Below are 56613 nucleotides of genomic sequence, written 5' to 3'. Positions count from 1 at the left end.
TGCGTTTGTAACGTCTGTAATTTTACCAATTATAGGTGCACTTGCAATTGTATTAGCTTCTCCATTATTCTATTAATATTTTAATAAATCTTTAATAATTTTACCGTACGTAGGGATTTCCCCCCCTATGTACGGTATTTTATTTATTTGAAAAAATGGTATGAAAGCTAGGAACTTTAGGCGATTAGGTATAGCGAAAAGTAAACGGATAAACAAGATGTTGTCGTTGTGCTGTTGTTCCAGAATGTCCTTGACGGGGGATTAGCTGCTGACCTCTATAGACAGGGCAAGGCCAACCATATTCTTATGGTACGTTCACATATACTGATTTTGCCAAAGGGCTAAGCGAACTTAAACGAAGAGTTTATTTTCTTCGTAAGCCATTTTCATCTTAAGCAACATGAACTCCTAACCATACAATTTAGCAATGCCGAATGATTGGATTGGGTCTGTACTATAATATCTGTTGCGTTGTGATATAACAATAAGTTCCTTTTATTTCTGAATCTTTTGTGCACGATATTCCCATTAACTTTGTAGTGATCGGCAGCACTGGAAATACTCCCTTGTTCAATAATTGCCCTTACATCATGCAAGTTACCTCCATATATCGGAAGGGTTATATGTATAATCCTATATAATCATGCTATATTTCTGTCAAATAGATAAATTACTTCAGACATCATTAAATAGGAACATGTTGGAAGACAAGTTGGACAGGCGTTTTAAGCAATCATTTTCTCCACGAATGCGAGCGCCATAACATTTTAGTTATCAAAAAGATATATAATTTGGTATTTCACTAAGAAACATAACTGTGTCACAATATAAGTGTAGGGAAATTATAACAGAGATTAAGATGACAACTTTTGTTTGAAATCATTTTGGACGAGTGCTTTATGAAAGCGTTCCCGACTTACTTTTAAAAATATAAAAAGGTGGGTTATATATGTTAAAAGATCAAGTAGCAATTATTACTGGTTCCAGTCAAGGAATCGGTTCAGGAATTGCAAAATACTTCGCGAAAAAAGGTGCTTCTGTAGTTGTAAACTATCCGTTTGATGGAGAAGCAGAAAAAGCGCAAGCAGTAGTGGAAGAAATAACAGCTGATGGCGGAAAAGCAATAGCCTTAAAAGCAAACGTCGCTGATGAAGAAGAAGTAACAAAAATGGTTGAAGATACAGTAAAGGAATTTGGTAAATTAGATATTTTAGTTAACAATGCTGGTATCACCCGTGATTCCTCGGTTAAGAAAATGACTGTTGAAAATTTCAAAATGGTCATTAATACAAACCTTGTTGGAAGTTTCATTACAAGTAAAATTGCTGCTGAGGTTATGGCAAGTCAAGGATATGGAAGAATTGTCAACACATCTTCCATTGCAGGTCAAGAAGGAAACTTTGGACAAGCCAACTACGCAGCTTCTAAATCCGGAGTGTTAGGCTTAACTAAAACATTTGCACGTGAATATGCGAGAAAAGGTGTAACCGTCAATGCCGTATCACCAGGATTTATACGTACGCCAATGACAGATGCGATACCGGAAGATATTCGTAACAATATGATTAATGAAATTCCGGTGAAACGTGTTGGAGAGCCAGAAGATATTGCAGCAGCAACAGCTTTCCTAGCTTCCAAAGAGGCTGGTTTCATCACTGGTCAATTATTGCCTATCAATGGCGGATTGAACATGTAATAAAGATTTCGGGTATTCGAAACTAAAATTTTTTAACGAGGTGCTAAATAATGAGTAAAGTTGTTATAACAAGTGGTGCAAGAACACCTGTAGGAGCGTTTTTAGGTGATTTAAAAACTGTACCAGTAGAAGAATTAGCTTCGATTGCTATCAAAGAAGCATTAAAACGCTCAAATAATCTAGACCCAACTAAAGTCGATGATGTAATCCTAGGACATGTAGAATCTTCAGGAGATGCGCCTAACTTAGGTCGTAATGCAGCTCTACTAGCAGGTCTAGACCTTGTACCGGGGTACACAGTAAACCGTATTTGTGGATCTGGTACACAATCCATTGTGAACGGAGCGATGGATATTTTAACTGGCGGTTCTGAAATAGTTGTAGCTGGTGGTGCAGAGAGTTTATCCCGTGCACCTTACTACTTGCCACTTGAAACACGTTACCAAGGGTTACGAATGGGCAATGCAGAATTAAAAGATGCCAATACGAAATACCATCACAATGCACAACCATATCCACAGTTCCCGATCATGCATATGGGAAATACAGCAGAAAATGTGGTTGAAAAATACGATATCTCAAGAGAAGACCAAGACTTGTTTGCATATAACAGTCAGCAAAGAGCGGCAAATGCAATCGAAAGTGGTCGCTTTGCTAAGGAAATTGTACCGGTAGAAGTAAAAGGACGTAAAGGTGCAGTTACTGTAGTGGACAAAGATGGCCATCCAAGACCAAGCACTACATTGGAAGCACTAGCTAAACTAAAACCAGCATTCAAAAAAGATGGAAGTGTAACTGCTGGTAATGCATCTGGATTAAATGATGGTGGTGCAGCAGTCGTATTGATGAAAGAAGAAAAAGCACAGGAATTAGGTTTACAACCAATGGCAGAAATCGTTGATTGGGCTGTAGCAGGACTAGATCCGTCTATCATGGGTATGGGACCAGCACATGCCATCCGTAAGCTTCTTGATAAAACAGGCATGAAAAAAGAAGATATTGATTTATATGACATCAATGAAGCATTCGCAGGTCAAATGCTAGGTGTTATGAAAGAGTTGGACATGTATCTGGATAGTCCGTTATATGATCGTATTAATGTAAACGGTGGTGCAGTAGCTCTTGGTCACCCACTAGGAATGAGCGGAACACGTATCACAATAACGTTAATGTATGAATTAATCGAACAAAACAAGAAATATGGTATCGCAAGTGCATGTATTGGTGGCGGTATGGGTATCGCTATCTTAATCAAGAACCCAAATGCATAATTCTTTTCACGTATTGTGCTTAAGCTGATAGGTTAAGCACAATACGTCATCTTCATAATATGGGGCTTTAAGGAATAAGTAATGGGAACATTACTTTTCAGTAAGATAAGCAGAAAGGAAAGTATTAAACTTTTCTTTCTGCATAAGTGCAACTAAGGCTGTCACCGAAAGGCTTGGTGACAACCAAGTTTTCTAAAAAGTAAAGGAAAGTATAAATTTTTGGCATCAATTAATACTTACACATAAACGGCCACGTCCAGCTCCAGTGCCCAGGGACTAGCGAGACTTCCTTCACCTCCGTACGATAAGTCAACATCGGCTCCCTCCGGTCGCCGTGTTTCCTTTATCTCCTACGTAGGAATGTTCGAATAGTCGAACCACCCCACAGTACGGGGTGCAGTCCGTACGTCCCTAAACGGGCGCTTGCGCTTTTGTTCTAGTTTATGTTGAAGAAGGAGAATGAAGTAACATGGCTAAAGTTATATCAGCAGCAGAGGCTGCAAAATTAATCAAAGATGAAGATTTTGTAGCAACTACTACAAATGGGTTAGGTGGTCTTCCAGAAGATCTATTGGCTTCTATCGAAACGAGATACCAAGAGGAAGGGCATCCAAAATCAATCACTTTCGCTCATTCTTGTGGAATTGGTAATGGCCAGGAAGGAAGAGGATCTGACCATTTAGCATATGAGGGCTTAGTGAAACGTTTAATCGCAGGTCACACAGGAACTTCTCCAAAAATGGCAAAATTTGCTGCAGAAGGAAAAATTGAAGCATATTTGCTTCCACAAGGTGTTATGACCCACATGTACCGTTCTACTGCAAGTAAAAAACCTGGTGTGATGACAAAAGTTGGTTTGCATACGTATGTCGACCCGCGTGTACAGGGGGCGAAAGTGAATGACAACACAACAGAAGAATTAATTAAAGTTGTTGAATTTGACGGTGAAGAATATTTACATTATCCAAATCTTCCAATCGATGTTGCAATGATTCGTGCAACAACAGCTGACACAGCTGGTAATATCACAATTGAAGGTGAAACGGTTCATTTCGAACAACTACCTTTAGCTACTGCTGCAAAGAATAATGGTGGAATTGTTATTGTGCAGGTAAAACAAATTGCTGAAGCCGGTTCCCTTCGTCCAAAAGACGTAACTGTACCAGGGTCATTAGTGGATTACATTGTTGTCAATGAAACTCCTGAATATCACTCTCAAACGATGGGTTCGGTATATAATGAAGCCTTTACTGGAGATTTAAGAGTTCCATTGGATTCGATTCCTCCAATTAAGCTGGATCCTAGAAAGGTCATTGCTAGACGTGCAGCAATGGAGCTAGTTCCTGACTCTTTAGTTAACCTTGGAATCGGTATGCCAGCAGGTGTTTCCAGTGTAGCATCTGAAGAAGGTGTTGGAAATGAAATGACACTTACGATTGAGTTAGGTGTATTTGGCGGAACACCTGCAGCTGGCCTTGACTTTGGTGCAGCGTACAATGCAGGTTCGATGATCCCTCATGATAGTATGTTTGATTTCTATGATGGTGGCGGACTTGACACAGCATTCTTAGGTGCAGCTCAATTTGACAAGTTCGGTAATGTCAACGTGAGTCAATTCGGTTCAAAAGTAACAGGTCCTGGTGGATTTATTAATATCAGCCAATCATCCAAAAAAATAGTCTTTATGGGCACACTCACTGTAGGTGGGAAAGCAGAGATTAAAGACAATAAACTCGTTATCACCGAACAAGGAAAAGCGAAAAAGGCTGTTGAAGAAGTACAGCAAATTACGTTTAGTGGTAAGTTCGCAAATGAAACGAACCTCCCTGTACTATTTGTAACAGAACGAGCTGTATTTGATATCCATGAAGGTAGATTACGTCTTATCGAAATCGCACCAGGTGTTGATCTTGAAAAAGATATTTTAGAATGGATGGACTTCGAACCAGTTATTGCTGATGATCTTAAAGAAATGGATCCTGCCATTTTTGCTGAGCAATGGGGCGGTTTGAAAGAAATCATTGAATCCAAAAAAAGCAACTAAGAAAGATTAGGAAGTAACAGACCTTTAATCTGGATAAGCCAGCCTTGTAACGGATTCGTTGGGCTGGCTTATCCTCTAATTCGAAGAGCATCAGCCATAAAGGGAAAAAAGTCTCAGGGGGAATTCAAGTGAATATAAGTGAAATGTTAGGCGACTCTGCCAAGAGACAACCTAATAAAACAGCATATATATTTCAGGATAAAGCAACCACTTACAAAGAAATGGATGACCAAATCAATCGGTTTGCTCATGTATTGCAGGAGTTAGGTTATAAAAAAGGTGACCATATCGCTCTTGTTTTATGGAACTCACCTTATTTCGTCACGGCTTTTTATGGTGCGCTTCGAATTGGAGTAGTCGTTATTCCGATAAATCCAATGTTTACAGCGAATGAATTGGGTTATATTTTGAATAATGCTAAAGTTAAAGGGCTTGTCACAATGGATGTATTAAGTAGTCAGTTTGAGAAAATGGAAGTCGATTTACCGAATGTGTCTCATTATTTCTTCTGTGATTCTGGAGAGAATGATAACGTTGATCAAAGCAGTTTGTCATCCAACACTTTTAATTTCAATACAACGCTTGAAAACAGCCAACTACACTATAAACGTGTAGATTGTGATGAAGACGATACGGCAATGATGCTCTATACATCTGGTACAACTGGTCATCCAAAAGGAACGATGTTGACGTATAAAAATGTTTACGCCAATGCTTTTTATAATACAGAGCATCTGGAATACAATGAAAATGACCTTGTTATTGCAACATTACCCATGGTACATGCCTTTTGTTTAGGGGTGGGGCTGTGTGGACCTTTATTAAGAGGTGCAACCGTATTAATTGTACCTAAATTTTCTCCAGCTGAGGTGTTTCGGATTGCGAAAAAATATAAAGCAACCATTTTTGCTGGTGTTCCAACCATGTACAGTTACTTGCTTCAGACAGCAGAAAAGGATGCTAAATTAAATGAGGCTTTTCGCTCCATTCGTTTATTTGTGTCAAGTGGTGCTTCTCTTCCGGTAACATTGCTTTATAAATTTGAAAAGATTTTTAAAGCTGCAGTTATAGAAGGGTATGGCTTATCTGAGGCCGCTAGTGTTTCCTATAACCCTGTTAATCATTCTAGAAAGGCTGGATCAATTGGCCGTCCAGTAGGGAATGTCGAAATGAAAGTAGTGGATGAACAAGGGAATGAACTTGCCGTTGGAGAAGAAGGGGAACTAATCATTTCTGGCTCTAGTGTGATGAAAGGGTATTTTAACTTACCTCAAGTTACTTCCGAAACATTAATAAATGGCTGGCTATACACCGGTGATATTGCACGGATGGATGAAGAAGGCTTTTACTATATTGTAGACCGGAAAAAAGACATTATTATTGTCAGTGGCTATAATGTCTATCCAAAAGAAGTCGAAGAAGTACTATACTCCAATCCGTATGTGAAAGAGGCAGCGGTCATCAGTCAACCACATCCGACCTCGGGAGAGTCTGTTGTTGCATATGTGTCTTTAAACAATCATACGGTAACCGAAGAGGTGTTATTACAATATTGTAAAGAAAGATTGGCAAAGTATAAGGTACCAGTTAAAGTGAAATTTTTAAAAGAGTTACCCAAAAACCCGACCGGAAAAATAATGAAAAAATCACTTCGAATAAAGAGTAAAAAGGTGAGAGAAGTCATCTAACTAAGCTAAGTGAGGTGGACTTCACTCCCTATACCAGTTATCATATCAATCTAATTGACAATCAGTATCTATATACTGGTTGTTTTTTGGCAGGTAGGAAAGTATAAAACTTTCCTACCTGCATAAGCGCAACTGAGGCTGTCACTGAAAGGCTGTGACAACCAAGTTTTCTAAAGATAATTTAATTCATAGAAAGGTGAAACTAGCTGTATATCTTACATGCTATGGATACTATGTCAATGTATCATAACTGATTCCATTGACGTTCCGCGGAATTAGCAATAAAATAATAGTTGCAAAGTAAGTGAAAAACTTCACAAACTTAAAAAGGAATGAAACTACTATTTTTTATATAATTATGTGAAATAGTGATCAAGCAAAAATAATAGAACTACATTGAAAAAGGACTGCTTAGAGGGGTGAGCTAATGTTAAAAAGTAATTTAAATTGTGATGTTACCGACCAAGTAGCTGTTATTACCTATAATAATCCGCCGCTGAACATTATGAGCATTAACATGTTGAAGGAATTACAAGGTCTGATTGAAGCATGCAATCAGAATGAAGACGTACGTGTCATTATTTTTACGACTGCTGGAGACAAGGTCTATACTGCAGGAATGGATCTAGATGAAATGACTTGTTTAAATCGAAGTGAATTACATGCTTATCTTCGGGTATCAAGAGACACGTTTGCAGCATTTGAAGCAACTTGCAAACCAATTATTGTCGCAATGAAAGGTATTGTCCGCGGCGGAGGATTAGAAATGGCACTTGCCAGTGACTTCCGAATCTGCGGTGAAAATACAAACTTTGCGTTACCCGAAATCAATGTTGGAATTTTCCCTGGCGGTGGTGGGACACAACGTTTGCAACGTTTAATCGGTCAGGCAAAGGCGAAAGAACTCATTTACTTTGGAAAAGTATTCACCGCTGAAGATGCCCAAAAATGGGGAATTGCCAATAAGGTGGTTCCGAATGAGCAAGTGTTAGAGGAGGCACTAAACTGGGCGCGAGAGCTAAAGGAAAAGTCTCCGGTTGCTCTTACGAATATAAAAGAAGTCATGCAAATGGGGGCTAACTTGAATCTGACAGAGGCACTTAAATACGAAAGTTATTCCTTCCTCGATATGTTCAATACAGAGGATCGTCGAGAAGGTATTCAAGCATTTAAAGAAAAAAGAACAGCTGAATATAAAAACCAATAAAATTAAAAGGTGGAATTTGAAATGACAAAAATTACAGATTTATTAGGAATCAAATACCCAATTTTCCAAGGTGGAATGGCTCGAATTTCTTTAGCCCCATTAGTAGCAGCTGTAGGTGAAGCAGGAGGAATCGGTTTTATTACAGCTGGTGGAATGACAGCTGCTGAAGTCAGAACAGAAATTAATAAGACTAGAGAATTAACGGAAAAACCATTTGGAGTAAACTGCATGTTGATGAACCCGCATACTCCAGAAATCATAGACGTTATTATTGAAGAAGGCATAAAAGTCATTACAACTGGCGCAGGAACTCCGAAACCTTATATGGAAAAATTAAAAGCAGCAGGTGTGAAAGTATTTTCAGTTGTCCCTTCTGTTAAACTGGCTAAGAAAATGGAAGAATTAGGTGTTGATGGTGTGATAGCTGAAGGTACGGAATCTGGTGGTCATGTTGGTGAAACAACAACAATGGCACTTGTCCCACAAGTAGTTAGCGCTGTTAACATACCTGTACTTGCAGCAGGTGGGATTGCTGATGGCCGTGGAATGGCTGCAGCATTTGCTTTAGGAGCTGTAGGCATACAAATGGGTACTGTATTCTTAACGACAGAAGAATGTCCCGTACATGAAAACTTTAAAAAAGCTGTATTAAACCAAACAGATACGGATACTACCGTAACAGGTCGTTCACTTGGTGCACCAGTTCGAAGTATTAAGAATGCGATGATTAGCCGTTATCTTGAAATGGAAGAAAGTAAAGCATCCAGAGATGAATTGGAAGAATTGTCATTAGGATCTCTATACAAAGCAGTTGTGGAAGGAAAGGTAGATGAAGGCTCTGTAATGTCAGGCCAAATCGGCGGGATGATTAAGGAAAAGAAAAGCGTAGAGCAAGTGATAACAGAAATTGTCAACGAAGCAAAAGAAACAATCAACGCACTGCACACAAGTCCAATCATGGAGAAAGAATTGAGTTACTCTTAATCCGTTACTACCTTTATAAATAGAACGAAGGCATTCGCTAAAGACTTTGCGAATGCCTTCGTTTTTTTATCGTAGAAATTTACATAGTACAGCAGCTTGGGTTCATTTACAAATTGGATTCGGGCACATCTCTTTCTATGGTTCATTTGTTGAAAAGCTCTTATCTGCTCTTCTTCCTAGTATTCTCGTTTTTCACACTCGCTAAAACACTCCTGTAAATCTTAAAAATTATAAAACAATGATATGGATGCTAATAATCGTGCCCATCTAACAAATTTCCTCATAACATGTAATTTATGTAAAGGCTCCCTTTATTTTTTTCAAAATGTAGTTTCCTATCAAACTACCGGTTATAATTTAATAACGTACATATAACCAAACGTTAATGATCAAGCTTAGTTATGGCTTTCTACATATCCCAGTTAAACGATTGAACCTATTTTTTGGTGCGAAAGTTGAGTTTTTAACATTATAATTATAATAAACGTAACTTCAATTATTAAGTAAAAATAAACTTTTCCAATAATCGAATTGGTATGGCTTATACTTAAGGCAGAGAAGAGGAGGAACCATGGCTGAAACGAGTAAAATTCTTATTGTAGAAGATGATTATGAAATTGCCCGTATTATGAGGGATCACTTGCGTAGAGAAGGCTTCCAAGTAGCATGGGCATCTACAGGTGTGGAAGGATGGGATGATTTCAAACAAGATTCATTTGCATTGGTAATTGTGGATTTGATGTTACCGGAAATGGATGGATTTACTTTGTGCAAAACGATTCGTCTGGAAAGTGATGTACCTGTATTAATTGTCAGCGCAAAAAACGAGGACGAAAACAAAATTCTTGGACTTGATCTTGGCGCAGATGATTATTTAACAAAGCCATTTAGCTTAAGGGAATTGACAGCGCGGGTTCATTCACATCTAAGAAGATATCAACGGTATGCAACGAAGCATTCTAATGAAGAAATGGTTACCTATAAACATGGATTGGCTATCGATTTCGTTCATGAAGCTGTATTTATGGATAATGAATTGATCGATTTGACGGCAAAAGAGCAGGATATATTGTTTCTGCTTGCCAAGAATCCGTATATTACATTTGAAAAATCAAAAATATATGAGCATGTATGGCAACTGATGAATGTAGATGGTAATAATACAGTGACCGTTCATATTAAAAGCTTGAGAACCAAGCTTGGGGACACGCAAAAGAAAGCTAAATTCATTCAAACGGTTTGGGGAGCAGGTTACAGGTTTATAGGTGAACAACTCGTATGAAAATTAAAAATTGGCTTATACTGAGCTATTTAATTGTCATGATCCTGCCTATTGCAGCCATTTATTTCATATATATTAGCCTAAGTGATTATGATGAACAAATGGATTTAAAGGAATACTTTGATTTCCAGGAATTAGTCTTTGACCTGGAAAGTCATCTGCATCATGTATCTTTATATGACATTCAACCTGAAGCAAATTATGAGCATCTGATGGATCTTGTGAGTGATTCTATCAAAATAGATCTTTATAGATATGACGGAATTTCGTTGTTTTCGACAATGGATACGCCTGGAACGATGAAGTTTTTCCGGATGAATCAAGATGTTCTGTACAAAGATTTAAATGAATACCAGAAAAAACCGCGGACATATTCAGTTAAAAGGCTTGTATTTGATCAGGAAGATCGTTTGGTCGGATTATACGAAATAACAAAAGGTCGGAATGCATGGGTGGAAACATCCAATCAGCACACTTATTTCATGATGCTTCTATTTGTTGTATTTTTCTTAGGTTTATATTCAATTGTGATTTTGGTCATCAATCGCAAGCTGAATCAGCCGCTGGAACAGTTGCAACTTCATATGAGTGCGTTTGCTAAGGGAAAGGAATTGAATCAAAGATTAGTTAAATCGAAGGATGAGATTGGGGTACTCATGTCCCATTTTGAAGAAATGAAAGTCCAGATTAAAGAAACGAGAGATGCACTTGTCAAACAACAGCAGGAGAAGGAATATATGGTCGCTTCCTTATCACATGATCTTAAAACACCATTAACCGTTATTCGTACATATACAGAAGCATTGGAAAATCATCACCTAACGGATGAGGAACGCAAGGAATATCAAGCAATACTCTATAAAAAATTGGAACATATGAAACAAATGATTGAAGATTTGTCTATCTTTACTGCTTTACAGTCATCAGAGAATAGATTAGCGACTGTCCAAGTAAATGGTGAGGAATTTTTTGAAATGCTATTTTCGGGCTATGAGGAACCATGTTCAAGAAAAAATATACATTTAATAACGAAATTAGATACTCGAAATTACTATGAACTGGATCCGAAACAGATGATTCGAATGGTAGATAACTTGATGGATAATAGTATTCGCTATACACCAGTGCATCAGAGGATATGGTTGGCTGCTATTTCATCCAAAAGGGAATTGCCGGATTGGGTTTTTTCTGAATTACAGAATGAAGTGAATACGTGGAGAAAAGATGGAACAATTATGCTTATTCAAAATGAAGGGAAAGGTATCGAACAAAGTCAGATTAAAAATGTATTCCAACCCTTCTACCAGGATGATGCATCGAGAGGAAAGGGTGCAACTTCAGGGTTAGGATTAAGCATTGCAAAGATTATTATGGAAAAACATGATGGGAAAATAAATCTATGGTCTATAGAAAATAAAGGGACATTAATTGCCTGTTGGATCAAGGAAAGGGGATCACTATGAAGTTTACATGGAGAAAATGCGTCGTTTTATTAAGTATTTTAACCTTACTATTAGGAGGTTGCTCACAAAATAGGAATGTGTCAGCAGAGGAAATCATCCATAATGCCATTGAATCGGAAAAGGACGTAACTACATATCAAGGTGAATCTGTCATGAAGTTATATGAAGGAGACGAAGTGATTGAACATGCTATCTTACAAGAATATGTAGCAGGTGAAAAAAGAAAAGTTGTTACAGAGGATCAATTACGGAACGAAGTGGTGGAAGTATTCAATGATGGAATGAAAATGCTCATGTACGATCAGGGTAGTGGGCAGGCACATGAAATGGATATGACGGAATTGGGAGCATTAGGAGGCTTGAGCCCTAAAGAACAACTGAAATCAATGCTAGAATCGATGAAGGATTCTCATTCCTATGAAGTAGTCGGAGAAGAAAAACTGCTTGACTTTGACACGTACCATATTAAATTAAAAGCCAATCATGCGGATGATTTACTTGGCGATATGGATTTATGGGTCGAAAAGAAAACGTGGTTTGTTGTAAAGTATGTCTCCGTAACTGGGGATAATCGAATTGAATTAGAGTATACAGAATTAGACTTCTCACCAAATTTTTCTGAAGGAGTATTTACGATAGATATTCCCGAGGATGTTGAAATCGCAAACTTAGAAGATGATTTTCTACCGGACACCGTGACGGTAGAAGAGGCTGAAGAAGCTTTAGGTCAACCGATACTATTATTTCCAGAAGAAGATGTATACCTTTCTGGAGTTCAAATGTATGATTTTTCGGAAGAACTGAATAGATATGAAGTGGAGCTAACGTATAACTCGAAAGACGATATTCCGGTGCTTTATGTATCGGTGTTCCCATCACCTGAGGATATGGAAATAACAGAGGGTGAAATGAATATCCGGGGTAATATCGCGGAATATGATGCGTTCATTAATGGCATATTTTGGGATGAAGGTGGTCTGCGGTATTCGCTTTTAATAATGAATCCCGATATTGATCCCGATGAGATCGTTCAGTTAACAGAAAAAATGAAATTTAGCTCAGAAAAATAACAGATTAATTTTGGATTAAGGGGCAACAGGCAAGTGAAAATTCGGGGGTATCATGATGAGAAAGATAAGTAATTGGGTCTTTAAGGAAAAAAAAGGGAAATGCGTTACTTTTAAAAGATTTGTGCAATATTATCATCAAATGGTCTATCAATTTTGTTATATCATGATGGGAGATAACAAAAAAGCCGAAGAGCTGGCAAACGATACTTTTCTATATGCTTATTCTGAAAAGGAGAATTATGAAAATAACCGCAAGTTTGAACTATGGTTGTATCAGACGGCAGTAATCTTGGCGAAGAAGCAATTAGATGAGAATTCTTCAACTGTTGATTTTGCTGAAAAGCTTCAGGCCAGTCACTCCAACATCGATTGTTTTGCAGATAACGGGCAGTTGTCAAATGACATTCAGTTCCTTTTGATGAACTTAACCATGAAACAACGATTATCGCTTATACTGAAATATTGTAATCAATTATCTGTACATGAGATTTGTGAAGTGCTTGACACAACAGAATCTGAAATCCGATCCTATATTTGTCAAGGACGAGAGGAATTACGGGAAAAAATGAAGGAATTTGCTATCTAAATTCAATATCTGTTCATCTTTTGCTCTGAATGGCAATAGCCTATTTATAGGGGCGTTGGTTTAAGAAAAATCACGTATGGCGTTTGGTAGGCTTTAGCCTGAAGGATAGTTGACAATTGAAGGGTTGCCATGGCAGTGTTCCTCGGTTATACTAGTTGCAAAAGGGATCAATCTGGCCTTTAGGTCATCTCATTTAGAGTGAAGTTTCACTTTATGAAAGACAGGTTTATACCTGTCTTTTTGATATTGAAAAGGAGTTGTTGATCATGAGTTATGTACTTCGATGGTCTATTTTTATTGTTGGAGTGATGATCTTCAGTTTCGGGATTGCTTTAACGATAAACATGCAGCATTTGGGAATACATCCATGGGACGTATTGAATGTTGCATTTTCTAATAACGTCGGACTGTCCATTGGCAGCTGGAATATCATTATTTCGATTGTGCTCATTATTTTCTCGTTGTTTCTGGACAAAAGCTACGTGAAATTGGGTACTTTTGCAAATGCTATTCTCGTCGGGATGTTCGTTGATCTCTACCTATGGCTGGATTTCCTGCCGGTGGTTACCAATACGTGGGTGGATGTCATCATGATGCTTGCAGGTATTGTTATTATGGGGTTTGGCGGAGGAATGTATAATGCCGCTGGAGTTGGATCAGGACCGAGGGACGGATTTATGCTATCTATATCCGATAAATTAGGTGCACCAATTGGAAGGGTGAGAATAATTACGGAAAGTGCTGTTCTCGTTATAGGACTCCTTATTGGTGGACCAGTATTTTTGTTTACATTCATATTTACCTTCATACAAAGTCCGATATTTCAATACAGCTATTTACGAGTCGGAAAGTTTGTGCTTAAGATGGAATACAATGTTAATAGATTACCCGGCAGAAAGCATGGAACATGATTACTGCTGATAACTTAATTGACAATCTAACTTAGCTCTTCGCTGTTTATAAAAAATTCATTATCTCCAATAAAGCATTTTCATCAACAATAAAATCCTGTAGCCACAGCCAGGTGAACAAAAGAACTACTAATGTACTAATGATCATGATCAGGATAACGGTTTTACCTTTCAAGTCACACACCTCTTTCATTTCTAAAGATAGAATAGCAAAAGAAACGCAAGGTGTAAACGAAAATTTTTTTAGACGTTATCATTGGATGCAGCAGAGGACCTGAATAAACTACAATCAGTTCTATTGGGAAGTGTCAGTCATAAAGTCGCTAATAGAGTAGCGTGTCCTGTTTTAATAGTCAAATGATAGATACACCACTAAAAATAGGATGAACATGATATCATGTTCATCCTATTTCACCGCACCTGCAACATCATATTCGCTTAAATCGATATCAAGTTCTTCCCCGACAGCAAGTTTAGCTAATTGCATACCGATGTATGGTCCCATCGTTAATCCGGAAGAGCCAAGTCCATTGGCAAGCAGCAGCCCATTGAACCCAGGAAGTTGACCGATTACCGGTAAAAATCCTGGTGTGAAGGGACGAAAACCGACTCTAGTCTCTAATATTGTACTATTGCTTAATCCTGGTGCAACTGCCATTGCCTTATTTAAGATCTCATGCATTCCACCAGCAGTAACACGGCAATCTAAGCCGACATCATTTTCATGTGTTGCTCCGACAACAATTCGGTTATCATCGAATGCCAGCATATACTGGTCTGCAGGAGGCATAACAACAGGCCATCTGGATGTAGACATTTCAGGGACACCTAAATGCAGGATTTGGGCCCGCTGCGGTGTTACATCAAAAGTTACTCCCAATGGCTCGATCAATTCATTCATCCAAACACCTGTGGCAGCAATAACATAGTCAGCCTCTATCTTTTCCTCTTCAAATGAAACTCCTAATATGTTCGTTCCTTCATATAAAAGACTCGCATTACCATGCAGGATGTGCGCGCCATGTTTTTTCGCTCCATTCAATAAAGCATTCCGCAATTTACGCCCATCTACCCTCGCGGCACCACTTACATAAATAGAACTGTACATATCGGACAGAAGCGGGAACATGTTTTTGGTTTGGTCCGCATCCAGTAATGCGATATCACCAATTTCCGGAGCTTCCTCACGCCTTCTCAAAGCACGTTCCTGCATGCCGTTCAGTTTTTTCAAATCGGTATGTATACTGATCGCCCCGACCTGCGCGTATCCAGTATCTGTTTCTCCGTCATTTGCTAGATCTTCAATCAATTCCTGATAGATCTTTGCACCGTTTCTTGCCAAGCGATACCATGCCTTATTTCTGCGTTGGGATAGCCATGGGCAAACAATTCCCGCAGCTGCATCTGTCGCCTGCCCTTCGTCCATGCGATCAATGATTATGACATCTGCGCCTTCTTTGGCAAGGTAATACGCAGTACTGGAACCTAGAATTCCACTACCTATAACAATATATTTATTATTCATACTCGTTACTTGTCACCACTTGATGCATCGCTTTGATTTTTCCAAGATGTTCTGCTTCATGGTTTGAAAGCATGATTAATAGGTCACTATATGTTTCGATACTGCCGAATGGTACTTTTATGGAAACATTTGATTTCCAGAATAAATCATTGAATTCATTAATCCGATTTTGCTGTTCTTCCAATTCTTTTATTAAAACATCTAGTGTTGGTGCTGCTTCCGTCCAATCAGCAGGCTTGGTACCTGAACCAAAAAGGTCTGCATATTTTGCAGGAATATTTGTTGATTTCTTAGGGTACATAAAGAAAAACTTCTCATTTGTTACGAGCACATGACCAATATGCCAGCGAATCGTATTATTGAAATAGGTGGATTGGGCATCGACAGTTTCCTCATCCAATTCTTTAATAAATGTTAGTAATGATATTCTTGTTAAATTAAATTGTTTTCTTGACATTAAAATCCCTCCGATAGTATTGATTATAATGGAATTCAGTCTCCTTTAACAGTATTTAGGAATACATATAGAAAAATTCCAAGCTAATCCTTCATAACTCCATTATCGGATAATGAAATTAACAAATGAATCTTGGTAGAATTAGGAGGGGTGCAGATACACTGCTTATGTTGACTTTCATTGCATTTGATATAAAATGACATAACTTCTTTTTATGTTAAAACAACAGAACTGATAATGGAAAATAGTTTCTCAGAGCTGGTTAGAGGAATGCTGCCAATTACTAATCATGCAATAGCTGAAATTGCATCATACAGCTTCACCAGTAAGGATGGGCGGAGATGAATCCTGGGAAAAATAAAACAATTTTTTTGAAAAAGTGTACAAGCTGACGAATCATTCCTTGTTCTGCGACAACAGCACATGTACGAAGACCCCGCAGAGCGGTTTTCTCGGTGAAGCTGATGCCGTGCTCGTGAAAAAGACTGCACCTTTAGTGATTCTGGACTGGTAAAGCTGATGTTAATGGAGCGTTTTTTGTTTCTTTTTATAAAAATACTGAATGCGCTAAAGGTAGATCAAAAGCATTTATTATTTTTTGCTTAATATTTTGTTGTTGGAAGACTCCAAACCAGCCGCCCGCGGAAAGCGAAGTGTATACGGGCTGCGTTTGCCTAAGAAACATTCTTCCATAACCAGCCCTACAGATATAACATAGCTGAAGTTACTTCGTAGTTCACATAAAATGTTCTGCTTATATAGCAACAAAAATTACGAAAACCCGCCTTACTTTTTTCAAGCTAGCGACGATTATTAATGGCATTCTAAGTTTAATCCAGTTAAACATTGGAATTTATTTTATAGGTACGAAAGTTGAGTTAGTAATGAATGGCACTGAAGCAAGCAGGTTCATAAACGGGTATTGAAAAGTCAACGATTGTCTTTTTCAGTAAAAAGAAAGTAAAATAAGAATATAGGGAAAAGGATATACAGTTGTTTGTACACTTCATTTGATATAGTACTGATATCATACAAAATGTAAGGAGTTGTCTTGTTTGGGAGAAACAAAGGGGAAATTTAAAATGGGATGGTTCGGTTGGACATTCATCAGTGTAATTACCATTACCATTATTATATCAAGTTTATTCTTTTTTAATGTATTTCAACTGGATATGAGTACCATATTCAATGATGAAACAAGGGGAAATACAATAGACGAAAAAGACCTGACAGAAGAGGGAAGAGAAGAAGTTGAAAGGGTTCGGTCTACGATAGGACAGGAGCACGCCGAGATTGGTCAATTTGTTTCCAGTGTACATGATTTTTACAACAAAACGACTGGGTATGGTGGCATTAATAATTTGGATTGGGACGAACAGAAGGAACAGTCGGAATATGTGATTAATACAATTGAGGATATGAAAACAGATATATCAGATGAAGCTCTAATTGCAGATTTAGAATCCATCGTAACGCTTGCTCAGGGAACGTTTGAGGAAGAAGATTCATCCAATGTACGTTACCTCCATAGATATTTTCATGATCTGGACATTGCATTGAATGCGTATTCGTCCTATGATCTTTGGAATGTTACGGAGACATTGAAACATGTTGAATAATCAAAAGTCTATTCAACATAGAAAAAAGTGTGGTAATCTAGTATCTGAAACACTTTATATCAAAGGAGAATGAACATGGCTAAGACACTAATTTTTGGACATAAGAATCCTGATACAGATACAATCTGCTCTGCGTTAGCATATGCGGATTTGAAAACTAAAACAGGAGCAGAAGCAGAACCTGCAAGATTGGGACAAGTAAATAAAGAAACGCAATATGCGCTGGATTACTTTGGTGTACAAGCACCACAACTCATTGAAAAAGTAGAAGATGGTGCAGAGATAATTCTCGTTGATCATAATGAATTCCAACAAAGTGTCGAAAATATTGGAAATGCAAAAATCACTGAAGTTATTGATCACCATCGCATCTCCAACTTTGAAACACGTGAGCCATTATATTTCCGTGCTGAGCCTGTTGGGTGCACTGCCACGATCTTAAATAAAATGTATAAAGAAAAAGGGGTTAACGTTTCTAAAGAGATTGCAGGGCTTCTATTATCAGCAATCCTTTCTGATTCCCTATTGTTAAAATCTCCAACTTGTACGGATGAAGATGTCGATGCAGCACATGAACTTGCAGAAATTGCCGAAGTCAACTTGGAAACATATGGATTGAAAATGCTGCAAGCCGGAGCTGACCTTCGTGATAAATCAGTGAATGACCTAATTACCATGGACGCCAAGGAATTCTCCATGGGAAATGCTAAAGTTGAGATTGCCCAAGTAAACGCAGTTGACACCAGTGATATTTATAAAATGCAGGAAGAGCTGGTAAATGTAATTTCTGATAGAGTGAATGCAAATGGTTTGGACCTATTTTTATTCGTAGCAACGGATATCCTGAATAATGATTCAGAGGTGCTTGCTGTCGGTGAAGGGAAAGCGAAAGTGGAATCTGCATTTGATATAACATTGGATAATAATGATCGAGCACTTCTCAAAGGTGTCGTGTCACGCAAAAAACAAATAGTCACTGTATTAACAGATCAATTTCTAAAATAAGAACAAAAGCGTTCCAGCGAGACAAAGCCGGAACGCTTTTTATTACGTATGAAAATGGAGTGAGCCCTTTTTATCAGGAAGTTCAATAATTCAATGGAGTGCCACTTTGAACTTTTAATAATAGTGAAAAGAATGTGTAAATTCGTTGTAAAAATATAGGTTGATAATTATCTCGTAATAAGGGCAGTGCCTATTTACTTAAGAGTTTATTTTGTTTAAATCTTATAATACATTGCGTGTATCTTTACACAACCTTATAAAAAATTATGATAAGATTTAGATAGTAAATATATAGAAATAAGGTGTTTTCTTGGAATTATTTTTTACATACGTTTTAGCAGGATTAGCTGTTGCGATGCCAGTGGGTGCTATCACGGTAGAAATGTCGAAACAAGGGCTGAAAAACGGTTTTATACACGGTTGGGCTGTAGGTCTAGGTGGAATGACTATCGATTTGATGTTAATAGTTGCTCTTTACCTAGGTTTAGCTTCGATTCTCCAAATTCCGTTTATTCAGGTACATATGTGGCTTGTTGGTGCGGTATTTTTATTCCTTATTGGTTATGATTCGATTAAGAATGCTGATAAAGATATTACACTTTCAGGAGAGAAACCCAATAAGTCATTTATCACTTCTTATCGTAATGGGTTTCTTGTTGCTATTTCTCCTGGTAACATTATTTTTTGGCTAACTGTTTTTGGAACAGTATTAACTAATTCCTATGATACTTCAGAGCCATCGATGTTTTTAATTATTGCGGCAGGAGTGTTGACGGGTATCTTGCTTCACGATTTAGGTTTGTTAACTATTTTGGCTTATACGAGAAAGATAATGAATCGAACAATGATAAAGGCATTTTCCATTATTGCTGGGTTGGTGTTAATCGGTTTTGCCGGTTATTTCGTTTATGAGTTTATAGTTGGTATGAAAGAATTGATTTAATAAATTAGTGAAGAGTTGTTAAGCTAACTGGTACAAGAGTTGAAGATGGGAATGAACGTGAACTTTTTTTCTTATTGTACTAACGTGGCAGTTATTTTTAAAAAAATTATATAGGAGGAAGTACAATGTTTTTTCAACTATTATTAGGCGTTTTTATGATAATTTACGCCCTTAGCCATGCAATGAAATCGACCATTTTATTAGGGAAACGAACTAAAAAGATGGATAGAGGTGCACGCCAAATCTACCAAAAAGGGTTGGTGGCTCCTTTTTTAACGTTAGGGATAATATTTATATTTTTTACGTTTGCAACAGAGGCTGAAATAATTGGAGCGACTTTGTTTGTGGTATTATACATTGTTTTAGTTTTGCCAATTTTAATTTGGATTTTTGCCCACAACAAAAAACACGTAGGTTATTATTTTGAGTTATAAAATAATAGGCGTTATGCTATTTAAAAGGGATTAAAGAGTATGAGAGCGACCAACTTGTTAAGTAATGAGGGATCACTCAACAAATAAGAAGGTCAGATAATTATTTTGAGCAACAACGGAAACGTCAATGTTGCACTCTCAATTTAATAATCATCCGTTTAGTTGAATACATATGCAACCTTTTGCCGTATAAAACGAATATACTTCCTAAATAGCTAGTAAAAATTTAGTTATAATTATTGCACGCGACGTGTTCTGTTATAAGGCTTTATAGCGTTAAAATACAGGAAGTTTTAGATTATCTTCAACTTTACAAAGGAGGATAGGAATAAACTATCCCATCAATAATCCTGCGTGCGTCATGTTTGGCTGATCATGGGGTGTGTAGATTCAATTAGAACGAAGGCTGAAGCCATTCTGATGAAAAAGGTATGTGACGGATAGCCCGTAAATGATTAAACTTTTCTATAAGATAATACTGATAAAAATAATACAAGCACGTTTTGACTATCTTTTTTACAAAGCGTGTCTTCTATATGTCAGTTTATCAGGGTTTAATAGTTTATTTTTAAAAATACAAATAAAAAAGCCTTCTCCGTTAAGAGAAGACTTTTCTTATGGCAAGCTTACGCTTTGTTAACGTTAGTAGCTTGTGGTCCACGGTTACCTTCTTCGATATCGAAAGTTACAGTTTGACCTTCTTCTAAAGTTTTGAAACCTTCGCCTTGAATTGCTGAGAAATGTACGAATACATCATCTCCACCTTCAACTTCGATGAAACCGAAACCTTTGTCTGCGTTAAACCATTTTACTGAACCTGTGTTCATAGAAAAAACCTCCATGTGCATTTGGCACTTTTATTACTATTTTTGTTCAAGAAAACAAATCAAGACGAAATCACTATAGAGTTACTACTTTCTATCCTGTATTTCTAACGAACATAAATAATTAATTATAGTATAACATGAAACGCCAAAAAATATCCACCTTTTTTCAAAAAAAAATTAAACATCTCTATAATACGTGCTGAAATGCTGCCATAATAGCCTTTTCACTATTTAAAAATTACCTTCTGAAACTTAATGGGTAAACATTTCTTCTAAATCCAGTTGAAATATTCTTGAATAATTTACATACGAAGTTGAAAACACTATGTATGTGGAAGGGAGGGAATCCAGTATGTCTGGAAAACCTAAAGGACCAAAACAGCAGGAAAAAGTGAATTTACCTAAAAGTCCAGCTCAACCCTATGGAGAACCATTAAGTGGGTCAAAAAAAGTCAAAAACGCCAATCATTCAAGACAGAACCACAATCCCCATCACGATATGTAATTATGTTGATTATTTAAGGAGCATAATCAGAGATGATTATTGCTCTTTGTTCATTTTTGGCAAGCACCCATATATTTTCGTATGCTCCTTTTGAGAGTATACTTAAGGTATGGAGGTGGTCGTGGAATGTGGAAAGAATTTAAGGAATTTGCGTTTAAAGGAAATGTAATTGATTTAGCTGTAGCTGTCGTAATCGGTGCCGCATTTGGTGCAATTGTGACGTCATTTGTTGAAAATATAATTACACCAGTTGTCGGCGCTTTGGCCGGTGGCATCGATTTTACGGGCTTAAAGATTGAAGTAGGAGATGCAGTGGTATTGTACGGCAATTTTATTCAATCATTCGTAGATTTTCTAATAGTAGCATTTGCAATTTTTTTGGCAATCCGATTTCTTAATAAGTTTAAAAGGAAGGAAGTTGCTGCAGAGGAAGTTGTGGAAGAACTGAATGTACAGGAACAGCTGCTAACTGAAATTCGTGATTTATTAAAGGATCAAAAGAAAAGAAACTAGTAAAACACCTGCAGATTAAGCTTCTGCAGGTGTTTTATTATCTTGGTACATTTTCTTGGAGATAAGTGTCTGACTGATCATAAACACTCCTCCGACTGCCCAATATAACGGCAGTGCAGCAGGTGCATTAAACGATACAAAACCGATCATTATGGGGGAGATTAGCCCCATGATAGCCATCTGTTTTTTCATTTTAGGATCCATACCCATTTGTGATACTTTAAATTGAAAATAGTAAATCACGACAGCCGCTAGCGTGAGAATAATGTCCGCTTGCCCCAAATTGAACCATAGGAAGGAATGGCCAGCAATTTCCGGAGTTCTTAGAATCGCATAGTAGAACCCTATTAGAATTGGAAATTGTATGAGCATTGGAAGACAACCGCTCATGGAAGCTAATGGATTCATGTCATGTTTTTGATAAAGCTTCATTACTTCTTCCTGCATTTTTCGTTGTGATTCTATATCTTTTTTTTCCTTGTATTTCATTTGAATCTCGTCCATTTCCGGTTTCAGGACAGACATTTTATCTCTCATTTTAAACCCGCTTTTCATCTGTTTCAATAGGAGCGGCATGAGCGCAAGTCTTATCATAAGCGTAAGCAAAATAATCGATAAGCCGTAATTATTATTGAAAAATACAGCAATACTTTTAATCATCACAGAAAAAGAATATACGAAATAATGATCAAACCAGCCGGATGATTCAGCGCTTATTGGTTCATTGGCCCCTTGGCACCCCGCTAGGAATACGATGAGTAAGAGCCCAGCAATCAGGCTATAATTCTTAAGTTTGGCGAATACAGATGTTGTTTCCATTTTTGTCCCCCTCGATTTTTAGTACTGTAAAAAATCGAGAAAGAGGAGTCTTCCTTGTCGTCATCGGGTGTTTCAATTCGTTTTGTTTTATTTGCAATCCAATTACGAATCGTAATAGCAGCGACATTCATTTCAGGAAATGAAGTCATTTGAAACTGTAGTGTGTTTGATTTTTGGGCGTACCAGTCATTTTTAAACAGTCTGTTTTGTTCATTTAGTTGGCCAAACTCGAAGTGGAGGACCGAAATTAATAAACTTAGATAAATATAAATTGGCGAAAATTCATTAAGAAATTCCGATAATAACTCGATAAACATCTGTATTCACCTCCGATCTTTGTTCATTTCTTTATGCTATATCTCTATAATAATGCGGATTTCAACTAATGGCAACGATATATATATGGTAAAAAATATTTTCTGTCGATGTATCAATCAGTAGTCTATCTTATATATTCAACTTACGCAGAGTGAAATTAAAAATAAGCCCCGTAATAATTAGGAATGTTGGAGATACACTGGTTTAGTTGACTTTGAATTAACTGTTAGGATTTCATCGTAATTGATATAAACTGCGACATAAGCAGCTTTGGCGACCGCTCTGGGAAATACACTCACGGACCTTAGGGCGGCTGGTGAGCCAACTTGCGCTAAAGCGCTGCGCTCTCTCACCGATGCCTCTGCTCCCGCAGAAATCTCCGTGTATTTCCCAGAGCTGGTTAGAAGATTGCTGCGTAAAATAGCAACATACAAGTTGATCAGATCCGGTTGTAAGAATTTTTGTTACTTTTTAGGCTGAATCCACAGAAAGTTGATTGAAGAGCGCTTATCTATCTTGATGAGAATTCTTTTTGAAGAAAGTAAATCCATGCCAGCCGTCCGGAATCGCAAGTGTATGCGGGCTGCGTTGCCGAAGTAAACTTGTTCCATTAACAGGGAAGTTACGTCGTAGTTTACTGAAAACGAGGCTTATAAAGCGGCAAAAATTACGAAAACCAGCCTTACTTTTGTCAAGTTAGCAAGGCGATTATTAGTGGCATTATAAGTTTAGCCCAGTTTACAGTTTGAACTTATTTTATTGGTGCTAAGTTTGAGTTACATAGAAACAACTTCCGTCTTCAGACTGAGATAGTTTCGTTCCGCAGGCAGTAGAGGAGATATCGGAGGTTATATAGAATTAGTATAGAAAAGGAAATGAGAGGATGAATCGTATGGAATCGATTATTGAAGTTCAGAATCTAAAAAAATCTTATCGGAAAAGAAAATCAAAGGAATATGTGAAAGCGGTAAGTGAAGTTTCTTTTACAGTAAACCGGGGAGAAATTCTTGGTCTTTTGGGGCCGAATGGAGCAGGAAAGACGACGACAATAAAGATGATTTGTGGTTTACTGACACCTGATTCAGGTTCAATTAAGATCAATGGAATCGATAATAAAGACAAGCGATTGAAAGCGTTGCGTCATATTAGTGCGGTACTCGAAGGCAATCGTAATTTATATTGGCGTCTGACCGTTAAAGAAAATCTGGAATACTTTGCTGGCAATAGAGGATTATCACGCAGAGATGTATCCGTGCAAGTAGAGGAACTTTTAGTGAAGTTTAATTTAAAGGGTAAAGAGAATGAACTTGTGAATCGTTTATCGCGGGGGATGCAGCAAAAACTGGCAATTGCTGTTGCAATGCTTGCTGACAGTGAAGTTATTTTGCTGGATGAACCAACACTTGGGCTTGATGTTGAAACAGGATATGAAGTCCGGGAAATATTGAAGGCACTTGTTCGGGATTATAATCGAACAATTATAATCAGTTCACATGATATGGATGTTATCCAGAATATTTGTGAACGAACAGTGATCATTAATCAAGGTAAAATAATTACGGATGACAAAGTTGAAAATTTACTTAGATTATTTGATGTCCGTGCATACACAGTTGAACTCGGCGACTCACTCAGTGAACAGCAGGAACAGCTACTCCTCCAAAAATTTCCACAGCATGAATATACAAAAGACGCCCTTAAATCGATGCTGAGCATCGACTTGGCAAAGAGTGGCGAAATCTACGAACTGTTTGATATTCTTAAATTGAATAATACTCCAGTAGAAGCAATCGACCGAAAAACGATTAATTTTGAACAAATATTTTTGAAAATTGTTAAGGGGGAAAAACAGGATGCGTTGGCTAAACCTTCTTAAAGCGAATATGAGAAAAGAATATCTTGAATTGAAAAGATATTTACCAAATACGATCGCGATGCTCCTTACTTTTTACATTATCTTTTTAGGGCTCTTCGGCACAATCCATTTTATTGGAGACCCGAGTACACAAGATACGAATATACAATATGTAATTGTTAACTATATTTTCTGGTTTTTGACAATAACAGTCATTAATAGCATTGGCTACGAAGTGATAAACGAGGCCATGAGAGGGACACTTGAGCAGCTGTCCATGTCGCCAATGGGCATATGGAGGATTATGGCGGCAAGGCTGGTATCCACGACGTTGATTAATATTGTCATTGTGATTGGACTGTTGTATTTATCGATGGCAACATCAGGACAATGGTTGAATATCGATATCATGACGATTGCTCCTATTTTAATTTTGACATTAATCAGTATGTTTGGTGTTGCCTTCATTATTGCAGGTATTTCCATTATTTTAAAACAGGTTCAGGCTTTCCTGCAGATTTTACAATTTATCTTAATGGGTTTGACATTCGTTCCACTCTCACTGTCACCGGTTCTGGCTTTTCTTCCTTTTGTGAAAGGAATTGATTTGGTACGGAACGTGATGATTAATGGAATAAGCATAAGCCAAATTGGTATGGGTGATTTTCTGATACTGGGATTCAACGCCATATTTTATTTTGCTGTTGGTCTTGGGATATTTATCTATTGTGAACGTGTAGCATTGAATAAAGGATTACTTGCTCATTACTAAGGCAAATGTTTAGATATTTTTATATAAATAGGTAGCTGTCTCATACAAACCCATGGCAACTGACATAGGTTATTAGTGAACCTATAACAGAAAGGGGATTATCTATGAGACATCATCATGGACGTCACTGTGGTTGTCATGCTTGTAAAACGATTGTCCATCCAACCAAACATCATTGTGTCCAACAGTATTCAGAGAGTGTTGTAAATCATGTGCATCCTTCCCATACAACTGTAATGAAGCATCATACAGTAAAAAATAAACACTTTTACCCTCATTCAACATCCGTTCAACAAACTATGGACAGTGTTCATCAACATGGTGGAGCATACCCAGTACCATCTCCATATGCCCCAGGCCAAGTAGCGGGAGCAATGGCACCAGGATATGGTCCAGGTCAAGTTGCAGGAGCAATGGCACCAGGTTATGGCCCAGGTCATGTAGCGGGAGCAATGGCACCGAATCTTAGTCCGGGTCATGTAGCGGGAGCAATGGCGCCGAATCTTAGTCCGGGTCATGTAGCAGGAGCAATGGCACCAGGATATGGACCGAATGACTGGAAAAAACCGAAAAAATGGTGTTAACTAAAGAAAAGGGCTGGCATATAAATTGCCGGCTTTTCTTTATGCAAAGTGAATGCAAAGATTTTATAGGATAGGTGGATGGTCAACATGAAAATAGTAACTGTCTCTGGTTATAAATCAATGGAATTAGGTATATTTAAAGAAAATGATCCACGTATTACGTTTATAAAAGCTGCTATTGAAAAAAGGCTTATTACCTTTATAGAAGAAGGGTTGGAATGGGTTTTGATTTCAGGCCAAATGGGTGTGGAAATGTGGACTGCGGATATCGTATTGGATTTGCAGGAAACGTATGATATCAAACTTGGCGTGTTTCCGCCATTTGAAAACCAGGACAACCGGTGGCCGGACAACCTCAAAGAAAAGTATCAGGAAATAATCATGGTTGCAGATTTTTATCAGCCACTCTATAAAGGTGATTACAAAGGTCCATTTCAATTTAAAGCGAAGAATATGTGGTTTGTAGAGAAAAGCGATGGCTGTCTTCTGCTAATGGACGACGAATACCCTGGCAGCAATAAATTCTTATACGAAGCGGCAAAAGCTTCAGAAAAGAGTTATGAAATATTTATAATCACACCGGCAGATTTGGATGATGCAGTGGAGGAAATGAGGATGTCAGACCCGGATTATTGGGTGTGAAAGTTTGCAGAAGGAAAACTTGGAGGAGATCGGAATAAAGGGAGGACGGAAGTATAAATTGGATCATATTTATAGTAAAAAGTCTTAAATGCCGATGTTGAGTGGATATTAGCCATTGTTTTGAAAAAAATGCCATAGTTTTAACCAGAATTGCCATAGTTCACAAATGAAATGCCATAGTTCACAAATTAAAATCAGAAACACATAATCAAATCATAAATCCATATTCAATCATAACTCCATCTAAAACCAGAAATTCATATTCAATCATAACTCCATATAAAATAAGAAATCCTGCCTCCTCTTCCTAGCACAAGTCCACATTAATTAATTATTCCCAAGCAAATTGCATACTATCTATAGAAGCATGAAGAAAGGTGTGATTGGTATGTATTATCCATATGTTCCTCATTCTCGGCAGCCTGAGCCAGATTTGGAAAGGCGAACGTTGCGTGTGACTGGTGAGGGGAGTGTGTCGGTGCAGCCGGATATTGCCAGGATTCAGTTGGAAGTCATTACTGAAAATGTATCACTTTCTCAGGCCCAACAGGAGAATGCGCAAATAATGAGTCGGGTTATTGACGCGCTTTTGAATTTAGGAATCGAGAGGGGAAATATCCAAACAACAGCTTTTAACATTACCCCGAGATATGATTTTATAGACGGGCAGCAAGTGTTCAGAGGTTATGAGGTCAGAAATCAAATAACGGTTGAGGTCACAGCGATTGATCAAGTTGGGAATATTATCGATGTTGCTGTTCAAACAGGGGTGAATCGTGTTTCGAACATCCAGTTTACTGTCCAAAATAGGCAGCTATATTATCAGCAGGCACTTGTATCCGCACTGGAAAATGCAAGAGAAAAGGCCCAGACTATAAACGAGACCATGCAATTAAATTTGGACCCAACTCCAATCAGAATCGTTGAGCGCGTGATCGATACGCCAATTACCTATAATATGCTCACGCTTGCAGCTGAGACTTTTACCACTCCAATAGAGCCAGGGGAAATTGTTATCATGGCAAAAGTGGAAGTTCAATTCCGGTATTAACAAAATTAGGGGACGCTCTCATGCCCCTATTTTTGTTGGTTTTGATTTTTAAATGGTAATCTTCTATGACATAGAATAAATAATTACCGTCTATTCTGGCAGGGAAGACAAGGAAACTATATAATGGGACTAGTTCCATATTTACATAAATAGAGGAGGTACATCCGTGGAAATTTTTATGGGATTGGTCATTTATATCATACCGTTTATTGTTCTGTATTTTGTCATTGCCGCAGGAGTCAAAAAAGGACTCGATAATTCTGAGGTAGGCAGAATGATCACCGAAAAATATGATGAAAAAAACAAAGTGAATAAAAAATAGTACAAGAAAAGTATTGCATTCAGAGCAATGCTTTTTTATTTTTACACGAATCATAAGAATCGAATCCATAATTACTATGAGTAGTGATATAATGTTAGAAAATATTGGAATTCATAAATAATTAGAGGTGGCTTATGATGGATTTTAGGATACGTAAAATGAAAAAAAAGGATATTGCCGAGGTCCAACATGTAGCAGAAACAAGTTGGCATTCAACGTACGAAGGGATCATACCTGTTGAAATTCAAGATAAATTCCTGAACTCCGCTTATAGTAATGTAAATATGAAAAGGCGTTTAAAGCAGTCGAATATTTATGTTTCGGAGGTTGCCGGGAAGATTGTCGGTTTTGCCAATTACTCTCCTGTCTCACAAAATGGTGTAGTTGAGCTTGGTGCGATTTATTTGTATCCGGATTATCAAGGACAGGGAATTGGTACGGCTTTTTTGAAAGAAGGTATTGAGCATTTGGGTGCTACGGAGATCCATTTAAATGTAGAAAAGAATAATCTTATCGGAAAAACATTTTATCATGCCAAGGGTTTTGAGATTGAATCCGAATTCGATGACAACTTTGATGGACATATTCTGAAGACAGTGAGGATGGTATTGAAGGTTAAGGAAGGAATGGAAATTTAGGTAATAAAAGAGTTCATGAGGTATTGAGAAGGAGATAATCTGTATATGTATATATAAGAAATGAGTTGCTACGCAGAAGGCAAAAATTTGCCCGTTCGTATATGGCTGGAATAATTTGTAACGAAAATTCTCTTATAAGGGGACGGTATAAATGAAAAAGAAACCTAAGTTCGTGTTAGCGATATCTCTCTTTGCGGTTGTTGGACTGCCGCTATTTTTTCTTGTTTTGTCTTTTACGTCAGGACATTCAAATTATTTCTATTATGGGATCATACCTGTTTTTGTTTTTTGTCTCATAGGAGTAGTAAAGTCTGTGTACACATTGAAGAAGCGTAAGGGTTTTTAAAATAAGCCATGTTATGTAAATGGAGGTTACTATGTTAACGATGAAACAATTAAAAGCTATTGAGGAGCTGCAGCAAATTTGTGAAGCAGAAGATACGATTCGATTAAAGCTGAATTGGGATATGCTGCGAAACAGAAGTGTAGATGAAGAGAATGACTTTTTTTATTTAGATAATGGAAAACTTATCGCATTTCTAGGGTTGTATGGGTTTGGAACAAAGGTAGAACTATGTGGCATGGTACATCCAGCATACCGAAGAAGGGGGATATTTTCTGATTTATTTTCGAAAGCGCTTTATCGTTGTAAAGATAGTCATTACAGAGAAATTCTATTGAATGCACCTGGTAATTCTAATACTGCAAAAGAATTTTTAGATTCAGTTACTTGTGAATATGCCTTTACAGAGTACCAATTGCAATGGGAAAAAATAGAATTAAGTGGCATGGATGACATACATGTGAGACCCTCTGTATCACATGAAGATCGAAACGCTGAAATTCAGCTTGACGTACACTGTTTCGGCTTCTCGGAAGATGAATCGAAAGCATATAACAACAGGATCAGACTCGAAGAAGAGCAGCAATTTTATATAATTGAGGCCGATGACAAAACGGTCGGGAAAATCCGAGTGGCTCATGAAGCATTAGAGGCATGGATTTATGGATTTGCTATATTGCCAGAATATCAGGGAAGAGGTTATGGCAGAAAAGCCCTAAAGAAAACCGTAATGAAAGAATACGAGAGCGGCTATCCTATTTTTCTGGAGGTGGAAGCAACAAATTCACATGCTTTGGGATTATACGAGTCCAGTGGTTTTAGAAAAATATATGCACAGGACTATTACAGGTATCACTACTAGATGAAGCAGATGATCTGCGAATAGTAATTAGATCATTCGAAATATTCGTTCCTCCATTACTTTTTTCTTTTCAAATAAGCTTATTGGAGATGATTCTAATGAAGTTTATATCTATCTTTTTACTTTTTGCTCTCACCTTCGTGACAGCTTGTTCGAACGATCTAACTGAAAACAAAAGAGATGCAGTCATCAAAGAAGTAGAACTGACCGACTTTGAAATAGGTTTGTTGAATGTAGTGAGTGAACATTTTTTTGCATATGATTTGGAGATTAAGGAACGGGATGTACAGAGGATAATGATAACAGTGGATTACTATGGAGAAGGAGAATTAATGGAAGAGCTGTTACAATTATCTATAGAAATATCGGAAGAAGAGATAAAAGATGATATTCGGATCATACTCCTCAAACAGAATTTGGAAGAAAAAGATCAGTGGATAGGTACGATTATATTAAATAATGGTCAAATCAGTACAACTGCAGAAAAGGATATTGACATGGAAGCTGAAATGCTTGGATCGGCATCGGGTTACACATCATTGCCGGTCTCTATCAACAGAGAAGAGAAAAAGATAGTTGCTACAATAGTGAATTCAAATAATAATGTAATCAGTTTAGAGACATCTATCGAAACCGACGAGCAATTGGAGGCTGCAACAGGATATGAGCAAGTATATATTGTGTCTATCGAATTAGAATAAATAGAAGAAATATCTACAAGCCAACCGTTTTAAAAACTAATTTAAAACGGTTGGTTCCTTTTCCTCACTGCTTTTCAAACACATTACTATGAATTAAGTAGTAGTCATTTCGCACGAAAAAAATTCACTGCATATTTACGGAGTGTTTATATCCTCTTCATGTCTATCATGTAAGCTAATGATAGATTCAAATTTGAGAGGAGAGGTAACATGTTTAAGAAAATTGGAGTTGTTGCTCTTAGTGCAGGTCTTGTTCTTTCAGGATTGAGTGTTGGTGTTGCGGATGCTGCCAAACCAGATTGGGCCGGAAAACCAGGTAAAGGTAATGGAAACCAAAAGGTGGAAAATGTCATTTATATGATTCCCGATGGATTCAGTGCCGATTATGCAGCAAACTATCGTGTTTATAAGGGGGAAGACGCTGTCTGGGACAAGCATTTAAAAGGTATGTTCACTACATACTCAGCTGATTCGGATATAACTGATTCAGGGGCTGCAGGTACGGCGATGGCTACTGGCGAAAAAACCAATAATGGTGTTATCAGTCTTGATACAGAAGGAAATGAACTACAAACCATTCTTGAAGCATCACAAGAAGAAGGAAAAGCATCCGGGTTGGTTGCTACTTCAACGATTTCCCATGCTACTCCAGCTGCATTTGCTTCCCATGTAGAAAGTCGCAACAATGAAACAGAGATTGCTAGACAACTAATTGATAGTGATGTCGATGTAATGCTTGGTGGTGGGAAAAATAACTTCTTACCAATCTCGGAAGGTGGAAATCAAGAAGAACTTAATTTGATTGATCAAGCGGAAGAGAATGGTTATGCATTTGTTGAAACCCGCGATGAATTATTGAATGCTTCGGATATTAATGTGGAAGAAGGAGAAAAACTACTTGGCCTGTTTGCAGAGGATGCACTTGCTCCTGAATTACACCGCGCGGAAACAGAGGAACCAAGTCTAGCTGAAATGACAGAGACTGCAATTGCTATTCTAGAAGAAGATAAAGATGGTTTTTTCCTTGTTGTAGAAGGAAGTCAAATTGATTGGGCTGGACATGATAATGATGCTGCTTGGGCGATGAGCGATGTGGCAGCTTTCGAAGCAGCTGTTGAAGCGGCGATTGCTTTCGCTGAGGAAGATGGAAAAACATTAGTTGTTGTAGCTGGTGATCATGATACAGGTGGAATGACTACTGGTGCCAATGGTCAAATGGATCTGAATGCTTCTGTACTTCAAAGTGTTACAGCAACAGGGGAGTACATGGCAGCACAGTTGAATGAAGACCGCTCCAATGTAAATGAAGTAGTGAACACATATACAGAATTTGAATTAAGTAGTGAGGAAACGCAATACATTCAAGAAGCAACGAATGCAAAGCTTGCGATTAATAAAGTAATCAGTGACAGAGCTACTATTGGCTGGACAAGCAGTAACCATACAGGAGCAGATATTCCAGTCTACGTGTACGGACCACAATCGGACAAATTTGTAGGATTCTATGACAATACAGATTTGCCGAAGATTATTGCTGAAACAATGAAATTAAAATAAAGAGCTTCATTTTAAAGAAGTCTGCCACAAGAGGCAGGCTTCTTTAAATGATTCTAATTTAGTTCCAAGTTACTAGAAGCCCTTTTTTTCAAATCGCTTTAGATCATGGATATTTCCAATGACAACCAATATATCTCCTTGAATAATGACGTCATGAGGCATGGGTGAAATGTTTACATCATTTCCCCGTTTGATTGCAAGTATTGTACAGCCAAACTTCGCCCGAACATCCCATTGAACTAATGATTTACCTGAATTTTTTTCTGTTGCTTTCAATTCCAAAATGCTATATTCATTGGACAGTTCTATATAATCCAGGAGTTTTCCTGAATCAAGCTGATTGGCAATACGGATACCCATTTCCTTTTCGGGTTGAATAATCCGGTCAGCTCCGATTTTTTCAAGTATTTTTTGATGATGTGGATCGCGGGCCTTAACCCAAACTTCTTTTATACCCATATCTTTTAAGATTAATGTGCATAATATGCTAGCTTCAATGTTATCTCCTATTGCAACAATTGCGTGATCAAAGTTTTTAACACCATAGTTTTTTAGAGCATTTTCATCAGATGCATTTGCAAGTACGGAATAATAAGCGTAATTTGAAACTGCGTTAACTCTTTCTTCTTTTATATCGATGGCTAATACTTCATGTCCAAGTTCATATAAATGTTTGCATACACTTCTTCCAAACCTTCCGAGCCCGATAACAACGACTTGTTTTTTCACGATAAACCCTCTTTTCTGTCTCTTGCCCATTTGAAAAATCATATACAACTAGATAATCTGATGGCTAGACGTTGAATTCACACTTATGTGGAGCAACTGCTGGGCAAATGGGTAAGTTGTATAAAAAATTTTACGCTTCTTTATGTTATCTATCAAGTATGGATGTTACATGCAATTAAAAATTTATGGCATACCTTCACTTAGGTAAGGTCAATTTACCCTGATAGGACTGGTTTGTCAATTTATCACGCGTCAACGGACAATATGACTCTTTTTCAAGAATTCGAGAGAAGCGCACATGAGGATCAACTGTCCGAAAGTACAAATGTTTCCTAACTGCATAAGTGCAACTGGAGCGTCCTCTACCAAGGTTTCTAATGACAAAATGTGCATAGTTTCTCTTGGATTATACAGAATAAATATAGCTCATATAAAAGGAGGAGATGGCATGGCAAATCGTAATCAGAACCGAAATAAACTTCAATCCAATGCAACCAACAATGCAGGTGATGCAGAATTTGGTGTAGAATTTATCGAAAGTAAAAAGGTTGGAAAAAAAGTTGGAATAGATAGAAAAGGTAAGTAATATAAATCTCTTTATTTTATGTAATCTTGTTTAAAAACCTCCATAAACAGGGAATATAAACTAAAGCCAAGATTTCACTTTACGGAGGAGAAGATGATGGGACGTTTAGTAAGAAGAATTATTAGATATGGACCAATTATATATCCAATCGTTAGAAAGTTGCTGAATAAGAGAAGGCAAAGAAAATATACGCAAAAATAAGCGTAAATGAAGCTCGTTTAATTTTACAATTAGACAGCTTCGTTTTTTTTGGCACATAAGAATGTATAAAACTATCCTATCTGCATAAGTGCAACTAAGGCTGTCATCGAGAGGCTTGGTGACAACCAAATTTTCTAAGCAGGATAATGCCTTAACTTCTAGAATATAGTAAGAGGAAGAAAATCATGGCAAATGAAATTTGGATATGGGACTGATTCCTTAACAAAGCTATAATGGTAAATGAGCATGTTAAGAAATGGGGAATTGTTATGTCTTTAAAAGTTGTAAAGATGAATCAGCACGCTGCTGTAGAGGCGTTGTGCTGGAAATATGAGAAACCATATGATTTTTATAATAATATATTAACATCAAATGCAATCTTGGAACTGTTAAGCAATCATTACTATGGCGTACAGGACGATTATAACAACTTAATCGGGTTTTTCTGTACGGGAAGATCTGCCCAGGTCCCCGCCGGAAATCTACTTGGTGCATATGAAGAAGATTGTGTGGATGTTGGTATTGGCATGAAACCAGAACTGACAGGGAAAGGAAAGGGCTATGAATTTTTTACGCATATACTTTCCTTTGTATGTGAAAAGCACAAAGACAAGGACATCCGATTGACAGTGGCAACTTTCAACGAGAGGGCAATCCATCTTTATGAAAAATTTGGCTTTGAGAGAAAACGACTTTTTCACAGCGATGATACGGAATTTATTACGATGATAAAAGCAGGTAATAATAAATCAGCAGGTTGAAATGCGTCCTATTGAAATGAATATAGCAACGCAGAAACTAAATACAACTCTATGGTGCTTTATTATTTAGATCCTTTAGGATAATCACGAGTCTATCTTTTTCTTCCTTATCCAATTGATTGTATCGATCAAGCTCAGATTTAAGATAAATTAAAGCAGGATCCTTTTCATCATTTTTAATGAAATAGGTTGTTATGGAACTCGTCAACATTCCAATAATCCCAATACCCACTAACATAAGAAATACAGCTACCAACCTGCCAACGATTGACTCAGGTGAAATATCTCCATATCCAACAGTTGTTGTCGTTACAATAGACCACCATAAACCATCTGCATACGTACCAATGTTTGGCTCGAAATGAGTAACCAGGATGGATGAAATGATCAACATAAAACAGGATGCAGCAAGCACTTTGTTCAGTCCGTTAGTATATAAAATGTTCCGTATTATAGTTGTATATTTACTGCTAATGGAAAATAAACGAAGCAAACGAAACAGGCGGACGATTCTTGCCGTTTGAAAAATACTGTCGAGAGGAATAATTGCTATCAAGTCAAACGGATTTTTCTTTACATATTTCCATTTATTTTTCGATACAGCAAAACGGACGAGAACATCAATAAATAATAACAACCACACCAGTTTATCAAGAACCAAGATGGTTGTATCGGTGGAATGCATCATGAAGACCGAAAATAGCGCTAGTCCCACTAATGCTATTTCATAGATTATTGCGATATACTTTAACACCATACTCACGCTCGCTATCTTAAAATGTAATACGACATACTTATTTTTCTCTTAACCAATTTCTATTTAAATAATTTTCTCATTGCTTTTCCTGTCGCTTTTCCGGTTATTCTTCGCCCCATACGTTTCCCTATCTTACCTTTTCTTACGGCATCAACATCATTCCAAATGCGTAAAATTTTATAGATGCTAGATTTTAGGCTCATCTGTATCCCTCCTGTCTATGTCCATTATAATATAGAAGGTGTACAATTGTACGCATTGGTTCTAAATTATTGTTAAAGTTGTTAGATTCTGAGATTACTCATGTACTCCACATATTTTGCCGCCTCATTAGAGAATAAGCTATTTTTATTGAATTTCCATTTTGAGGTTGTACAATGGAGAGCGAGAGTTTGGATTGGGGGGACATCAATGGCTGCAGTGAGTAAGTTGATAGCAATTTCATTTATCATCGTAAGCTTTATTATTGGACTCATCTCCTTTTATTTGGTAAGCGATTTACCAAAGCAAGAGAGAAAAAAACAGATGGATGACATGATTTCTAACCTAACTAATTTTGTGATTTTTATCTGGATTGCCAAAATAATCTTGAATTTCTCCATCTTTATGGAGGACCCGTTGGCTATACTGGCTTATCCTAGTGACTCAAGCGCATTTTATTTAGCTTTGTTATTTAGCGGGATCTTTCTGTATTATAAGTCTTTACGGAAACAAATGGACGTGCCCATGTTTGTGAATTCGTTTATTCATGTATTTATCGTAGCTTCCTTCCTTTATGAATTTATTCAGTTTGTTTGGAATGACAATCCCTATTCGCTTGGTTATATGATTTTACTCGCGTTACTTCTTGTACTGTTTCTTTTCAGTCATCATAAGCTGGCAAGAGATACGTTAACAATCATGATTCTAACGGCTTGGTCAGCAGGTATGTTCATTTTGTTTGCGGTTCAGCCGTATGTGACCGTATTTGGCTACTTGATGAGCCCGTGGTTTGTAGCTGTATTTTTCGTTATAGGTTTCACTTTGATTTTATTAAACAAAAGAAAGAAGGGGTTAAATGGGAGGAATTGAGACAGATACATTACTGATTGCTGGCGTATTGCTCGCAATGGGAGCAGGAGCCTTGTCCTTTCTTTCACCTTGTGTACTTCCAATCTTTCCTGCTTATTTATCCTATATTACCGGGATTAGTGTGAAAGAATTGCAAGGGGAAAAAACACCGAAGATCCGAGGGAGATTACTAAGTCATTCGCTTATTTTTTTACTTGGAGTATCACTTGTCTTTATTAGTTTAGGTGCAGGTGCTTCTTTCCTAGGGAAATGGATTCAAACATTGCTGATTGGCGACTCAGGATTATTGATTCAACGAATAGCAGGTATTTTTCTAATTGTAATGGGTTTATTTATCGCAGGATGGATAAACATTTCAACATTAATGAAGGAAAAGCGCCTTCATTATAAAAAGAAATCAACGAGTTATCTAGGAACATTTTTCGTTGGCCTTGGTTTTGCGGCGGGATGGACTCCATGTATCGGACCAATTTTCGGTTCGATATTGCTGCTTGCTGCAAGTAATCCTGGCCAAGGAATGTTTTATACCGTTTTTTACGTAATCGGTTTTGTATTGCCGTTTCTCGTATTAACATTCTTCCTTGGCTCAACAAGATGGATCGTCCGTCATAGTGGAGCGATTATGAAATTTGGCGGTATCATTATGATTATGATGGGTCTTGTACTATTTTTTGGACTGATGCCACGAATTTCATCATTTATTCTTGAATTAATTAGTGATACATGGTTAGCAAAATTGGGATAGGCAGGAGGCATGGAAAATGAAAAAAGGAATACTCATGCTGTTGATAGTGGGAATGGTCGGTTGGGCTCTTTATGATTTTATTGCTTCGGACAACCAGTCACCAAATCAGGCAGTGAATGAAGATGTACAAACCGGTCTTGAAAAAGGTGACATGGCTCCGGATTTCGAGCTGGCAACGTTGGATGGCGAACCGGCTCGATTATCAGATTACAGAGGGAAACACGTATTCATCAACTTCTGGGCAACGTGGTGTCCACCATGCAGAGCTGAAATGCCTGACATGCAAAAACTTTATGAGAATGAAGACATCGAGATTCTGGCGGTTAATTTAACCCAATCAGAAAGTAGCGAAGAGGTTGTTAAAACGTTTGTAGAAGATTTCGCTTTGACTTTTCCGATATTAATGGATGTAGATGCAGAAGTTTCTACAACGTATAAAGTACAGGCGTATCCAACATCCTATTTAATCGATTCGAATGGACGTATTCAATACATTGCTTTAGGTGCTATGAACTATGATTTAATGGTCCAGGAATTTGGGAAAATGGATTAGGTAAATTTCTGATGGTGAAGTGAAAAGAAATAGACGGATGGTCGCAGCAAAAAAAACGAAAATAGATTTTTGTACTTATATTACGTCCAGCTAAGCCATTCGTCCAAAGAATTGATACATATCAAGTTTTCTAATTAGGGGGGGTTAAATTGTCTGATAAACTTTGTCCGCTATGTGGAGAGGAAAACAAGTGTATGGCAGGTAAAGTAAAACAGGGTTATTGCTGGTGTGAAAAAGATAGGGCCTTTCCAGAGGGGATTATGAAGTTAATTCCTCCAGAGAGCGTAGGTAAGTATTGCATATGTCACACTTGTTTAGTTAATTATAAAGAAGAGGAATCTGTAGAGGTTATAAAAGCAAATAATCAGTAGCTTTCATATTTCGTTTGAAAATTAATCGAAGTTTTCACTGAATGATGAAGAAAGACCTCCAATTGGAGGTCTTTCTCTATATCAAAATCAGCAAGCTGATTGATTAATGATTGTATTCTATTTCGTTTCCTTCTGTGAACTCAATTTCGATTTCTACTTTGTCTGCATCTTCTGGTATATTGAATGCTTCCAATACTTCACTTAGAACTTCATCCTCGGGACTGTCTTTATCGAATCCAAAAGACGTAAAGATGTTGTCAAGCTCTGCCATCGCTTCATCACCAGATAATTGGATACCTTTTAATTTATCGATATAGGAGGCTTCTATTCTTTCACCATCCAATTCATATTCCACATCGACTGCATCATTTGTACCCTCGAAATCAGCTTCTAATTCGAAACTGACAAATGGATAGGCAGATTCGTTTCCATGGTTCTCATTTTTACTTGTCGTTTTGGAATCATCAATAGCATCATTTTCAGCTTCGATCGTGTTAGATTCTTCAGGTGAATCTGTAAATTCCTGATTGACCTCATTCTCTTCTACATTTTCATTGTCAGCCCCACAAGCTGCTAGTAACAGTAACAGTACTAGTGACAGTAATATTAAGGTAATCCGTGTATTTAATTTCTTTTTCAATCTGTTCACTCCTCAGGGATGTTCATATACTTGTACTATTACCAAGAATGAAGGGAAGTAAACTTACTTGAAGGTTTTCAGCTGTGTATCTAGTATAACCAATCTTATGTTTGATGGGACAGGTTACTTTGGATTTTAGAAACTCAGGAGACTATGATAGGTACCATTTCACAGCAGATTTTACAATTGATTAACCAAAAATGTTTTACTTGAACAAACGATTCGAACTGTAACTATATTATTGTATTAAGTAAGCAGGTTAGTATTGAAAAAATTCTGTTAGGGATTATTTGAGAGGGAACTGCAAATGAGCATTGAACAAACACTTTATCAGGCAGCTATGTGTACGGAAGATGGTCAAACCTTAACAAGTGTATCGCCAGGCATTATCGACGCTTCAACTGAATTATGTATTGAAAAGAAATAAAGTTCATGAATATAATGATTTTAAAATCTTTATGATTTATAATGATGATATAATCTGCACGGGAGGTATGTTTAAGGTGAACACAAAAGAAGAAGTATTAAAATTAATTGAGGATTTACCAGAAAATGTAACAATAGACGATATAATGAAGGAATTGTATGTAAAGTCAAAAATTGATAAAGGAATCCAGGAGCTCAATTCTGGAAAGGTTGTTTCTCATGAAAAAGTTAAGGAGAAGTTAGGGAAATGGCTGAATTAAGATGGGCAGAGTCTGCTGTAAAAGATTTAGAACAAATATGTGATTATATAGCTAAGGACTCTGAAATTTATGCAAAAGTTTTTGCCAGAAGAGTTATTGATACACTTGAAGCAACTGCTACTTTCCCATACTCTGGTAGGATGGTACCAGAGATGAAAAATGAAATAATAAGAGAAAAAATCTTAACAAATCATAGATTAATCTATAGGATACAAGAAGAATCAATAGAAGTAATCCGTATTATTCAGAGCGCAAAAGATTTCAAAGATATAGATAAATAAACAGCATGGCTAGGAATTAAAGCTGTGATGTTTATTTTTATTAGCTATTGTGAACGATGTACTTAGAGTAATGTGCGATTCTCGAAGAAGGAGAAAAACCAAAGAAGCATCATCATATACAGTTATGAAGATGAACCACTTGCAGGCAAAGGAATTCGATATATGTTTAAAGGTAAAGAAAATCAAAGGAAAATTTACTGAATTAAATAGTTAGAATTTTCGATAAAATAAACATTAAAAAGAAGGATCGCTACGTGGAATCTTAACATGCCCCCGTAACAGACCCTTTTTCATTTAGAAGTAATCAATGGAAGAATTTTTTATTCAAAAATCCCCAGGAATACAGCAAGTTCTGTATTCCTGGGGATTTCAAGATTAATCATTGGTTTAATATTTCACTTTATTATAGGCTCCGTGCATTACCGGTCCTACATATTCATTCAGTTTCCATCCATTTTTGATTGCTTCTGCCACGAAATCTTTTGCTGCGAAAACAGACTCTTTTACGGTTTTACCGTTTGCCAAGTTTGCTGTAATCGCTGCTGCAAATGTGCAGCCTGCTCCATGGGTATAAGTAGTATCGATTTTATCGCTTTCTAGAACTTCAAAGTCCACTCCATCATAAAATAGATCAATGGCCTTCTCATGATCTAAAGCTTTTCCGCCTTTAATGACTACGTTTTTAGCTCCAAGAGCATGAATTTTGACAGCTGCTTCTTTCATGTCTTCGATTGTTTTCAATGGACCATTCTCAGCCAACTGACCAGCCTCGAACAGATTAGGAGTTGTAACTAATGACTTTGGAAGAAGATATTCCCTCATAGCGTCCGTATTTTCGGGCTGAAGTACTTCATCTTCACCCTTACAAACCATTACTGGGTCAAGTACATAGTTGTCTATACTATATTCATCGATTTTTTGTGCGCCAAGCTTGATAATATCAACGGAACCAAGCATTCCTGACTTCATGGCGTCTACACCCACAGATAGGATAGTATCCAGCTGCTTTTCAACTACTTCAACATCGATTGGTGTTACATGATGGCTCCAGCCTTCTGGATTCATGGTTACAATTGAAGTTAAAGCAGTCATACCATATACGTCATATTCCTGGAAAGTTTTAAGGTCTGCAGCTATACCTGCGCCACCGCTGGAATCTGATCCTGCGAGTGTTAATGTTTTTTTCATAGTCATGGTGAGTTCCTCCTTGCAAATACTTACATAGATTTACGATTCAATATAAAAAGGATAATCCTTTAAGATTCAGATGTAAAGTTTTTATTTTAGGGGCAACTGTCATTCCTTAAATTTTGTCGAAGGGGGGTGACAGGCATTTTCTATCTATTTATAAAGCCATCGGACGAGTCCAGGATTCCTTTTATCTTAGTTGCGTGGAGTTTTTCACCAGTTAGCCATCTATTGAAATCAAAGATTAGTGGTTGTCTGTCTCCCCCAAGTGCAATCCAAGATTTCATTTCTTTTGGTAAGTACGCAGCTGTATGCAAGGTCCCTGCCCATGCACCATACTTTTTGGAGAAAATTCCTTTATCGGTATCATTCAGCATACGATAAGCATTGTATGGATCTCTCACATTTCTCTGTTGCTTCTCCATTAGTTCCTGCCTTCTGAGCGAATCATCCATTCGGTAGCGGTTTTCTTCCGTTAATTCCTCAAAATGATTTGTGCATATGTTTGCTTTCCGAATAATGACGTCTCTCGGTGAAACTTCCGCAACAACTGATTCAGCAGTCTGATCGAGCAGAACATAGCTGAAGGAGTGCCGATGTGGGATTTCCTTCATAAGTGATACCGCTTCATCAACCGTTGCACAAGTCTCCAAAACAATTCGCCCTATCATATTGCAAACAAAACCATCATCTGATTTTATCCGGTTAACAAAGTTATATCCCATTGCAAGACCTTTTTCGTTCATGCCATCTGTACGCCCTGTGATTTGCATAGAGGGGCCAATTACCGCATAACCTTGATCAGTCGGCTGGTATAGTACATACCTACCTTCATAGGAGAGCGGAGCATTATCATAATTGCGAATCATATAGTCGGAATCCGTGAAAATGGAACAGCCACTTCGTCCATATTCGTAGTAATACCCACCAAACTCGCGAATTGCATCCACCATTTTCATGGATAATGCATCAGAGAGCCCATTAAGTTCTTCCCATATTGCAGGGGCAAACCGGGTAAAAACCTGTTTAACTTCATTCTCTTCAACAAGATAATTTCTCCAGCGTGATTTCCACTGCTTCTTGCGGTTTAACAGGATCGGAGAGTTTTTCAACTGCTCCCCCTGCATATATCCAAAATCATAATGATTACCACGAAACTGAATGATATCACTGAATACGTTAGTCATTGTATTTCTCCTTTAGTAACCAAGTGCTAAGAAAAGTTTACTTGATATCGTTCGTTATGGAAATGAATATGCTTTAATCGGGGTATAGATTATTACTCTGATTAACTTAACGTTTGTATCGTGAAATTGATAAATAAATCTTGGTATAATTAGGAGAGATGGAGATACACTGCTTCAGTTGACTTTGGATTAGCTGTTAGGCTTCTTCACAGTTGATATAAAATGCGACGTAACTTAAGTTTATTCTTTGAGATAAGTGCTCTTGCCGCCGTCCGGGTTCGCTCTGGGCGGATGCGCATCCTTAGGGCACGCCTCAGCCCCGAAGAGAAAACCACTCTTCTGATCTTCGGACACGTGCTTTTCCCGCGTCACAGCTTATATCAAATCCAAATGTAATTAATTAAGTTACTTCGGAGTTCACACAAAATATGAGGCTTATAAACCAACAAAAAATACGAAAACCAGCCTTACTTTTTTCAAAGCTTAGCAAGGCGTTTCGTAAAGGCTTTCTAAGTTTACCCCAGTTAAACGGTTCAACCTATTTTATTGGTGCAAAAGTTGAGTTTTTTATTTATCTGATTGGACACAGTGGGAGGAATACATGATGCAACAAAGCTTTCAATCGATCTATGAAAGATTGTATGATTATTATGGACCGCAAAACTGGTGGCCCGCAGACACGCCGTTTGAAATGATGATTGGGTCGATACTCGTTCAGAATACGAATTGGAGAAATGTGGACAAGGCGCTTTCTCAGCTTAGGCCTCATTTAAAACCTGAACTGATCCATGAGATGCCGGTTGATGAGCTGGCACAAATCATACGGTCAAGTGGTTATTTCAATATAAAAGCAAAACGGATTAAAGCTTTCATGAACTGGTTTAAATTGTATAACGATGATGTCGGGGAAATAAAAAAGAAAGATAAAAAGCAATTGCGCTATGAACTTTTGAAGATTAATGGAATCGGGCGAGAAACAGCAGATGTGATTTTGTTATATGCATTTGATAAAGCCATATTTGTTGTGGATGCATATGCCAGAAGAATTTTTTACAGAATTGGCTTTGACATGCCTGCTGCATATGATGGATTCAGAATGGAAGTCGAAAAAGAATTACCAAACGATCTCGAATTATTTAATGAGTATCACGCCTTGCTTGTTCAACATGGAAAAAATCATTGTAAATCATCACCATTATGCAACGGATGTCCGTTAAACGCTATATGTGAACAAAGACTGACTTAATGGGAGGTTTAAGTATTTCCTCTTTTTTCCATTTCGTCAATCTTTCTCTGTAATTCGTGAATCTGTTTTTGCATGTGGTTAAATTGATGTATTCCTATAGTATTTACATCGGTTGGTTTTTTGCCTAGTATTCTTTGTTCATATATAATTGTAGATCCTGCAAAGGAAATGATACTGCCAATTGTAGCTATCATGCCACCATAATAGATAAGCTTATCACCAATAACAACTGGAGAGTTTTTGTTAGGGTTGTTCATTACATTGCACTCCTATAAAAATTTATCCCGCATTAACGTAAAGTAAGACCCCCCACTTCAAAAATTAAAGAGAACGAAGGTGGGGGATGAGGATTACCCCACTGAGTGAAGTTTCACTTTATAAAACAGCATATGTCATATGAAGATAAAGATTTACAACTAAATGCTGAATAATAAATTTGCAATGTAACCTAATTTTGTCTAATCGTTTTCATCCCTTTTGACTTTATTATTCAACGCATGTATATCCTCTTCTTCAGCAATTTCTGTCTGCATATGGGCGCGGTAAAATCCCTTATCTAATTCAGTGTCTGTTAATACTTTTTCCTTCATATAAATATGGAATATTGCTTCAGTCAAAGCGACACCAAAACCAACGGATAGAGCTGAAGCAAAGATGGCGGGTCCAGTTCCGATGAATAGGACACTTAGTATCCAGACTAAAAAAGTAACAAGGACAAAGTCAGCTACAGTGGCACTAAAATAACCCAATCTGGGGAGGATGAAAAGGTCTCCGATTATATACGTAACTCCTGTTAAAAGCACACTCATGAAAAATATTTCACCAAGTCCTGCTGTTAAAAATAATGGTAGAATAGAGTAAAGAACAATAGCGATAACTGTAAATTTAATACCCAATGCTTTTAAGTGTCTCAAAATTAAACTTCCTTTCAGGAAAAGAGATGGTATCTATGATTAGCATTTGGATTTTTTGATGAACTATACCGTGTAATTTACAATAATGAAGAGGAGGAGATTAGTATGGCAGAGTTAAAATATGAAATTATCGAAACAATTGCAGTGCTTTCAGAATCACCAAAGGGTTGGACAAAAGAGCTGAATTTGATCAGTTGGAATGGGAGAGAACCTAAATATGATTTACGCGATTGGGCACCAGGAAAAGAAAAAATGGGTAAAGGTGTCACCTTAACCAAAGAGGAATTGAAAAAACTCCTGGAGATAATGCCAGCATTTGAATAATAAACTCCTGGAGATAATGCCAGCATTTGAATAATAAACTCCGCCATTGGATCTGTACCATCTTTTACCGTTATACATAATCCAAAAAATCTAAGGAATAATATAGAAAGATTTTTAACGAACCAAACAATGGAGGTACGTATATCGTGGAACAGAACATGCACGAGCAATTACAGCATGCGAGTCAGCAAATCAAAGAAGCACAGGATGCCATTCTACGGGCACAAGGTTACGATCGTAAACTGCTTGAACAAGCGGAGCAGCAGTTACAGGAAGCAGAACAGGCATTGCAACATACACAGGATCAGGCAGGTACGGAAGCAACTGAGAATTCACAATTTCAGCAGGCATATCAGAATCTGCATGATACACGTCAACAAGTAAAGGAAGCACAGCAAAATATAAATGACGTTTTATAAGAAATGGTGGAAACTTCAAAAAGAGGTTTCCTATTTTTTTTTGGCAGATGGATCAAATACATATTCCTACTGTCTTCTCCTGAGTCGGTTTTTACTTTATGAGCATATAAATCATTTGTATGGATAAAATTAAAGGTGTATAACCTTAAGGCCTTATGTCAAAAGGTTTTTTCTTATTGCATCAAAAACCCCTCCTCAGGATGAAGAGGAGGGAGAGATGTGAATAATCATGATTTTTTCGGTACATATTTCATAACAGGTTAAGGTTTATTTCTTTATTGCTGAGAGTTGTTGTTACCTAGTGTGTTTGTTAAATCTTGTAAATTTTGGTTGTTTGCCATGTTTTGGAATGGTTTCGCTACTTGCTGAACTGTTGGGTTGTTCATGGCGTTAGATAACTGTTGTGGCAAACGCTGAAATGTGCCATTTTGGACACCTCTTGTAATCCCGTAAATAGCGGCACCAGCTGCAGCAGTCGTGATTACCGCTGTCATTACACCTTGTCGATTATTCATATTCATCAACATCTCCTTTGTTTTGTTTGTGAAGTGTTTTTAGCAGGTAGGATAGGGTAAACTTACCAACCTGCATAGTGCAACGAAGGCTGTCACCGAAAAGCCTGGTGACAACCAAGTTTTCTAAGAAACACAGTATTAGTTTTGATAAATAAGCTAAAAATATACTGAAATTGATTTCCATTTTATTTACTAAAAATAACAACAAAAATAAAATACGTTGGATTCTTTTTGACAAAAGAGGATATGGGGGATTACTGTTGGTGAAAATTAAAGTAATGACATATAACATTCACCATGGAGTTGGCACAGATCAGCGATTGGATTTAAATCGAATTGCTGAGGTCATTAGAAAGAGTAACAGTGACATCATTGCGTTAAATGAAGTTGATAAATATTTTTCAAAACGAAGCGATTATATGGATCAAATAGGTTGGCTTGCCAATCACTTAAACATGGACTATGCTTTCGCTCCAGCTCTGTCTTTAAAATCTAAAGGAACGCTGCCACGACGACAATACGGAATTGCATTGCTGTCACGATTTTCGATACTAACTAAAAAAGTACACGCATTTGAATTCATACCGGGACTGTTTGAAGGGAGGTCGATTCTTGATACGACCATCCAAATTCATGAAAAAATAGTTAATGTCCATGTAACTCATCTAAGCCTTAATCCATTTCTGCATCGAATACAAACATCTTTTATCGTTGATCTGCTGAAAGATAATCCATATCCAGTTATTGTCATGGGTGATTGTAATATGAAACCCAGATCAAAAGGGTGGCGGAAAATAACGCGTGTTTTTCAGGATGCATGGCTTCTTGAAGGGAAGGGGAGCGGGTACACATACTCAACGTTACGTCCCCGATTCAGATTAGATTATATTTTTGTTGATCGGAATTTTGATGTTATTCAAGCTGAAATGGAAACAACTAATCCAAAAGCCTCTGACCATTTCCCAGTCAAAGCTCAGCTTCATTTAAAATAGCTAAAAATCCATCATAAGAAAGTTACGGAAAGGAAAATAAATAAGTATGCCAACTACTCATTCTCAGAAAAAAAAAGTCATTATGATAATGATTGATACGTTAATGGATTTACCTTTACAGGAAGCATTAAAGAATGAGAAAGCTCCTGCATTACAATTTTTTATGGAAAATGGACGTTATTTTCCCAATCTTGTCTGTCCATTTCCAACCATGTCAGTCAATGTTGACAGTACGTTATTAACAGGTGTGTATTGTGATAAACATAAAGTCCCTGGATTAGTCTGGTATAACGAAAAAGAAAAACGAATCGTAAATTATGGAAGTGACGTGAAAGAGCTTCTTAAACTGGGATTAAATCAATCCATGATGGATATATTCTATAATTTAAATCATGTTCACTTAAATAAAATGCACGCGACATTTCATGAAACCTTCAAGGAAAAGGGTATACATACTGGATCCATCAATGCACTCTTATACAGAGGGAGTACTTCCGATCATCTCAAAATACCATTTCTATTGTCATTATTGACAGGAATGGACAGAGAGCTTAAGACGTATACGCCGGATTATTTCACTTACGGTGGGATGCACAAAGTAAACCCAAAAGGAAATATTACGGACATTTTGAAAAAGTACGGATTTAATGATAAATTTTCTGCCAATGAACTAAGCTATCTTATTAGAGAAGATCTACTCCCGCCTTTTACCATAGCTTATTTTCCGGATTATGACCAAAGTGTACATAAAAACGGAATAATGGATACAAAAGGCATTCAAAAGGTGGATAAACAATTGCAACGAATATTAAATGAAAATGAATCATGGGAGGATGCACTCGAAAATAATATTTGGATAATTATTGGGGATAATGGTCAGGCAAATATTGAAAGAAGCCGTAAAAAGGCGTTAATCAATTTAAGGGAACTCTTAAGCTCCTATAGTATTGTTAAGTTAAGAAGAGGTGTTACGGCTGAGGATGAAATCGTGCTGGGGGTCAACGAAAGAATGTCTTATATTTATACACTTAACCCGAAAAAGGTACCTCTGACAGCTATAGCCCAAATCATGCAACAAGACTATCGAATTGATGTCATTGCATGTAAACAAGGAGATGCAATAACCGTAACATCCGGGGTCCGTGATGGTCAACTTCAATTTAGTCCGAATGGGATCCTCAGTGATGAATACGGAAAACATTGGAATGTTGAAGGGGATTTGGAGATTTTGGATATTAAAAAAGAAGGGAATAATATAACCTTTGGAGAATATCCGGATGCTTTAGCACGATTGCATGCATCCCTTTTTTCGCATGAAGGTGAATACATGGTAGTAAGTGCGAAACCGGGCTATGAATTCAAGGGTGAGAGTTCTCCAACCCATATTGGTGGTGCCAGTCATGGGGGATTGCATGCACAAGATTCATTGGTATCCATGATTGTTTATGGTACAAATTCCTCCCCTAAATATTTACGTACAGTCGATTTAAAGGATTGGCTCATTTCATTGATTTGAGTTTTACTTTTTCCAACAGTATCGGATATTGGATGAAAAGTTTAACAGTATCTTCATGTATTTCTTTCCTTCTTACGGGAAGATTATGAACGATCTTTAAAAAGGAGGGATAGCTATGAGTAATTTAACAGAACTAGAAGTTGAACATTTACGGCATATAATTGGTGGGCATGGTACGATTGCAACTAAATTAGAAACCTATGCACAAAATTGTACAGACCAAGAGTTTAAAACAATTTTAGAACGGGATGCCCAGGCAGCAAGACAAGCCCAGCAACAACTAATGACTTTTTTAGGATAAGGAGGAAATGCAATGCTACAGGATAAAGATATGGTAAATGATTACTTAGCAGGACTGAATGCAAGCTTGAAGGGGTATGCAGGTTATATTAGCGAGACTAATAATCCTGAACTTAGGCAAGCATTAATTCAATTGAGAAATCAAGATGAAAATCGTCAACGAACAGTATACGACCTTGCGCTTCAAAAGGGCTACTATCAACCTGCTGCTCCAGCTTCCCAAGAGGTTGTCCAACAGGTGAAAACGCAATTGACTTCCGGACAGTAAGCAAAGAGGAAAGTTTCTAAAAGAGACTGCACCGAACGAAGTATTCCCGGTGCAGTCTCTTTAATTTATCCATGGATGTAATTAGTACCTCAGCGAGAAGTTTCACTTTATTCATAGAAGAGCTATGATTTGAATGGAATGGAAAATTGCCTTGCTGCCTCGTTCATTTAATCTCCTACGGTCGGAACAGTTCAATAGGATAATCAGGATTATTGCCTCTATTCTTAAAAGGAGTGTAGAATAAAAGTGTAATGAGTAATGACTTTTATTATTGAAAGGAAGATGCAGTTTGGCAACGATTGAACGTGCAAGTAAAGAAGATGCAAGCGAAATTTTATCCATCCAAAAGCTCGCATACATAAGTGAAGCGGAAATATACAATGATTATGAGATTATGCCTCTAAAGGAAGATATCGAGACTGCAATACAGTCATTTGACAAGAATATTGTACTCAAATATGTTACGGACGATGGAAAGATTGTTGGCTCTATTAGAGCTTACGAGGAAGCGGGAGAATGCCACATCAATAAACTTATGGTACATCCTGAATATCAAAATCAAGGTATAGGCAGAAAGTTATTGGAAGAAATAGAAAAATATTTTGAACATGTTACATTCAAATTGTTTACTGGCAGTCTTTCAACAAAGAACATCGCTCTATATGAGAAGCTTGGATATAAAGGCTATAAAACAGGCAAGCTTGATGTGGAAGATACGATTTTTCTATTTATGGAAAAGTCATAACGAAAACAATAGGAATTCAGTCGACCAACTTTGTCTGCAACTTAAAAACAGCCATTTAAATGGTTGGAGATATGAGGGGAAATCAGTGATCGAAGTAACGAAACTGGATCTGGATTCGACAAAACGTTCCATTGTGATTACAGATATACATGCAAGTTTAAAGCTTTTTAAACAGCTTTTGGAAAAGGTGAATTACATAGACGATGATTATTTGTTTATTAATGGAGACCTTTGTGAGAAAGGACCAAACAGCTTGGAAGTTGTGCGATTTGTAAGAGCGTTAAAAAAGAAATCGGAACATGTATTTGTTACGAAGGGAAATTGTGATGTGATTTATCGCCCTGTATTTGATGGGATGAATGGAATAACCGGATACATGAAAAAACAGAGGTACTCCATATTAAATGAAATGATGGAGAAACACGGTAAAACACTTGAAGATTTCCCCAACTTAGAAAAGTTAGCAGCCTTTTATCGTCTATACTTTCAGCAAGAGATAGAATGGCTGGAGTCACTTCCAGTTGCTTATGAAACAGCTGACCATATCATGATTCACGCAGGCATTGATAACCACGATAATTGGTTGCATACAGAGGAATCTGTCGCTCTTTCTGTCCCATCCTTTTATGAATTGTGTCATCAGGCTGGAAAACCAGTAATTGTAGGACATTGGCCAGTTGTTAACTATCGCACACAGCAAGTATGTTCAAATAATCCTTTAATAGATTTGGATAAAAGGGTTATTGCCCTGGATGGCGGCAATCAAATCAAAAGAGATGGTCAGTTAAATGCCTTAATCATCGAAAATGGACATTACTCCTATACATATGTGGACGAATTAACGGAGGAAGCATCGATTAAAAAAAATCATACAGATAGTACTGGCAGAATCGGAACGGTTACATATCCGAATTATGAATTAGAAATAATCGGGAAGGAAGAATACTTCACACTGTGCGAAATTAAAAACCTTGGAATAAAACAATGGGTTAAAAACGAATACATCGCATCTTCAGAGGGGAAAGTATGTTGCACAGATGACCTTAGTACAACGTTTCTATCTGTAGCAGAGAATGAAAAGGTATGGGTTATTGAAAATAAATGTGCCGGGTATACACTTGTGAAGAATTCCAATGGTGAGGTAGGATGGGTACCTGACGACTGTTTTGAATAACCGTGTAGGGAGGTTTCGGCTTCATTACAAATTACTCAACTTGCGCACCAATAAAATAGGGTTTAATTAAACTGGGTTTGCAGCAAGGTTTAATTCCGTTAGTTTACCGATTTACACTGAATTTGTTAAATCTCATCCAAAACTTGATTTTAATCAAGTTAATCTATTGAAATATGTCTTATCATTAAACTATAAACAAGAAGGAGGATAATAAAATGAGTAAAGGCGTATTTCAATTAGAACCCCTAACTTGTCCGTCATGTATAAAAAAGATTGAAACAACATTGAGTAAAACTGAAGGAGTAGTATCAGCAAAAGTGTTATTCAATTCCAGTAAGGTCCGAACCGAATTTGATGATTCCAAAATTGAAGCAAGCAAGATAGAGGAAACGATAAGCAAATTAGGCTATCCGGTAAAATCAGCAAAAGTATCTTAACTTTATATATATTCCAAGAAAGGCATTGAAATTTAAATTTCAGTGTCTTTCCTTTTCTAACGCGCAATACGTTTAATCAGATTGAATCCTAAAAATAAGGAAAAAGAGGCTGCTTTACAATCTGTCCAAGCATAATAAGGCTTTACAACAGTGCTAATTAACTTTACGATTTAAGTAGAGTTACGCACAAAGGCAGCAGAAATACGGATAGGAGAGTGAAACAAATGGTAAGAAAAGAAGCGCACACTCACCAGCCATGCGTTCATCATACCAATGAAACACATCATTCTTGTGTATCATTGGTACCAATTTTTAATCATTTGGAAGAGGAGCAGATGGATGAGATTATGGGGACGGCCCGATCCGTTTCATTTAAGAAGGGAGAAATTATTTATCATGCAGGGGATGAATCCGATTCCCTCTATATTGTAAATAAAGGGAAAGTTAGAATTTATCGGTTATCAGAATCTGGAAAAGAACAGCTTGTACGGATATTAAATCCAGGTGAGTATACAGGAGAATACGCGTTATTTAATGAATCCACTCATGAGTCATATGCCGAAGCGATTATGAACACGAGTATTTGTATGATTAGACGAACTGATTTACAACATCTGCTTTTAAAATATCCATCCATTTCATTTAAAATTATTACGGAATTTTCTAAAAGGCTGGACCAATCAGAAACACAAACAACTCGTTTTGCGACGGAAAAAGTTGAGACAAGAATTGCGCTATTCTTGGCTGAGTGTCTTGAGGACGAATCAAACGAGTTTTCTTTACCGATGAGCAAGAAGGATTTAGCCTCGTATTTGGGGACGACTCCAGAAACAATCAGCCGTAAGTTGGCAGACCTTGAAGAACAAGGGCTCATAAAGCAGAAAACACATAAAAGGATTGAAGTTTTAGATCTAGATGGGCTTCTCTTTGTCTAAAAAGTGATATGTAATCTATAAAAGTTAATTTATCCTGCATGAACGGACTTTTGAACCGCTACCCTAAGTGAAGTATGACATGATGATGGTTTTTTTCAAAAAGAGAATACTGTCTACTCGCGTTTGCTACGATATAACGTGGCAAACGGATATTTTATTTTACCGAAACTTATCTAAACTGATCGCTTTGGCAAATGATTAGGATACTCTTTACTCAACTATATTAAATCACTAAGGGAATCCTTAAAGCAATATGCAGGAATTTCTATACGAACACCTGGAGGTACACGTCGATTTACATGCTGGTTTGTGGACAGTAATATGTTCATGGAAGTCTCTACCTTGTGCGTTATTTAGTGAAGTGATTTGCATAGGAGCTTGCCACAAACGAATCTGGTTTAATTTTAGGCTCAATACCCAAGGATTCCATTCGTAATACCATTTCATCGACAAAGATCTTCGTCTTATTTCTGCTTCCAGAACCAATATCGATATGACCTTCGATAGCGAAGGATGCGCCTTTATAGATATTTGGCAGCACGATATCGATAAGCTGTTCCTTCTTTTCCTCCGTAAACATGGATACTACTTCCTCTGTTAATGTTGTTTCAAAAGAGATTCTCTCATGAAGGTTATTTAATTTTCTTGGTATGATCACTTTTCGGATGCATGCCCAAGCCCCTTTTGTTTCGCAATGAATGACAATCCCTGTGATAAACCTCGTATGACTCGGATGGATCTGGGAATCAGTTCCGAACATAAGCTTATAGCATCCATTTGGGTCATGATACATAAACCTTTTAATATATTGAAATACTTGGGAGAATGACATATGCTTCTGGCTCAGATTCTGGAATGTAATGGCAGATCTCTCTTCACATATCACGTAGAAAAAAACCCCTTCCTGAATTGGCAAAGCCCTTGAGTGAAGTTTCCCTTTATATTTACATACTTATATTATAATTATAAGTATAAAATAATTAAAAATTCCTAAAAAAAAGTAAAATTAATTTAACAGTTTCTTTTATTATGTAAAAAGAGGTGATGGCATGCAACATGCACTTGTAATAGGAGGTACTGGGATGCTGGCGAAAGTAACCCTTGATCTCGTTAACCGAGGGTATAACGTATCAGTTATTGGCCGTAATCAAACTCGTATGGATCAACTGATGAACATGGCAGAGGACAGTTCAAAAATCACTCCTTTATTCGTTGACTACAGGAATGAAAATGAATTGAAGGAAGCCGTTAGAAAGACTATTCGGCAGAATGGAAGGATAGATTTGGCTATAGCGTGGATTCACTCTGTTGCAGAGAATGCATTGAATATTATCAGCGCGGAAATATCAAAAACTACAGTTAAGTGGGATTTGTTCCATATTGTTGGAAGCAGCAGCGATCTGGATCAAATAAAAAGAAAAGCAGATGTTCCTAAAAGTTGTGTATATCATCAGATTCAGCTTGGCTTTATGATTGATGGGACAAAGTCGAGATGGTTAACACACGATGAAATAGGTGCAGGGGTCATTAAAGCAATGGAGAAAAGGCAACCAGTACATATTGTAGGTACAGTCGACCCCTGGGAACTTAGACCATAAACGTTTCATAACACCTTGGTAATGTGTGAACGATGCATTGTTATGTAAAGTATTATACTTTACATAACAATTTGCACCATGAAACTGACATATAAGCCTTACTACTTAAACCTATTTTATCGTGCGAAAGTTGAGAAATAAATTAAATAACATATAATCTTTCCCTACTAATATAGTAAACTATAGAAGATTAATTAATTTGCTGGAGGTTACAATGAAAGAAATTGTTATTGCATTAGCAGAAATCGTAAATAATATACACGATATTCTCATAGATATATTTGGTTTAAGGATGACTGATAAAGAACTTCATTTTTGGGTCATTGGATTAATAGGGATGTTCACATTCTTTATGGTTTACTTCTTTTTTAAGTTACTTGAAAGGATGAAATGGAGCACAACCATTTTTTCTTTCATTTATACATTTACGGTTATGATTGTACTCGTCTTTGCCATAGAGCTGCAGCAGGCAATTACGAACAGGGGAAATATGGAATTTGCGGATGCGGTAATGGGTTTATGGGGCTTTCTTGTCATGTTTTTTGTCTATGCTTTACTTGCATCAATTATTTATATCATCATAAAGTTCTACAGAAACAGAAGAAAATAGAGCCGATCTAGAAAACGTAGACAAATGCCTTCTTACAACCTTGCACATTGATAAGCTTATCCTCTATTACCAACCAAAAAAACGTCCCATCTGCACGTGAGATGGAGACGTTTTTTGCTATCCGATTTGTACTGCTATTGCATATCAGGCTTACATTCTTCAAAATGTGGTGCCAAAATTTCTTTTAATGTGTTAACACTGTTGCTGAATTTTTCCCTTTCATCCTCATCCAAATCAAGCTCAATAATCTCCCGTATACCATTCCGATTAATAACTGCCGGTACACCAATATAAACATGATCTTCCCCGTAAGTACCATGGAGATGGGCGGATATGGTAAGGATGGAGTTTTCATTTGAAAGTATTGCTTTTGTGATTCTGGCGAGACCCATTGCGATTCCATAATAGGTTGCACCTTTACTTTTAATAATAGCATAGGCTGCATCCCTTACATTGACAAAAATGTCGTCGAGATCTTCAAGTTTATATTGCTCATTTCTGCTGATCAGTTTCCGTATTGGTGTCGTACCAATACTTGCTGAACTGTACACAGGCAATTCACTATCTCCATGCTCGCCGATAATATATGCATGAACATTATTAGGTGCAACTTGAAAATACTCACCAAGTGAATAACGGAATCTCGCCGTATCTAGAATGGTACCAGATCCAATAACCCGCTCACTTGGAAGTCCACTGAATTTCCAAGTAGCATATGTCAAAATGTCAACGGGATTGGTAGCAACAAGGAAAATTCCGTCAAAACCACTTTCCATTACTTGATCTACAATGCTTTTGAATATCGTTAAGTTCTTTTCAACTAAATCAAGCCTTGTCTCGCCAGGTTTCTGATTGGCGCCAGCACAAATGACGACCAAGTCAACATTGCTGCAGTCTTCATAGGTTCCAAAGCGAATGTTCATTGGATTGGGTGCAAATCCTTTACCGTGATTCAAATCGATGACATCACCCTTTGCTTTATCTTCATTCAAATCAATCATAACGAGGTCATTCACAATTCCCTGATTCATTAATGCAAAAGCATAACTGGATCCAACAAAGCCAGTTCCAACTAAAGCTACACGACTAATACGTATATCATTATTCAGCATTATCACTTACCTCCACCATTTCATTTTTATATAGTATATCCTAACCTTGTTACTGCTACCTAAAACACTTGAACAAATCTGACAATTTTGTTAACCGGGTATAGATGAATTTACTTCAATGTTTCACTTCATGTATACTGATGTGAAGGTGTTCACGAACCTGATTGCATATAGGAGGCATAACAATGAACAAGCTTAAAGAAATGACGATGGAGCAGAAAAATAAATTGGTCCTTCTAATTATTTTAGCTATAATATCAGGTTTTGCGATAATCGGACAAGGTTATTTATTTGTTATGATTATCGATCGTATTTTTTTGAAGGATCATTCCTTTTCAGAAATTACGCCATTATTAGTAGGGCTCGTGGCAGTTCTTTTAACGAGAACCTTTTTCACTTTTTGGAGTGGGAGAACAGGGATTAAGATGGCTTCAATCGTGAAGGGGAAATTAAGACAGTCCCTTTTAAATAAATTTTCGAATAGCCCTAGGCAAGCATCCATGCATGGGCAATCCGGACAAAAGGTGAGCGTCATGATGGATACGGTGGATGAAATCGACAGCTATTATAGCAGCTATCTTCCACAAGTCATCCAGTCATCCGTCATTCCAATCATGCTTCTTATCGTCATTTTCATGGAACACTGGGCAACAGGTGTCATTATTCTGGTTACGGCACCATTTATCCCCATTTTTATGATGGTCATTGGATTTAAAACGAAAGATAAATCGGAAGAACAATTTGATAAAATGGCTGCATTTTCAGGGACGTTTCTGGATACATTACAGGGGTTAACGACACTTAAATTGTTCGGACGTTCCGAGCAGCAAAGAGATAAAATTCGAAAAAGCAGCTTGGATTTCCGTGATGCAACAATGGAGGTACTGAAGATAGCCTTCTCCAATTCGTTAGCACTTGAATTTATATCCATGCTAAGTATTGGTCTTGTGGCACTGGAAGTTGCGGTGCGCATGATTATTTTTCAGGATATCACATTTTATACCGGTTTCTTAATGTTAATACTTGCTCCAGAGTTTTATACCAAATTGAAGGATTTAGGTAGTGCCTTTCATACTGGAAGAACGAGCATGGGAGCTGCGAAGAAATTGGAAAATGAGTTGTCTGAACAGGAACAGGCAGTTGAATGGGGAGAAGCGTCTATTCCAACGAATCAACCACCTTCCATTGAACTAGCTGGTGCTGGGTTTAGCTATGAATCGAATGGGTTTGCTATTGAAAATATCAGTACGGTCATTCG

Annotated in this window: 68 protein-coding genes and 1 pseudogene (2 of these 69 running past the window's edge); 52 read left to right on the top strand and 17 right to left on the bottom strand. The window is 37.3% G+C overall.

The genetic code is table 11. The annotated features are described in order from the left end of the window. The 12 genes from MN204_RS08645 to MN204_RS08590 form a co-directional block, all read left to right on the top strand. A protein-coding gene (locus tag MN204_RS08645; protein WP_249870686.1) for a GntP family permease crosses the window boundary here: on the top strand, positions 1 to 76 show its 3' portion. Its footprint begins 1217 nt before the window's first position; 76 of the gene's 1293 nt are visible here — the last part of the coding sequence; its start codon lies off the left edge, out of view; it ends in the stop codon at positions 74 to 76. Positions 77 to 949: 873 nt separating this feature from the next. Continuing rightward, a complete protein-coding gene (gene fabG, locus MN204_RS08640; protein ID WP_249870685.1) occupies positions 950 to 1696 on the top strand; it encodes a 3-oxoacyl-ACP reductase FabG in 747 nt (248 codons plus the stop codon). A gap of 50 nt (positions 1697 to 1746) precedes the next feature. After that, positions 1747 to 2967 carry a thiolase family protein gene (locus MN204_RS08635; RefSeq protein ID WP_249870684.1) on the top strand — a complete coding sequence of 407 codons (1221 nt, stop codon included), beginning with the start codon at positions 1747 to 1749 and terminating at the stop codon, positions 2965 to 2967. 469 nt (positions 2968 to 3436) lie between these two features. After that, complete coding sequence (locus MN204_RS08630) at positions 3437 to 5011, top strand: acyl CoA:acetate/3-ketoacid CoA transferase (protein WP_249870683.1); 1575 nt, start codon at positions 3437 to 3439, stop codon at positions 5009 to 5011. A gap of 128 nt (positions 5012 to 5139) precedes the next feature. Beyond that, entirely contained in the window at positions 5140 to 6699 is a 1560-nt protein-coding gene (locus MN204_RS08625; RefSeq protein ID WP_249870682.1) for a long-chain-fatty-acid--CoA ligase, read from the top strand. A gap of 427 nt (positions 6700 to 7126) precedes the next feature. After that, the gene (locus tag MN204_RS08620; RefSeq protein WP_249870681.1) at positions 7127 to 7906 is read left to right on the top strand and encodes an enoyl-CoA hydratase/isomerase family protein; all 780 of its coding nucleotides are present in this window, start codon (positions 7127 to 7129) and stop codon (positions 7904 to 7906) included. A gap of 21 nt (positions 7907 to 7927) precedes the next feature. Beyond that, positions 7928 to 8890, top strand: coding sequence for an NAD(P)H-dependent flavin oxidoreductase (locus MN204_RS08615; RefSeq protein ID WP_249870680.1), 963 nt, complete (start codon positions 7928 to 7930; stop codon positions 8888 to 8890). Positions 8891 to 9461: 571 nt separating this feature from the next. Continuing rightward, positions 9462 to 10172 (top strand): response regulator transcription factor, encoded by a 711-nt coding sequence (locus tag MN204_RS08610; RefSeq protein ID WP_249870679.1) that lies wholly within the window; start codon positions 9462 to 9464, stop codon positions 10170 to 10172. Beyond that, on the top strand, positions 10169 to 11635 hold the full coding sequence (locus MN204_RS08605; protein WP_249870678.1) for a HAMP domain-containing sensor histidine kinase: 1467 nt from the start codon (positions 10169 to 10171) through the stop codon (positions 11633 to 11635). The genes MN204_RS08610 and MN204_RS08605 overlap by 4 nt, the downstream gene beginning before the upstream one ends. After that, on the top strand, positions 11632 to 12705 hold the full coding sequence (locus tag MN204_RS08600) for a LolA family protein (RefSeq protein WP_249870677.1): 1074 nt from the start codon (positions 11632 to 11634) through the stop codon (positions 12703 to 12705). Before MN204_RS08605 ends, MN204_RS08600 begins: the two co-directional genes overlap by 4 nt. A gap of 55 nt (positions 12706 to 12760) precedes the next feature. Further along, positions 12761 to 13291: an RNA polymerase sigma factor gene (locus tag MN204_RS08595; RefSeq protein WP_249870676.1), complete on the top strand. Its 531-nt coding sequence runs from the start codon at positions 12761 to 12763 to the stop codon at positions 13289 to 13291. Between the two features lie 266 nt (positions 13292 to 13557). Next, on the top strand, positions 13558 to 14202 hold the full coding sequence (locus MN204_RS08590; protein ID WP_249870675.1) for a YczE/YyaS/YitT family protein: 645 nt from the start codon (positions 13558 to 13560) through the stop codon (positions 14200 to 14202). 46 nt (positions 14203 to 14248) lie between these two features. Here the strand turns inward: MN204_RS08590 and MN204_RS21250 are convergent, their stop codons facing one another. Then, entirely contained in the window at positions 14249 to 14377 is a 129-nt protein-coding gene (locus MN204_RS21250) for a hypothetical protein (protein WP_306798636.1), read from the bottom strand. A gap of 80 nt (positions 14378 to 14457) precedes the next feature. Between MN204_RS21250 and MN204_RS08585 the strand changes: the two are divergent. Next, positions 14458 to 14563 (top strand): annotated as a pseudogene (locus tag MN204_RS08585) (universal stress protein); the annotation flags it as partial. Positions 14564 to 14608: 45 nt separating this feature from the next. Here the strand turns inward: MN204_RS08585 and MN204_RS08580 are convergent. Beyond that, entirely contained in the window at positions 14609 to 15727 is a 1119-nt protein-coding gene (locus MN204_RS08580; RefSeq protein WP_249870674.1) for an NAD(P)/FAD-dependent oxidoreductase, read from the bottom strand. Next, positions 15720 to 16184 (bottom strand): DinB family protein, encoded by a 465-nt coding sequence (locus MN204_RS08575; RefSeq protein ID WP_249870673.1) that lies wholly within the window; start codon positions 16182 to 16184, stop codon positions 15720 to 15722. Before MN204_RS08575 ends, MN204_RS08580 begins: the two co-directional genes overlap by 8 nt. A 1055-nt stretch (positions 16185 to 17239) precedes the next feature. Here MN204_RS08575 and MN204_RS08570 point away from each other — a divergent pair. From MN204_RS08570 to MN204_RS08555, 4 genes are all read left to right on the top strand, one after another. Further along, complete coding sequence (locus tag MN204_RS08570; RefSeq protein WP_249870672.1) at positions 17240 to 17803, top strand: hypothetical protein; 564 nt, start codon at positions 17240 to 17242, stop codon at positions 17801 to 17803. A 75-nt stretch (positions 17804 to 17878) separates the two neighbouring features. After that, a complete protein-coding gene (locus MN204_RS08565) occupies positions 17879 to 18808 on the top strand; it encodes a manganese-dependent inorganic pyrophosphatase (RefSeq protein ID WP_249870671.1) in 930 nt (309 codons plus the stop codon). A 310-nt stretch (positions 18809 to 19118) separates the two neighbouring features. Further along, positions 19119 to 19751 (top strand): LysE family translocator, encoded by a 633-nt coding sequence (locus MN204_RS08560; protein WP_249870670.1) that lies wholly within the window; start codon positions 19119 to 19121, stop codon positions 19749 to 19751. Between the two features lie 125 nt (positions 19752 to 19876). After that, positions 19877 to 20185, top strand: a complete 309-nt coding sequence (locus MN204_RS08555) for a hypothetical protein (RefSeq protein ID WP_249870669.1) — start codon at positions 19877 to 19879, stop codon at positions 20183 to 20185. Positions 20186 to 20811: 626 nt separating this feature from the next. Here the strand turns inward: MN204_RS08555 and MN204_RS08550 are convergent. Continuing rightward, positions 20812 to 21012: a cold-shock protein gene (locus MN204_RS08550; RefSeq protein ID WP_067724698.1), complete on the bottom strand. Its 201-nt coding sequence runs from the start codon at positions 21010 to 21012 to the stop codon at positions 20812 to 20814. Positions 21013 to 21364: 352 nt separating this feature from the next. On the opposite strand from MN204_RS08550, the gene MN204_RS08545 reads away from it, so the two are divergent. Next, positions 21365 to 21517, top strand: a complete 153-nt coding sequence (locus MN204_RS08545; RefSeq protein WP_249870668.1) for a small acid-soluble spore protein P — start codon at positions 21365 to 21367, stop codon at positions 21515 to 21517. 126 nt (positions 21518 to 21643) lie between these two features. Further along, entirely contained in the window at positions 21644 to 22030 is a 387-nt protein-coding gene (gene mscL / locus MN204_RS08540; RefSeq protein WP_249870667.1) for a large conductance mechanosensitive channel protein MscL, read from the top strand. Positions 22031 to 22045: 15 nt separating this feature from the next. Here the strand turns inward: mscL and yidC are convergent, their stop codons facing one another. After that, positions 22046 to 22849 (bottom strand): membrane protein insertase YidC, encoded by an 804-nt coding sequence (gene yidC / locus MN204_RS08535; protein ID WP_249870666.1) that lies wholly within the window; start codon positions 22847 to 22849, stop codon positions 22046 to 22048. Next, entirely contained in the window at positions 22804 to 23166 is a 363-nt protein-coding gene (locus MN204_RS08530) for a hypothetical protein (protein WP_249870665.1), read from the bottom strand. The genes yidC and MN204_RS08530 overlap by 46 nt, the downstream gene beginning before the upstream one ends. An 893-nt stretch (positions 23167 to 24059) precedes the next feature. Here MN204_RS08530 and MN204_RS08525 point away from each other — a divergent pair. From MN204_RS08525 to MN204_RS08480, 10 genes are all read left to right on the top strand, one after another. Then, entirely contained in the window at positions 24060 to 25043 is a 984-nt protein-coding gene (locus tag MN204_RS08525) for an ABC transporter ATP-binding protein (protein ID WP_249870664.1), read from the top strand. After that, a complete protein-coding gene (locus MN204_RS08520) occupies positions 25021 to 25794 on the top strand; it encodes an ABC transporter permease (protein ID WP_249870663.1) in 774 nt (257 codons plus the stop codon). Before MN204_RS08525 ends, MN204_RS08520 begins: the two co-directional genes overlap by 23 nt. A gap of 104 nt (positions 25795 to 25898) precedes the next feature. After that, positions 25899 to 26378 carry a spore coat protein gene (locus MN204_RS08515; RefSeq protein WP_249870662.1) on the top strand — a complete coding sequence of 160 codons (480 nt, stop codon included), beginning with the start codon at positions 25899 to 25901 and terminating at the stop codon, positions 26376 to 26378. A gap of 87 nt (positions 26379 to 26465) precedes the next feature. Next, entirely contained in the window at positions 26466 to 27020 is a 555-nt protein-coding gene (locus tag MN204_RS08510) for an SLOG family protein (protein WP_249870661.1), read from the top strand. A 388-nt stretch (positions 27021 to 27408) separates the two neighbouring features. Beyond that, positions 27409 to 28071 (top strand): SIMPL domain-containing protein, encoded by a 663-nt coding sequence (locus MN204_RS08505; protein WP_249870660.1) that lies wholly within the window; start codon positions 27409 to 27411, stop codon positions 28069 to 28071. Between the two features lie 166 nt (positions 28072 to 28237). After that, the gene (locus MN204_RS08500; protein ID WP_249870659.1) at positions 28238 to 28393 is read left to right on the top strand and encodes a hypothetical protein; all 156 of its coding nucleotides are present in this window, start codon (positions 28238 to 28240) and stop codon (positions 28391 to 28393) included. Positions 28394 to 28530: 137 nt separating this feature from the next. After that, positions 28531 to 29031, top strand: a complete 501-nt coding sequence (locus MN204_RS08495) for a GNAT family N-acetyltransferase (RefSeq protein WP_249870658.1) — start codon at positions 28531 to 28533, stop codon at positions 29029 to 29031. 377 nt (positions 29032 to 29408) lie between these two features. Continuing rightward, positions 29409 to 30236 (top strand): GNAT family N-acetyltransferase, encoded by an 828-nt coding sequence (locus MN204_RS08490; protein ID WP_249870657.1) that lies wholly within the window; start codon positions 29409 to 29411, stop codon positions 30234 to 30236. 98 nt (positions 30237 to 30334) lie between these two features. Further along, entirely contained in the window at positions 30335 to 30937 is a 603-nt protein-coding gene (locus tag MN204_RS08485) for a YgaN family protein (protein WP_249870656.1), read from the top strand. Positions 30938 to 31147: 210 nt separating this feature from the next. Then, positions 31148 to 32494 carry an alkaline phosphatase gene (locus MN204_RS08480; RefSeq protein ID WP_249870655.1) on the top strand — a complete coding sequence of 449 codons (1347 nt, stop codon included), beginning with the start codon at positions 31148 to 31150 and terminating at the stop codon, positions 32492 to 32494. 72 nt (positions 32495 to 32566) lie between these two features. Here MN204_RS08480 and MN204_RS08475 read toward each other — a convergent pair whose 3' ends face one another. Next, the gene (locus MN204_RS08475; protein ID WP_368858655.1) at positions 32567 to 33223 is read right to left on the bottom strand and encodes a potassium channel family protein; all 657 of its coding nucleotides are present in this window, start codon (positions 33221 to 33223) and stop codon (positions 32567 to 32569) included. A gap of 448 nt (positions 33224 to 33671) precedes the next feature. On the opposite strand from MN204_RS08475, the gene MN204_RS08470 reads away from it, so the two are divergent. From MN204_RS08470 to MN204_RS08465, 3 genes are all read left to right on the top strand, one after another. Further along, positions 33672 to 33809: a hypothetical protein gene (locus MN204_RS08470; RefSeq protein WP_249870653.1), complete on the top strand. Its 138-nt coding sequence runs from the start codon at positions 33672 to 33674 to the stop codon at positions 33807 to 33809. Between the two features lie 93 nt (positions 33810 to 33902). Next, the gene (yxzF, locus tag MN204_RS21770; RefSeq protein WP_498043942.1) at positions 33903 to 34010 is read left to right on the top strand and encodes a small protein YxzF; all 108 of its coding nucleotides are present in this window, start codon (positions 33903 to 33905) and stop codon (positions 34008 to 34010) included. A 269-nt stretch (positions 34011 to 34279) separates the two neighbouring features. Further along, the gene (locus MN204_RS08465; protein WP_249870652.1) at positions 34280 to 34771 is read left to right on the top strand and encodes a GNAT family N-acetyltransferase; all 492 of its coding nucleotides are present in this window, start codon (positions 34280 to 34282) and stop codon (positions 34769 to 34771) included. 49 nt (positions 34772 to 34820) lie between these two features. On the opposite strand, the gene MN204_RS08460 is transcribed toward MN204_RS08465, so the two are convergent. Both MN204_RS08460 and MN204_RS08455 read right to left on the bottom strand, forming a co-directional pair. Next, positions 34821 to 35528 carry a potassium channel family protein gene (locus tag MN204_RS08460; protein ID WP_249870651.1) on the bottom strand — a complete coding sequence of 236 codons (708 nt, stop codon included), beginning with the start codon at positions 35526 to 35528 and terminating at the stop codon, positions 34821 to 34823. Between the two features lie 59 nt (positions 35529 to 35587). After that, positions 35588 to 35731: a hypothetical protein gene (locus tag MN204_RS08455; RefSeq protein ID WP_249870650.1), complete on the bottom strand. Its 144-nt coding sequence runs from the start codon at positions 35729 to 35731 to the stop codon at positions 35588 to 35590. Between the two features lie 208 nt (positions 35732 to 35939). Here MN204_RS08455 and MN204_RS08450 point away from each other — a divergent pair, with 208 nt between their 5' ends. From MN204_RS08450 to MN204_RS08435, 4 genes are all read left to right on the top strand, one after another. Next, a complete protein-coding gene (locus MN204_RS08450; RefSeq protein ID WP_249870649.1) occupies positions 35940 to 36599 on the top strand; it encodes a hypothetical protein in 660 nt (219 codons plus the stop codon). Next, entirely contained in the window at positions 36586 to 37344 is a 759-nt protein-coding gene (locus tag MN204_RS08445) for a cytochrome c biogenesis CcdA family protein (RefSeq protein ID WP_249870648.1), read from the top strand. The genes MN204_RS08450 and MN204_RS08445 overlap by 14 nt, the downstream gene beginning before the upstream one ends. A 16-nt stretch (positions 37345 to 37360) precedes the next feature. Next, positions 37361 to 37897 carry a redoxin domain-containing protein gene (locus tag MN204_RS08440; RefSeq protein WP_249870647.1) on the top strand — a complete coding sequence of 179 codons (537 nt, stop codon included), beginning with the start codon at positions 37361 to 37363 and terminating at the stop codon, positions 37895 to 37897. Between the two features lie 149 nt (positions 37898 to 38046). Next, the gene (locus tag MN204_RS08435; RefSeq protein WP_249870646.1) at positions 38047 to 38268 is read left to right on the top strand and encodes a cysteine-rich CWC family protein; all 222 of its coding nucleotides are present in this window, start codon (positions 38047 to 38049) and stop codon (positions 38266 to 38268) included. A 103-nt stretch (positions 38269 to 38371) separates the two neighbouring features. Here MN204_RS08435 and MN204_RS08430 read toward each other — a convergent pair whose 3' ends face one another. Beyond that, on the bottom strand, positions 38372 to 38908 hold the full coding sequence (locus tag MN204_RS08430) for a YusW family protein (RefSeq protein WP_249870645.1): 537 nt from the start codon (positions 38906 to 38908) through the stop codon (positions 38372 to 38374). A 503-nt stretch (positions 38909 to 39411) separates the two neighbouring features. Between MN204_RS08430 and MN204_RS08425 the strand changes: the two genes are divergently transcribed. Next, a complete protein-coding gene (locus tag MN204_RS08425; protein WP_249870644.1) occupies positions 39412 to 39594 on the top strand; it encodes a hypothetical protein in 183 nt (60 codons plus the stop codon). Further along, complete coding sequence (locus MN204_RS08420; protein WP_249870643.1) at positions 39582 to 39875, top strand: type II toxin-antitoxin system RelE/ParE family toxin; 294 nt, start codon at positions 39582 to 39584, stop codon at positions 39873 to 39875. Before MN204_RS08425 ends, MN204_RS08420 begins: the two co-directional genes overlap by 13 nt. Positions 39876 to 40262: 387 nt before the next feature. Here MN204_RS08420 and pdxK read toward each other — a convergent pair whose 3' ends face one another. Together pdxK and MN204_RS08410 are read right to left on the bottom strand one after the other, a co-directional pair. Further along, a complete protein-coding gene (pdxK, locus tag MN204_RS08415) occupies positions 40263 to 41069 on the bottom strand; it encodes a pyridoxine/pyridoxal/pyridoxamine kinase (RefSeq protein WP_249870642.1) in 807 nt (268 codons plus the stop codon). A 143-nt stretch (positions 41070 to 41212) separates the two neighbouring features. Continuing rightward, positions 41213 to 42250 carry a C45 family autoproteolytic acyltransferase/hydrolase gene (locus tag MN204_RS08410; RefSeq protein ID WP_249870641.1) on the bottom strand — a complete coding sequence of 346 codons (1038 nt, stop codon included), beginning with the start codon at positions 42248 to 42250 and terminating at the stop codon, positions 41213 to 41215. Between the two features lie 601 nt (positions 42251 to 42851). Here MN204_RS08410 and MN204_RS08405 point away from each other — a divergent pair. Next, on the top strand, positions 42852 to 43496 hold the full coding sequence (locus tag MN204_RS08405; protein ID WP_438804698.1) for an endonuclease III domain-containing protein: 645 nt from the start codon (positions 42852 to 42854) through the stop codon (positions 43494 to 43496). An 8-nt stretch (positions 43497 to 43504) separates the two neighbouring features. On the opposite strand, the gene MN204_RS08400 is transcribed toward MN204_RS08405, so the two are convergent. Continuing rightward, complete coding sequence (locus MN204_RS08400; protein WP_249870640.1) at positions 43505 to 43753, bottom strand: hypothetical protein; 249 nt, start codon at positions 43751 to 43753, stop codon at positions 43505 to 43507. 201 nt (positions 43754 to 43954) lie between these two features. Continuing rightward, on the bottom strand, positions 43955 to 44410 hold the full coding sequence (locus tag MN204_RS08395) for a YndM family protein (RefSeq protein ID WP_249870639.1): 456 nt from the start codon (positions 44408 to 44410) through the stop codon (positions 43955 to 43957). Between the two features lie 105 nt (positions 44411 to 44515). Between MN204_RS08395 and MN204_RS08390 the strand changes: the two genes are divergently transcribed. Together MN204_RS08390 and MN204_RS08385 are read left to right on the top strand one after the other, a co-directional pair. Continuing rightward, positions 44516 to 44734 carry a YdbC family protein gene (locus tag MN204_RS08390; protein ID WP_249870638.1) on the top strand — a complete coding sequence of 73 codons (219 nt, stop codon included), beginning with the start codon at positions 44516 to 44518 and terminating at the stop codon, positions 44732 to 44734. 146 nt (positions 44735 to 44880) lie between these two features. Next, positions 44881 to 45153: a hypothetical protein gene (locus MN204_RS08385; protein ID WP_249870637.1), complete on the top strand. Its 273-nt coding sequence runs from the start codon at positions 44881 to 44883 to the stop codon at positions 45151 to 45153. 275 nt (positions 45154 to 45428) lie between these two features. Here the strand turns inward: MN204_RS08385 and MN204_RS08380 are convergent, their stop codons facing one another. Next, on the bottom strand, positions 45429 to 45668 hold the full coding sequence (locus MN204_RS08380) for a hypothetical protein (RefSeq protein WP_249870636.1): 240 nt from the start codon (positions 45666 to 45668) through the stop codon (positions 45429 to 45431). A 263-nt stretch (positions 45669 to 45931) separates the two neighbouring features. Between MN204_RS08380 and MN204_RS08375 the strand changes: the two genes are divergently transcribed. The 8 genes from MN204_RS08375 (at position 45932) to MN204_RS08340 (ending at position 52035) form a co-directional block, all read left to right on the top strand. Further along, complete coding sequence (locus MN204_RS08375) at positions 45932 to 46660, top strand: endonuclease/exonuclease/phosphatase family protein (RefSeq protein WP_249870856.1); 729 nt, start codon at positions 45932 to 45934, stop codon at positions 46658 to 46660. A 46-nt stretch (positions 46661 to 46706) separates the two neighbouring features. After that, positions 46707 to 48176: an alkaline phosphatase family protein gene (locus MN204_RS08370; RefSeq protein ID WP_249870635.1), complete on the top strand. Its 1470-nt coding sequence runs from the start codon at positions 46707 to 46709 to the stop codon at positions 48174 to 48176. 115 nt (positions 48177 to 48291) lie between these two features. Further along, a complete protein-coding gene (locus MN204_RS08365; RefSeq protein ID WP_249870634.1) occupies positions 48292 to 48477 on the top strand; it encodes a hypothetical protein in 186 nt (61 codons plus the stop codon). Between the two features lie 12 nt (positions 48478 to 48489). After that, positions 48490 to 48744, top strand: a complete 255-nt coding sequence (locus tag MN204_RS08360) for a spore coat protein (protein ID WP_249870633.1) — start codon at positions 48490 to 48492, stop codon at positions 48742 to 48744. Positions 48745 to 49033: 289 nt separating this feature from the next. Continuing rightward, complete coding sequence (locus tag MN204_RS08355; protein WP_249870632.1) at positions 49034 to 49489, top strand: GNAT family N-acetyltransferase; 456 nt, start codon at positions 49034 to 49036, stop codon at positions 49487 to 49489. Between the two features lie 85 nt (positions 49490 to 49574). Then, complete coding sequence (locus MN204_RS08350) at positions 49575 to 50663, top strand: metallophosphoesterase (protein ID WP_249870631.1); 1089 nt, start codon at positions 49575 to 49577, stop codon at positions 50661 to 50663. Positions 50664 to 50878: 215 nt separating this feature from the next. Further along, positions 50879 to 51100, top strand: coding sequence for a heavy-metal-associated domain-containing protein (locus MN204_RS08345; protein WP_249870630.1), 222 nt, complete (start codon positions 50879 to 50881; stop codon positions 51098 to 51100). Positions 51101 to 51324: 224 nt separating this feature from the next. Continuing rightward, a complete protein-coding gene (locus tag MN204_RS08340) occupies positions 51325 to 52035 on the top strand; it encodes a Crp/Fnr family transcriptional regulator (protein WP_249870629.1) in 711 nt (236 codons plus the stop codon). 349 nt (positions 52036 to 52384) lie between these two features. On the opposite strand, the gene MN204_RS08335 is transcribed toward MN204_RS08340, so the two are convergent. Then, positions 52385 to 52867 carry a ribonuclease H-like YkuK family protein gene (locus MN204_RS08335; RefSeq protein WP_249870855.1) on the bottom strand — a complete coding sequence of 161 codons (483 nt, stop codon included), beginning with the start codon at positions 52865 to 52867 and terminating at the stop codon, positions 52385 to 52387. 217 nt (positions 52868 to 53084) lie between these two features. Between MN204_RS08335 and MN204_RS08330 the strand changes: the two genes are divergently transcribed. Beyond that, positions 53085 to 53633 carry a short-chain dehydrogenase gene (locus tag MN204_RS08330; RefSeq protein ID WP_306798634.1) on the top strand — a complete coding sequence of 183 codons (549 nt, stop codon included), beginning with the start codon at positions 53085 to 53087 and terminating at the stop codon, positions 53631 to 53633. A 214-nt stretch (positions 53634 to 53847) separates the two neighbouring features. After that, on the top strand, positions 53848 to 54243 hold the full coding sequence (locus tag MN204_RS08325) for a hypothetical protein (protein WP_249870627.1): 396 nt from the start codon (positions 53848 to 53850) through the stop codon (positions 54241 to 54243). A gap of 134 nt (positions 54244 to 54377) precedes the next feature. Here the strand turns inward: MN204_RS08325 and MN204_RS08320 are convergent, their stop codons facing one another. Beyond that, positions 54378 to 55355, bottom strand: coding sequence for an L-lactate dehydrogenase (locus tag MN204_RS08320; protein ID WP_249870626.1), 978 nt, complete (start codon positions 55353 to 55355; stop codon positions 54378 to 54380). Between the two features lie 185 nt (positions 55356 to 55540). On the opposite strand from MN204_RS08320, the gene cydD reads away from it, so the two are divergent. Then, positions 55541 to 56613: the 5' portion of a thiol reductant ABC exporter subunit CydD gene (gene cydD / locus MN204_RS08315; protein WP_249870625.1), read on the top strand. 658 nt of this gene lie beyond the right edge of the window; the window shows 1073 of its 1731 coding nt (coding positions 1-1073); its start codon is at positions 55541 to 55543; its stop codon lies beyond the right edge, outside the window.

The organism is Oceanobacillus saliphilus (genome assembly GCF_023522835.1).
Lineage (GTDB): Bacteria > Bacillota > Bacilli > Bacillales > Amphibacillaceae > Oceanobacillus > Oceanobacillus saliphilus.
The sequence above is the reverse complement of the archived record's forward strand: the minus strand, read 5'-3'. Positions and strand labels throughout refer to the sequence as shown.

Excerpts from the sequence above, each read along its gene's own strand:
- MN204_RS08485 (WP_249870656.1), top strand. The coding sequence starts at position 30,335 with ATGAAGTTTATATCTATCTTTTTACTTTTTGCTCTCACCTTCGTGACA.
- MN204_RS08320 (WP_249870626.1), bottom strand. The coding sequence starts at position 55,355 with ATGCTGAATAATGATATACGTATTAGTCGTGTAGCTTTAGTTGGAACT.
- MN204_RS08460 (WP_249870651.1), bottom strand. The coding sequence starts at position 35,528 with ATGGTGTTAAAGTATATCGCAATAATCTATGAAATAGCATTAGTGGGA.
- MN204_RS08330 (WP_306798634.1), top strand. The coding sequence starts at position 53,085 with ATGCAACATGCACTTGTAATAGGAGGTACTGGGATGCTGGCGAAAGTA.
- yidC (WP_249870666.1), bottom strand. The coding sequence starts at position 22,849 with ATGGAAACAACATCTGTATTCGCCAAACTTAAGAATTATAGCCTGATT.
- MN204_RS08525 (WP_249870664.1), top strand. The coding sequence starts at position 24,060 with ATGGAATCGATTATTGAAGTTCAGAATCTAAAAAAATCTTATCGGAAA.
- MN204_RS08575 (WP_249870673.1), bottom strand. The coding sequence starts at position 16,184 with ATGTCAAGAAAACAATTTAATTTAACAAGAATATCATTACTAACATTT.
- MN204_RS08580 (WP_249870674.1), bottom strand. The coding sequence starts at position 15,727 with ATGAATAATAAATATATTGTTATAGGTAGTGGAATTCTAGGTTCCAGT.
- fabG (WP_249870685.1), top strand. The coding sequence starts at position 950 with ATGTTAAAAGATCAAGTAGCAATTATTACTGGTTCCAGTCAAGGAATC.
- MN204_RS08405 (WP_438804698.1), top strand. The coding sequence starts at position 42,852 with ATGATGCAACAAAGCTTTCAATCGATCTATGAAAGATTGTATGATTAT.
- MN204_RS08510 (WP_249870661.1), top strand. The coding sequence starts at position 26,466 with ATGAAAATAGTAACTGTCTCTGGTTATAAATCAATGGAATTAGGTATA.
- MN204_RS08590 (WP_249870675.1), top strand. The coding sequence starts at position 13,558 with ATGAGTTATGTACTTCGATGGTCTATTTTTATTGTTGGAGTGATGATC.
- MN204_RS08515 (WP_249870662.1), top strand. The coding sequence starts at position 25,899 with ATGAGACATCATCATGGACGTCACTGTGGTTGTCATGCTTGTAAAACG.
- MN204_RS08600 (WP_249870677.1), top strand. The coding sequence starts at position 11,632 with ATGAAGTTTACATGGAGAAAATGCGTCGTTTTATTAAGTATTTTAACC.
- MN204_RS08495 (WP_249870658.1), top strand. The coding sequence starts at position 28,531 with ATGGATTTTAGGATACGTAAAATGAAAAAAAAGGATATTGCCGAGGTC.
- MN204_RS08610 (WP_249870679.1), top strand. The coding sequence starts at position 9,462 with ATGGCTGAAACGAGTAAAATTCTTATTGTAGAAGATGATTATGAAATT.
- MN204_RS08325 (WP_249870627.1), top strand. The coding sequence starts at position 53,848 with ATGAAAGAAATTGTTATTGCATTAGCAGAAATCGTAAATAATATACAC.
- MN204_RS08360 (WP_249870633.1), top strand. The coding sequence starts at position 48,490 with ATGCTACAGGATAAAGATATGGTAAATGATTACTTAGCAGGACTGAAT.
- MN204_RS08365 (WP_249870634.1), top strand. The coding sequence starts at position 48,292 with ATGAGTAATTTAACAGAACTAGAAGTTGAACATTTACGGCATATAATT.
- MN204_RS08530 (WP_249870665.1), bottom strand. The coding sequence starts at position 23,166 with ATGTTTATCGAGTTATTATCGGAATTTCTTAATGAATTTTCGCCAATT.
- MN204_RS08450 (WP_249870649.1), top strand. The coding sequence starts at position 35,940 with ATGGCTGCAGTGAGTAAGTTGATAGCAATTTCATTTATCATCGTAAGC.
- MN204_RS08520 (WP_249870663.1), top strand. The coding sequence starts at position 25,021 with ATGCGTTGGCTAAACCTTCTTAAAGCGAATATGAGAAAAGAATATCTT.
- MN204_RS08410 (WP_249870641.1), bottom strand. The coding sequence starts at position 42,250 with ATGACTAACGTATTCAGTGATATCATTCAGTTTCGTGGTAATCATTAT.
- MN204_RS08465 (WP_249870652.1), top strand. The coding sequence starts at position 34,280 with ATGTCTTTAAAAGTTGTAAAGATGAATCAGCACGCTGCTGTAGAGGCG.
- MN204_RS08490 (WP_249870657.1), top strand. The coding sequence starts at position 29,409 with ATGTTAACGATGAAACAATTAAAAGCTATTGAGGAGCTGCAGCAAATT.
- MN204_RS08440 (WP_249870647.1), top strand. The coding sequence starts at position 37,361 with ATGAAAAAAGGAATACTCATGCTGTTGATAGTGGGAATGGTCGGTTGG.
- MN204_RS08615 (WP_249870680.1), top strand. The coding sequence starts at position 7,928 with ATGACAAAAATTACAGATTTATTAGGAATCAAATACCCAATTTTCCAA.
- MN204_RS08635 (WP_249870684.1), top strand. The coding sequence starts at position 1,747 with ATGAGTAAAGTTGTTATAACAAGTGGTGCAAGAACACCTGTAGGAGCG.
- MN204_RS08400 (WP_249870640.1), bottom strand. The coding sequence starts at position 43,753 with ATGAACAACCCTAACAAAAACTCTCCAGTTGTTATTGGTGATAAGCTT.
- MN204_RS08555 (WP_249870669.1), top strand. The coding sequence starts at position 19,877 with ATGTTTTTTCAACTATTATTAGGCGTTTTTATGATAATTTACGCCCTT.
- yxzF (WP_498043942.1), top strand. The coding sequence starts at position 33,903 with ATGATGGGACGTTTAGTAAGAAGAATTATTAGATATGGACCAATTATA.
- MN204_RS08545 (WP_249870668.1), top strand. The coding sequence starts at position 21,365 with ATGTCTGGAAAACCTAAAGGACCAAAACAGCAGGAAAAAGTGAATTTA.
- MN204_RS08335 (WP_249870855.1), bottom strand. The coding sequence starts at position 52,867 with ATGTCATTCTCCCAAGTATTTCAATATATTAAAAGGTTTATGTATCAT.
- MN204_RS08550 (WP_067724698.1), bottom strand. The coding sequence starts at position 21,012 with ATGAACACAGGTTCAGTAAAATGGTTTAACGCAGACAAAGGTTTCGGT.
- MN204_RS08345 (WP_249870630.1), top strand. The coding sequence starts at position 50,879 with ATGAGTAAAGGCGTATTTCAATTAGAACCCCTAACTTGTCCGTCATGT.
- MN204_RS08470 (WP_249870653.1), top strand. The coding sequence starts at position 33,672 with ATGGCAAATCGTAATCAGAACCGAAATAAACTTCAATCCAATGCAACC.
- pdxK (WP_249870642.1), bottom strand. The coding sequence starts at position 41,069 with ATGACTATGAAAAAAACATTAACACTCGCAGGATCAGATTCCAGCGGT.
- MN204_RS08455 (WP_249870650.1), bottom strand. The coding sequence starts at position 35,731 with ATGAGCCTAAAATCTAGCATCTATAAAATTTTACGCATTTGGAATGAT.
- MN204_RS08445 (WP_249870648.1), top strand. The coding sequence starts at position 36,586 with ATGGGAGGAATTGAGACAGATACATTACTGATTGCTGGCGTATTGCTC.
- MN204_RS08505 (WP_249870660.1), top strand. The coding sequence starts at position 27,409 with ATGTATTATCCATATGTTCCTCATTCTCGGCAGCCTGAGCCAGATTTG.
- MN204_RS08605 (WP_249870678.1), top strand. The coding sequence starts at position 10,169 with ATGAAAATTAAAAATTGGCTTATACTGAGCTATTTAATTGTCATGATC.
- MN204_RS08620 (WP_249870681.1), top strand. The coding sequence starts at position 7,127 with ATGTTAAAAAGTAATTTAAATTGTGATGTTACCGACCAAGTAGCTGTT.
- MN204_RS08370 (WP_249870635.1), top strand. The coding sequence starts at position 46,707 with ATGCCAACTACTCATTCTCAGAAAAAAAAAGTCATTATGATAATGATT.
- MN204_RS08565 (WP_249870671.1), top strand. The coding sequence starts at position 17,879 with ATGGCTAAGACACTAATTTTTGGACATAAGAATCCTGATACAGATACA.
- MN204_RS08390 (WP_249870638.1), top strand. The coding sequence starts at position 44,516 with ATGGCAGAGTTAAAATATGAAATTATCGAAACAATTGCAGTGCTTTCA.
- mscL (WP_249870667.1), top strand. The coding sequence starts at position 21,644 with ATGTGGAAAGAATTTAAGGAATTTGCGTTTAAAGGAAATGTAATTGAT.
- MN204_RS08595 (WP_249870676.1), top strand. The coding sequence starts at position 12,761 with ATGAGAAAGATAAGTAATTGGGTCTTTAAGGAAAAAAAAGGGAAATGC.
- MN204_RS08340 (WP_249870629.1), top strand. The coding sequence starts at position 51,325 with ATGGTAAGAAAAGAAGCGCACACTCACCAGCCATGCGTTCATCATACC.
- MN204_RS08630 (WP_249870683.1), top strand. The coding sequence starts at position 3,437 with ATGGCTAAAGTTATATCAGCAGCAGAGGCTGCAAAATTAATCAAAGAT.
- MN204_RS08480 (WP_249870655.1), top strand. The coding sequence starts at position 31,148 with ATGTTTAAGAAAATTGGAGTTGTTGCTCTTAGTGCAGGTCTTGTTCTT.
- MN204_RS08420 (WP_249870643.1), top strand. The coding sequence starts at position 39,582 with ATGGCTGAATTAAGATGGGCAGAGTCTGCTGTAAAAGATTTAGAACAA.
- MN204_RS08380 (WP_249870636.1), bottom strand. The coding sequence starts at position 45,668 with ATGAATAATCGACAAGGTGTAATGACAGCGGTAATCACGACTGCTGCA.